This is a genomic window from Streptomyces sp. Ru71 (genome assembly GCF_002920535.1).
GTDB lineage: Bacteria > Actinomycetota > Actinomycetes > Streptomycetales > Streptomycetaceae > Streptomyces.
Genome location: NZ_PQSS01000024.1, coordinates 56574 through 97168, shown reverse-complemented (window position 1 = coordinate 97168; position 40595 = coordinate 56574). Strand labels below are relative to the sequence as shown.

The following is a 40595-nucleotide window of genomic DNA, read 5'->3' as shown; positions in this document are numbered from 1 at the left end:
GTCACCTGCCGGGGGTCGTCGTCGGGGTCGGGCGGGTAGCTGCGGTTGCGGGGGCCGCCGTGGGGGACGCGGGGGGCGTGGTCGCCTTCGGCCCCGGTGCCGCCGAGGTCGCCGGGGCCGCCGTTCCGGAGGCGCCGGGGGCCGGGGGCTGTGCGGTGCCCGTGGGCATCATCTCGGGGGCCAGGACCAGCGGGACGGGCTCGCGCTCCGCCGCGGCGGGCGAGGGAACGCCCTTGACGGTCCCGTCGGGGTCGAGGAAGGCAGGGTCGCCGCCCGGCACCATGCCCAGCTCGCGGGCGCGGCGCTGCAGGGCCTCGGGGGCGGAGTAGGCGTCCACGTCCCGCTGCAGGGCCTGCTCCTCGTCGGTGAGCGACTTGGTCTCCTTCTGCAGGTCGTCCATCTTGAAGGAGCCCTCGCTGAGCGCGGAGTTCAGCACGAGCAGCCCGATGAGGCCGCCGCCGAGGAGGAGGACGACGAGCAGCACGAACGGCGTACGGGCCGCCTGCCCGGCCCCGGCCGCCGGAAACAACCGGGCCAGCCGCGCGGCCCGCCCCTTCACCTCGGGTTTCCCGCTCACTCGCCCTCCCTCGGGTTCGTGCGGCCCCGGCGGGGGGCGCGGGCGGAGGGGGCCTTCGTGCACCGGGCCGGGTCGGCGGTCGCGCGGGGCGTGCACAGCCGAGGGACCTCGCGCGCGGCAGCCGCCCGGGCGGCGCGGGCTGAGCGCCGGCCCACCGGACGGGATGCCGCGGGGGTGTGGCCACCGTCCACCATGTACGGGCCGGCTGCCGCCGTGGGCCCACCACCCGCCACGCAAGGACCGGCTGCCGCCGTCGGCTCACCACCCACAAGGGATGGACCGGCTGCCGCCGTCGGCCCGTCGTCCACCATGGACGGGCCAGCAGGCGCGGTCGGCCCGCCATCCACCACATACGGACCCGCAGGCGCGGTCGGCCCACCATCCGCCACACACGGACCGGCAGGCGCGGTCGGCGCATGGCCCGCTGCCGTCGCGGCGACCGTCCCACGCGGACCCGGCGTCAGCACGTCCGGCCGTGGCTTGGCCCTGCCGGGCCCTGCGCACGTCGTTCTCGCAGGGCTGCGCCCCAGCGCTCCCGCAGGCGCGCACACCGAAGCGCCCCCCGGCGTCGTACCGGCGCGGGAAGCGCCTCCGGCCGTCACACCGGCGCGGGAGGAACCCGCGGGGCACCCGCTCGCCGTGGGCCAGAACGAGTCGCGCGGCCCGTGTGCCACCGGTGCCGCCGCCCAGGGGCTGGGGGGTGTCACCGGCCGGGGCACCCCGGACTCGCTGGTCCTCCCGCGTGCCGCGGCTGTCGCCGGCCAGGGCCGCCCGGGACGGTAGGTCCCCCCGGCTGCCCGCCCCGTCGCCTGGCTCACTCCACGTCCTCCCTGATGCGCTCGGCGCCGCGCAGCCGCGCGGGGGCCGCCCGGCGGTTCTCGGCGACCTCTTCCTCGGTGGGAAGTTCGGCACCACGGGTGAGCAGCTTGAGCCGGGGCTGGTAGCGCTCGGGCACGACGGGCAGCCCGGGCGGCGCGGTGGAGGCGGCGCCGGCCGCGAAGACCTGCTTGACCAGCCGGTCCTCCAGGGAGTGGTACGACAGGACAGCGATCCGTCCGCCCACGGCCAGCGCCTTCACGGCCGCCGGGATCGCCCGCTCCAGGACGGACAGCTCGCCGTTGACCTCGATGCGCAGCGCCTGGAAGGTGCGCTTGGCCGGGTTGCCGCCGGTGCGCTTGGCGGCCTGCGGCAGCGCGTCCCGGATCAGCTCCACCAGGCGCGCGCTGTTGCTGAACGGCTCCTTCTCCCGTTCCCGCACGATCGCGGCGACGATCCGCTTGGCCTGCTTCTCCTCGCCGTAGGCGCGCAGGATGCGGACGAGCTCGCCGGGCGGGTAGGTGTTCAGCACCTCGGCGGCGCTGATGCCGGTCGTCTGGTCCATGCGCATGTCGAGCGGCGCGTCCTGCGCGTAGGCGAAGCCGCGGTCGGCCTCGTCCAGCTGCATGGAGGAGACGCCGAGGTCGAACAGCACGCCCTGCACCCGCGGGACACGCAGCCTGCGCAGGACGTCGGGCAGCTCGTCGTAGACCGCGTGGACGAGGGTGGCGCGCTCACCGAAAGGCGCCAGCCGCTCGCCGGACAGCCGCAGCGCCTCCTTGTCCCGGTCGAGGCCGATCAGCCGTGCCTCGGGGAAGCGGGTCAGCAGCGCCTCGCTGTGCCCGCCCAGGCCCAGGGTGCAGTCGACGACGACCGCCCCGGGCTCCCGAAGGGCGGGCGCCAGCAGGTCCAGGCACCGCTGGAGCATCACCGGGACGTGTCGACTCTGGCTCAAGGGGCCCTCTCAGGTCCGGCGCGGCGCTCCGCACCGCCGGGTCCCCGCCCGCTCCAGAAGGGGAGGCCGACCGGCGCCTCACGGCGGCGGCCGACCGGGAGCGGGAGGAGGCCGAGCCGTACGTACGCGCCGCGCACGTGGGAGATCTCCGGACAGCACGCCGGGGTCTTGCTGGGGTTTCTCGCGGGGGACGTCAGGTCCTGTGGGGAGGGCCTCGCCTCCCGCTTCGCGTCACTTTAGTCCACCCTGTCTCGCGGTCAATCAACCGGCCTGCGCGTCGCGCACCGGCACGCGCGCGTAGCGCCGGATCCGCGGAATTCACTCGTACGGCGCCGTCCGCGTTACCCGTGCGGGGTACGCCGAGCAGCGAGGTGTCGACGGGCCGGTCCCCGCACCCTCCTCACGCATCGTTCGCGAAATCCGGCGCCACGCGGGCCGAAAGGCCGCAAGCCCCGACATATCGCGGCCAGTTGTCCACAGGCGAGTGACACGAACCGGTAACGGCAACAAGAATGCGGTGGTGAACGTCGCGCGGAACCTTTCCCGCGTGGTGTTCGTGATTCGGGGTGGGCCGGTTTCGCATCACAGAGCGGGCGGCCCGATAGAAAGAAACGGGCCGAGGAGGGCCGGGTGACGACCTATGACGAGCGAGCGAGCCTTACAGATCTGACCGCCACCGCGGAGCGCGTGCGCAGCTCGGTGGAAGAGGTGATCGAGGGCAAGCCCGAGGTCGTTCGGCTCGCACTGACCGTGCTGCTCGCCGAGGGACACCTTCTGATCGAGGACGTCCCCGGCGTCGGCAAGACGATGCTCGCCAAGGCGCTGGCACGTTCCATCGACTGCTCGGTGCGCCGTATCCAGTTCACCCCGGACCTGCTGCCGTCGGACATCACCGGCGTGTCCATCTGGGACCAGCAGCGCCGGGACTTCGAGTTCAAGCCGGGCGCCATCTTCGCGCAGATCGTGATCGGCGACGAGATCAACCGGGCCTCGCCGAAGACCCAGTCGGCGCTGCTGGAGTCGATGGAGGAGCGCCAGGTCACCATCGACGGGCAGACCTACGAGCTGCCGAGCCCCTTCATGGTGGTGGCCACGCAGAACCCGGTCGAGATGGAGGGCACCTACCCGCTGCCGGAGGCCCAGCGCGACCGCTTCATGGCCCGCGTCTCCATCGGCTACCCCAGCCCGGAGGCCGAGCTGCAGATGCTGGACGTGCACGGCGGGGTCAGCCCGCTGGACGACCTGCAGCCGGTGGCGCACGCGCACGACGTGGTGAAGCTGATCGACGCCGTCCGAGGTGTCCACGTCGCCGACACGGTCCGGCGCTACGCGGTGGACCTGGTCGCCGCCACCCGTGTCCACCCGGACCTCAGACTGGGCGCCTCCCCGCGCGCGACGCTGCACCTGCTGCGCGCGGCGAAGGCGACCGCCGCCCTCAGCGGCCGGGAGTACGCGCTGCCGGACGACGTGCAGGCCCTCGCCGTGGCCGTGCTCGCGCACCGGCTGCTGCCCACCGCCCAGGCCCAGCTCAACCGCCGTACGGCCGAGCAGGTCGTCCTGGAGATCATTCAGCACACCCCGGTCCCGTCGGCGCCGCAGCAGCACGGCTACGGCCTGGGTGCCACGGCCGCCCCGGCCTACCCGCAGCAGCCGCCGCGGAGGCTGTGATGGCGAGCGACGGGGGGACGGGACGTCCGGAGGCCGGCCGCGGTGAGCGCGGCGGCGTCCGTACGGCCCTGGCTGGGCTGACCACGCGCGGCCGTTCCTTTCTGGCGGCCGGTATCGCCGCCGCGATCTGCGCCTACGTGCTCGGCCAGGCCGACCTGCTGCGCGTCGGCCTGCTGCTGGCGGCGCTGCCGCTGGTGTGCGCGGCCGTGCTCTACCGCACCCGCTACCGGGTCGCCGGCAGCCGTCGGCTCAGCCCCGGGCGGGTGCCCGCGGGCAGCGAGGCCCGGGTCCATCTGCGGGTGGACAACGTCTCGCGGCTGCCCACGGGCCTGCTGATGCTCCAGGACCGGGTGCCCTACGTCCTCGGTCCGCGCCCGCGTTTCGTGCTGGACCGGGTGGAGGCCGGCGGGCGCCGCGAGGTGTCCTACCGGGTCCGCTCCGACCTGCGCGGCCGCTATCCGCTGGGCCCGCTGCAGCTGCGGCTGTCGGACCCGTTCGGGATGTGCGAGCTGACCCGCTCCTTCTCCTCCTACGACACCCTGACGGTGATCCCCCGGGTGGAGCCGCTGCCGCCGGTCAGGCTGGCCGGCGAGGCGAAGGGGTACGGCGACGGGCGGCAGCGTTCGCTGGCCCTGGCCGGCGAGGACGACGTGATCCCGCGCGGCTACCGCTACGGCGACGACCTGCGCCGGGTGCACTGGCGGTCCACGGCCCGCTACGGCGAGCTGATGGTGCGCCGGGAGGAGCAGCCGCAGCGCTCGCGCTGCACGGTGCTGCTGGACACCCGGGGCGTCGCCTTCCGGGGCGCGGGTCCGGACTCGGCGTTCGAGTGGGCGGTGTCCGGGTGTGCCTCGGTGCTGACGCACATGCTGCAGCGCGGGTTCTCGGTGCGGCTGCTGACCGACACGGGCAGTTCGGTGCCCGGCGAGGGCGCCGACGGGTTCGCGGGCGCCAGCCAGGAGTCCGCGGACGCGGCGGGCCTGATGATGGACACGCTCGCGGTGATCGACCACTCCGACGGCGCCGGCCTGTCCCAGGCCTACGACGTGCTGCGCGGCGGCAACGAGGGGCTGCTGGTGGCCTTCTTCGGCGACCTGGACGAGCAGCAGGCCGCGGTGGCCGCCCGGATGCGGCAGCGCAGCGGGGGCGCGATCGCGTTCGTGCTCGACAGCGACGAGTGGCTGCGTGAACCGAACGACGTCCCCGGTCCGATGAACAGGACACAGGAGCGGTTGCGGCTGCTGCGGGAGGCGGGCTGGACGGCGCTGAGCGTCCCGCGGGGCGCTAAGCCGGCCGATCTGTGGCACCAGGCGGACCGGGAGCGCACGAGTCTCGCGGCCGCCGGCGGCACGGGCAGTACGGGGGAGGCACGATGATGAGCGGACGGGCACGGCTGGCGCTGTGCGCGTGGGCGGCCACGGTGATGGCCTCCTGCGCGCTGCTGCCCCTGGTCGACCCGGCCACCTGGATCCTGCAGGCGGCGATCCTGCTGGCGATCCAGTCCGGCGTGGGCGCGGCGACGCGGCGGGTGCCGCTGGCCCGGCCGCTGACCGTGGCCGCGCAGGCGCTGGTCGCGCTGCTGCTGCTCACCCTGGTCTTCGCCCGGCGACAGGCCCTGGCCGGGTTCGTCCCGGGTCCGCAGGCCATGCAGCACTTCGCCGACCTGCTGCGGCAGGGTTCGGACGACATCGCCCGGTACGCGATCCCGGCGCCGCTGGAGTCGGACGGCATCCGGCTGATGCTGATCGGTGGCGTCCTGGCGATCGGTCTGCTGGTGGACACCCTCGCGGTGACCTACCGCAGCGCGGCCCCGGCGGGTCTGCCGCTGCTGGCGCTGTACTCGGTCGCGGCCGGGCTGTCGGACGGGGGCACGGACTGGCTGTGGTTCCTGCTCGCGGCGGCCGGCTATCTGATGCTGCTGCTCGCCGAGGGCCGGGAGCGGCTGTCGCAGTGGGGCCGCGTCTTCGGCGGCACCCCCCGCGTACCGGGCGAGCCGGACGGCCCGCTGGCCCCGGTGCGCACGGGGCGGCGCATCGGGGCCGTCGCGCTGGGCATCGCCCTGGTGGTGCCGCTGCTTCCGCTGCCGGAGATCCAGGGCGGGCTGCTGGCCGAGGCCCGGGGCGGTGTGGGTTCGGGCACGGGCGGCGGCGGCACGATCGCCGCGGTCAACCCGCTGGTGTCGCTGCGCGACAACCTGAACCAGGACGAGGACCGCACGGCCATGGTCCTGCGCACCGACAGCGACGACATCTCCGACATGTATCTGCGGATCGTGTCGCTGGACGACTTCGACGGCACCACGTGGAAGCCCGCCAAACGGCACATCACCGCGGTGCCGGACGCCTTCCCCGCGCCCGCCGGCCTGGGCGCCGACGTCCGGCGCGCGCAGGTCACCACCCGGGTCTCGGCCGCCGACTGGTACGCGCAGGACTGGCTGCCGATGCCGTACCCGCCGAGCGGTGTGTCCGTCCGGGGCAAGTGGCGCTACGAGCCCGTGGGCATGACGCTGGTCGGCGACCACGGGCAGACCACGCGTGGTGAGACGTACGAGGTGCGCAGCCTGGACGTACGGCCGACGGCGCAGCAGCTGGCCTCGGCCCCGCAGGCACCCGGCCGGATCAGACAGCAGTACACCAAGGTGCCGGGCTCCCTGCCGGCCGTGGTGGCCAGGACGGCCCGCCAGATCACCCGGGACGCGACGAGCGACTACGGCAGGGCGGTCGCGCTGCAGGACTGGTTCGCGCTCACCGGTGGCTTCCAGTACGACACGCAGGTGGAGGTGGGCAGCGGGCCCGACGCGATCGCCGTCTTCCTGCGCGACAAGCAGGGCTTCTGCGTCCACTTCTCCTTCGCGATGGCGGCGATGGCCCGTACGCTGGGCATTCCGGCGCGGGTCGCGGTCGGCTTCGCTCCGGGGACGGTGCAGTCGGACGGCTCGGTGGCGGTGAGCCTGAAGGACGCGCACGCCTGGCCCGAGCTGTACTTCGAGGGCGTGGGCTGGACCCGCTTCGAGCCGACGCCGACCCGGGGCACGACGCCCTCCTACACCCAGCCGGACACGTCGAACCCGAACGTCCCCGCGTCTCCGCAGGCCTCCAGCTCGGCCGGTGCGGCGCCGTCGGCGGCACCCTCGGCGTCCGCGAGCTGCTCGGTGCAGGCGAAGAAGCTCGGCGAGTGCGCCGCGGCGCTGCCGCTCACGCCGGGCCGGTCGGACGACAGCTCCATTCCGTGGTGGGCGATCGCCACCTGGGCCCTGCTGGGGCTGGCGGCGGTGACGGTGCTGCTGCTGCCGATGCTGTGGCGGGTGCGGCGGCGGGCGGTGCGGCTGGCATCGGCGCAGCACGGCCCGGGCCGCGAGAGCGACACCCGGAACGAGGAAACGCCGGCGGTGCCGGGCGGAGCCGCCGCACGCGACGGGGCGGCCGGGCATGTCCTGGCGGTGTGGCGCGAGCTCATCGACACGGCGTGGGACTACGGCATCCCGCCGGACGAGGCACTCACCCCGCGCAAGGCGGCGGCCCGGATCGTGCGGCTCGGCGAACTGGAGGGGCCGGCGGCCGCGTCGGTGCACCGGGTGGCGGGCGCCGTGGAGCAGGTGCTGTACGCCCCCCGGCCACGGGCGGAGGCCGGCCTGGCCGAGGACGTGCGCCGGATGCGCGCCGCCCTCAGAGCGCGAGCCGGCCGACGCACCCGGCTCCGGGCGACGGTCGCACCCCGCTCGGCCGTACGGGCCCTGTGGGACCTGTCGGCCCGCTGGAACGCCCTCACCTCCCGCTGGTCCCAGCGCCGCACCCGCTGGGCCCAGCAGATACGCCGCCCGTCCGGCCAGCGAGCGGGCTGACACGGCCCGGCCGCCGCGCCGGCGGCCGGCGCCGCTGGGCGGCCGCGCACCGGTGACCGGCCGCGTGCGGCGCAGCGCCCACGGTGACGCCGCGAGCGGCGCCGTGGGCGCCCAGACCGGCCCCTGGCGGCGCTTCGCGCACCGTGACCGGCGGCTGGCAGCGCCGTGGGCTGGGCCGTGACCGTTCCCTGGGGCGCCTCGCGCACCTGACCGGCCCCTCGGGGCGGCGCACGCACCGTGACCGCCCCTGGGGGCAGCGCACGTCCCGTGTCCGGAGACGACCGAGGGGTGACCACCGTGTCGGTGGTCACCCCTCGGGGAGTTCTGCGATCGTGGGCGGTCAGTGGCCCTGTTCGTCGCGGCGGCGCTGCCAGCGCTGCTCGATGCGGTCCATCATGGAGCGCTTGGGCCCTCGCTGGCGCCGCGCCTGCGGACCGGCGGCCGGATGCTCCCCGGGCTTGGGTGCCTTGCGCCAGCCGGTCACCGCCAGGACGGCACAGCCCAGCATCACGAGGAAGCCCACGACACTGAGCCAGACCTGCTTGGCGACCATTCCTGCCATGAGGAGCGCGATACCCACGAGGAAGCCCGCGACCGCCTGGTAGACCCGCCGCCGGGTGTACGTACGCAGCCCGCTTCCCTCAAGCGCCGACGCGAACTTGGGATCTTCGGCGTACAGCGCTCGCTCCATCTGCTCGAGCATGCGCTGCTCGTGCTCCGAGAGCGGCACGGAGTCCTCCTCATCGTGCAGTCGCCGGGGCGACCCGGGGGGTCCCTTCAGGATAGGCAGGGAATCGCCCCCGTGAAACCCGCCCCTCTGCGCCAATTGGCCAACCGGAGTCCGTCATGGGCGTCCCGGCTCGCTGAGGCTTCCATTCCCCGGCGGCCGACCCGTCATGCCGGGTGGTCTCCCTCGATCATACGGCGACAAGCCCCCGAACGGGGGGTCTGTGGCGGACTCCATCCCCCGCCAACACGCTGATCAGCGCCGCGCGGCGAAGCGACTCCGCGGGGCGGCTCAGCCCTCCGCCGCGCCCCGGGTCTCACCGAGGACGTGCAGCTGGGTCGCCACGGAGTGGAAGGCGGGGAGCTCGGCGGCGGCCTCCTCCAGCTTGAGCAGCGCCTCCAGGGCACCGGGCTCGGTGTCGACCAGCACGCCGGGGACGAGGTCGGCGAAGACCCGCACCCCGTGCACACCGGCGATGTGCAGGCCCGCGCTCTCGACCAGCCCGGTGAGCTGCTCGGCGGTGAAGCGCCGCGGCATGGGGTCGCCGGCGCCCCAGCGGCCGGCGGGGTCGGCGAGGGCCTGCCGGGCCTCGGTGAAGTGGCCGGCGAGCGCCCGGGCGAGCACGGCCCCGCCGAGACCGGCGGCGAGCAGGCTCAGCACGCCCTCGGAGCGCAGCGCGGCGACGGCGTTGCGCACGCCCTCGGCCGGGTCGTCCACGTACTCCAGCACGCCGTGGCACAGGACGACGTCGTAGCCGCCGCGCTCCACCACGTCGAACAGGCCGTGGGCGTCACCCTGGACGCCCTGCACCCGGTCGGCGACGCCGGCCTCGGCGGCGCGGCGCTCCAGGGCGAACAGCGCGTTGGGGCTGGGGTCGACGACGGTGACCTTGTGGCCGAGGCGGGCGACGGGCACCGCGAAGTTGCCGCTGCCGCCCCCGGTGTCGAGGACGTCCAGCGCCTGGCGGCCCGTGGCCTTCACCCGGCGGTCCAGGGCGTCCTGGAGGACCTCCCAGACCACGGCGGTACGCAGAGAGGCACGGGGTCGCATCGGGTCCGACACGGTGGTTGACTCCTCGGCACGGCACCGCCACGTCCCGGCGGCGCGATACGGGCTGCCTCCCGGCCCGGGGTGCGGGACGGAAGGCTTCAGGCGTGCTCCACCCTATTGCCTGCGGAGCGCCCTCGGTCATCGACCATGCCCCGCGTCCGCTCGACCCGCGTCGCGCGGCCCCGCTCCCCGCGTCCGGCCGGCCCGCACCCGGTCAGCCCCGCGCCACCCGCGCCCCGGTCCCGGACGACCCCGCCTCCCCGTCAGCCCGCGTCCGGCATCTCCACGCCCCGTTCCCCGGCGCGGCGCGGTTCGTCCGGGTCCTGGCGGGGCTGCGGCAGGACCGGTTGGAGGACCAGCATCCGTTCGACGAGGCGGATGAACATCGCCACGTCCCGTATCAGGTCGTCGGCGTCCCGGGATGTGGCCGCGCCCTGGATGCCGGCCTCCGCCCGGGCCCGGCGGCGGGCCCCGGAGGCGAACAGCGCGCTCCACTCGGTCAGTTCGGGCGCGATCTCGGGGAGCACTTCCCAGGCGCTCCGGATCCTGGCCCGCTTGCGGGGACTGGTCTCGGGCCGTCCGCGCGCGGCGAGCACCGCGGCGGCGGTGCGCAGCGCGGCGAGGTGGGCCGTGGCGTAGCGCTCGTTGGGGGTGTGGAGGGCGGCGGCCTCGTCGAGTCCGGCGCGGGCCTGGGCGAGCAGGTCGAGAGCGGCGGGCGGGGCGGAGTTCCGGCGGAGCACCGGGTGCACATCGCTCGCCGGGCCGTTCAGTGAGGGGGCAGGGCCGGTGGCGCGGCGCCGGTGGGCGGCGGCTGCGTGAGAGCTGGCCATGACGAACCTCCTGTCGTCTGCGTGACGGCACTGCCCTACGGGGGTGCCGTATGTGCCCATCGTGAGGTATGCCACTGACAATCCGTTCTGACCTGGGCTTTTGCTTCGAGCGAAGGTTCGGGTTAGTTTTTGCACTGACCAGTCAGTTCAAAAAGTGCGTTCCACATCCCAGGGGGTCACGTGGACGACTCGCACGGGCTCGCCGTCGCGGCTCGCGGCCTCGGGCTGAAGGGGCCGCGGGGCTGGGCCTTCCGCGGCGTCGACGTCGAGGCGGAGCCGGGTTCGCTGATCGCGGTCACCGGGCCGTCCGGCTCGGGCCGTACCTGTCTCCTGCTCGCGCTCACCGGACGTATGCGCCCCACCGAGGGCACCGCCACGGTCGGCGGACGCCGGCTGCCCCGGCAGATGGGCGCCCTGCGCCGGGTCGCCGCGCTCGCCCACGTGCCCGGGGTCACCGACCTCGACCCGGCCCTGACCGTCGGCGAGCATCTGCGCGAACGGGCGCTGCTGCAGCGGCGGTTCGGCGACGGGCTGCGCGCCCTGCTCCGGCCGCGCGGGGAGCGGGCCGCTACGGCCGCCCGGCGCGTCGACGCCGCGCTCGCCGCCGCCGGGCTCGACCTGGAGGCGCTGCCCAAGGGCCCGCGCACCGCCGTACGCGATCTGGAGCGTCTTGAGGCGCTGCGGCTGGAGATCGCGCTCGCGCTGATCGGGCGCCCGGCGCTGCTCGGCGTCGACGACGCGGACCTGAAGCTGCCGGACGCCGAGCGCGCCGAGATGTGGGCGCTGCTGAGGTCCCTGACCGAGGCCGGCACGACGGTCGTCGCGGTGTGCAGCGAGGCCCCCGAGGGCGCCGTCACCGTGACCACCGGCGCCCACGACCCGGAACCCCGGGACGACGACGAGAAGCAGGCCCACGACGACGACAAGGAGGCGGCGGTCGATGCGCTCGCCGAAACTGGCCGCTCTTGAGCTGCGGCGCTTCGGCCGGGGCCGGCTGCCACGCGCCGCCCTGGTCGCGCTGCTGCTGCTTCCCCTGCTGTACGGCGCGCTGTACCTGTGGTCCTTCTGGGACCCCTACGGCCGCCTCGACCGCATCCCCGTCGCCCTCGTCAACGCCGACAAGGGCGCGAGTGTCGACGGCAGGAAGCTGACCGCGGGCGACGACATCACGAAGCGGCTGCTGGACAGCGAGACCTTCGAGTGGCACCAGGTGGGCCCGGAACAGGCCCGCCGGGGCGTCGAGGACGGCACGTACTACCTGTCGCTGACCATGCCCGCCGACTTCAGCAGGCGCATCGCCTCCAGCGCGGGCGACAGCCCCGAGACCGGCGCCCTGCAGGTGCGCACCAACGACGCCAACAACTACATCGTCGGCCAGATCTCACGGACGGTGTTCAGCGAGGTGCGCGCGGCGGCCTCCAGCAAGGCGTCGCGCTCGTTCCTGGACAAGATCTTCATCTCGTTCTCCGACATCCACGACAAGACCGTCCAGGCCGCGGACGGCGCCGACCGGCTCAGCAGCGGCCTCGGCAAGGCGGAGAAGGGGTCCAAGGACCTCGCCGACGGGCTGAAGGACGCCAAGGCCGGCAGCGGCAGGCTGAACACGGGGCTCACCAAGCTGAACCAGGGCGCGAGCGACCTGGAGGACGGCTCGCAGCGGGTCGCGGACGGCACCCAGGCGCTCGCCGACAAGGTGAACGGGACCGCCGGCCAGGTGCGCCCGTTCCTGGTGGCCAACGAGAAGACCATCGGGGACACCGCCCGGCTCGTCGCCGACTCGGCGGCCGCCATCCAGCGCAACCTCGACGACCTGGTCGAGCGGGCCCCGCTCGCCGCCAAGGGCGCCCACCTGGCCGCGAAGGCGCTGGACGACTACTACAAGGAGCGCTGCGAGAGCGCCCTGCCGCTGCCCGGCACGGGCTGCGCGAAGCTCAAGCAGGCCAAGGAGTCGGCCGACGACGTGGCCGGCATCGCGGACGACCTCAACACCCTGATCGCCGACCAGAACGGCGACCTGACGACCATCCGCGCCAACCTCGGCACCCTGCAGAAGCAGGCGCAGGCACTCGCCAAGCGCGCCCCGCACCTCACCGAGGACCTGGACGACGCCGTAACGAAGATCAACAAGCTCAACGACGGCGCCGCCAAGGTGGCGGCCGGCGCCAAGAAGCTGCACAGCGGACTCGGCACCGCCTCGACCGGCGCGGGCACCCTCGACCAGGGCGTCGGCAAGCTCAAGACCGGCGCCGAGACGCTGAACGGCGGCATGTACAAGCTGGTCGATGGTTCCGGCAAGCTCGCCGGCGGGCTGCACGACGGCGCCGGGAAGATCCCCGACTACGGCAAGCAGGACCGCGACCGGCGCACCGGCGTCATGGCGGACCCGGTCCGGCTGGCCTCCCACGACCTGCACCACGCGCCGAACTACGGCACCGGCTTCGCCCCGTACTTCATCCCGCTGTCGCTGTGGGTGGGCGCGATGGTGGCGTACATGCTGATCCCGCCGATGAACCGGCGCGCGCTCGCCGCGGGCGCCCCGGCCTGGCGGATCGCGCTGGCGGGCTGGCTGCCGGTGGTGGCCGTCGGCATCCTGCAGACGGCGGCGCTGATGGCCGTCCTGCACTGGGCGATCGGCCTGGAGATGGTCCGGGCGGCCGGCACGGTGGGCTTCCTGTTCCTGGTGACGGCGTGCTTCGCGGCGATCGTGCAATGGCTCAACGCCCGCTTCGGCGCGGCGGGCCGCATCCTCGTCCTCGCCCTGCTGATGCTCCAGCTGACCTCGGCGGGCGGCACCTATCCCGTGCAGACGTCGCCGGGCTTCTTCAACGCGCTGCACCCGTTCCTGCCCATGAGCTACGTCGTGTCCGCCCTGCGCAGGCTGATCACCGGCGGCGGCCTCGGGCCGGTGTGGACGGCGTGCGCGGTGCTGGTGGCGTTCACCGCCGGTGCGCTCGCGCTGACCGCGCTGTCGGCGCGGCGCCGGCAGGTGTGGACCCTGGACCGGCTGCATCCGGAGCTGAGCCTGTGACCACGCGCGCGTGCCGTGCGGCCGGACCTGTGAGAATCAGCGCCATGGACAGCAGCACGACGTCGGGCGGCAGCACCCGCCGCGAGGCCACCCGGCAGAAGCTCTACGAGGCGGCCGTCACGCTCATCGCCGAACAGGGGTTCTCCGCGACCACCGTGGACGAGATCGCCGAGCGGGCGGGCGTCGCGAAGGGCACGGTCTACTACAACTTCGCCAGCAAGTCCGTCCTCTTCGAGGAGTTGCTGCGGCACGGCGTGGGCCTGCTGACCGCCTCGCTGCGGGAGGCCGCCGAGAGCACCGCGCGCGAGGGCGGCTCCCGGGTGGACGCCCTGGACGCGATGATCCGCGCGGGGCTGGTCTTCATCGACCGCTACCCGGCCTTCACCCAGCTCTACGTGGCGGAGCTGTGGCGCACCAACCGGGCCTGGCAGTCGACGCTGATGGTGGTACGGCAGGAGGCGGTCGCGGTCGTCGAGGGCGTGCTGCGCGAGGGGGTCGAGGCCGGCGAGTTCAGCGATGAGATCGACGTGCCGCTGACCGCCGCGGCCCTGGTCGGCATGGTGCTGGTGGCCGCGCTGGACTGGAAGTCCTTCCAGCCGCAGCGCTCCCTGGACGATGTGCACGCGGCGCTGTCCCGGCTGCTGCAGGGCCGGGTGAGCGGCCGCCGCTGACCGGTGGCCCCGGCGGGCACGGAAGCTGACCGGCGGCCCGGCGCAGGGAAGTTGACCGGTGGCCCCGGCGTACACGAAAGCGCCGGTCCCCGCGTGGCCGCGTCCCCCGCGGGCCACGCCGGAACCGGCGCTTCCTGTTGCTCCCCCGTACGTCCCCCCGTGGAACCCCCGTGTGCGGTCGTCCCCCGGGTCTCCCCCGTGCCTCCCCCGTGTCTCGCTCCCGCCGACGTCCGCCGGCGGAAGGAGCGGATCGAGGGCTGCCCCGGTTCCGGCGCCCCGTGTCGCCGGTGCCGGGGCCGTGCCCCTTCTCCGTGCCTCCACTCTCTCGTTCGCGCAGGTCGTGGCCCATCCGCACAGCTACTCATCTCACCGGGTAGGTACGGATACTCAGACGTGCGCGCTCATGCCCAGGGCACCGGGTCCGCGCTGTCGGTGGCGGCGGATAAAGTCGCAGGCATGGCACGGATTGCGGTGATCGGCGCCGGGATGGGCGCGATGGCGGCCGCCGCCCGGCTGGCCGTCGCGGGCCACCGGGTGGTGGTGTACGAGCGGACGGACACGTACGGCGGTGCGGTGCGCCGCTTCGAGCGGGACGGCTTCCGCTTCGACACGGGCCCGGGGCTGCTCCCGCTGCCCGCGGTGTGGCGGGACCTGTTCGTCAAGACGGGCAAGGAGCCGCTGGAGGCGTGCGTCGAGCTGGAGCAGGTCGACCCGGCCTCGCACCACGTCTTCCCGGACGGCACGCGCGTGTCCCTGCCGAACGCCTCTCGCGCGGGTGTCGTCGCCGCCCTGGACGAGGCGCTGGGCGCCGGCGCCGGTGAGCGCTGGGGCGACTTCCTGGTCCGGGCCCGCGAGGCCTGGGACCGCACCCGCCGGCCGCTGCTGGAGGAGCCGCTGTGGCCGAACTGGCAGGTGCTGGCGGACAAGGAGCCCTATCCGGCGCTGGAGCGCAAGAGGCTGCTGCGGACGCGGAAGGCGTCGACGCCGGAGCGGATCGGCATGTGGGAGCTGGGCGACGAGCGGCTGGCGGCCCTGCTGGAGAGCTGCGTGCTCGGATACGGCGTCGATCCCCGGACCGCCCCGGCCAGCGCCGCCGTCCTGCCCTACATGGAGCACGCCTTCGGCCTCTGGTACGTGCGCGGCGGACTGAGGGAGCTGGCCCGCGCGGTGTACGAGCGCTGCGTCGCGCGCAAGGTCGAGTTCGTCTTCGGCGCCGAGGTCACGCGCATCGCGGACAAGGACGGCCGGGCGGCGGGGGTGGAGCTGGCGAGCGGTGCGTTGGCGGAGGCGGATCATGTGGTGGCCGGAGTCGATCCGGTGCGACTGCGCGGGCTGACCGAGCATCCGCTCGACGCGGACGGCGACGTCCGGGCGGACACGGTGACCGCCCGCCCCGGCCGCTTCACGGTGCTGCTGGCGCTGCGCGGCGCCCGGGAGGCCGGTGCCGCGCACCGCACGGTGGTCCATTCGCCGGCTCCCGAGTCGGAGCTGGACTTCCTGGTCGCCCCGGGCGGCGACCTGCCCCCGCGTCCCACGGTGACCGTGCTCCGCCCGGACGATCCCTCGCTCGCCCCCGACGGCGACCACGAGTCCGTAGTGCTCTCCGCCGTGGTGTCGACCGAGGCCGACTGGAAGGACGAGAGCACGGTCCAGCGCTACACGGACCATCTGCTGCGGGCCGCCGGCGCCGCGATACCGGGGCTGGGCGAGCGGGTTCTCTGGCACGAGGTGCGCACTCCCGAGCACACGGAGGACGAGACGGGCGCCCCCTTCGGCGCCGTACCCGCCCCAGCGCTCGCCGCCGGCGGCGGACGCTTCCTGCACCCGGCCAACACCACCCGTCTCCCCGGCCTCTACCGGGCCGGCGGCTGGTCCCACCCCGGCGGGGGACTGCCGCACGCCGGGATGTCGGGCGCCCTGGTCGCCGGGCTGATCGTCGAGGGGCCGGAGTTCCGCGGCTCCCAGTGAGACCGGCGGGGTGGCGTCAGAAGCGGTACTGCTCGTCGTAGCCGTGCCCGGCCTGCTGCTGGCCGGTGCCGGTGCCCTGGTCGTAGGGGTACGGCTGCTCCTGCGGCAGCTCGCCGCCGTAGGTGTCGTCGGTGCGCTGCTGCGGCACCCACACCCCGCCGGCCGGGGTCTGGCCGTAGCCGCCGGCGTACGGGTCCTGCCCGTAGCCCTGCTGGTCGTACTGGCCGCCGTAGGTGGTGTCGTAGGAGGCGCCGCCGTAGGTCTGGGTGCCGATGTACGGGTCGGAGTAGGCGGCGTACTGCTGCTGGCCCGTGGTGTCGTAGCCGTACTGCCCGTAGCCGGAGTAGTCGTAGCCGTAGGCGGACGACTGGTCGCCGGCGGCGGGCTGGGCGGTGGAGGCGTACGCGGAGGTGTCGCCGTAGACGCCGTAGGAACGGGTGTCCTCGGGCAGCGGCTGCGGCTCGTAGATCATGGTCGTCTCGGCGGCAGCGGCGGCGGGCGGCCTGGCCGGGGTGAAGACGTCGTCGTGGTCGTCGTCGTGGCCGTAGGCGCTCTGCGAGGCGTAGGAGCCGTCGTCCGCCGCCGGGCCGGAGTCGGCCGGCTCCAGGTCGGAGACCTCCAGCGTGGGGTCGCGGCGCTCGCCGCGGCCCCGGCGGGTCTTGCCGCCGTCGGCACCGGGGCGGCTGACCGCCCAGCCCGAGGCGAAGCCGCGCCGGAACGACAGCGTGACGTAGGTCTGCCCGACCGCGAACGCGATCGCACCCAGTCCGATCACGACGACGGACGGGATCAGCACCCCGAGCACGACGCCGAGGAAACCGGCGAACGCGAGCAGCCGCCAGCGGAGCCGCGCCTTGTACTGCAGCAGCACCTCACCGAGCAGCCACAGCGCGACGACGCCGAACGCGATGTAGAGGACCGTCCAGCCCATGTACGCCCCTCTCCCAGTGGCCGCTACGCAGTGTGTCGTACAGCGGTGCGACCGGTCTAGGCCTGCGGAGGGTGGTGCAGGCCCAGGTTCTCGTAGATTTCCAGCGTCGCCGTGGAGTTGTTGAGCGTGATGAAGTGCAGACCCGGCACTCCCTCGGCCAGCAGCCGCGCGCAGAACTCCGTGGCGAATTCGATGCCAATGGAGCGTACAGCGGCCGGATCGTCTTTGGCTGTGAGGATCCGTTCTTTCAGCTCGTCCGGGACGGCGGCGGTGCTCAGCTGGGGCAGCCGCTCCAGCATCTTCACGCTGGTCACCGGCAGGACCTCCGGAATCACCGGGGTCTCGCAGCCGGCCGCCGCCACGCTGTCACGCAGACGCAGATAGGACTCCGGGTGGAAGAACATCTGTGTGATGGCGTAGTCCGCGCCCGCCCGGCACTTGTCGACGAAGTGCCGCACGTCGGTGTCCCAGTCGGCGGAGCGCGGGTGCATCTCCGGGAAGGCGGCGACGCCGACACAGAAGTCGCCCGACTCCTTGATGAGCCGGACGAGCTCCGCGGCGTACGTCAGACCTCGCGGGTGCGGCACCCAGTCGCCCATGGGGTCGCCGGGCGGGTCGCCGCGCACGGCGAGCATGTTGCGGATGCCGGCGTCGGCGTACTGGCCGATGATGTTGCGCAGCTCGGCGATGGAGTGGTTGACCGCGGTGAGGTGGGCGACCGGCGTGAGCGTCGTGTCCACGACGATCTGCTGGGTCTCCTTCACCGTGGTGGTGCGGGTGGAGCCACCGGCGCCGTAGGTGACGGAGACGAAGTCGGGGGCCACGGCCTCGACCCTGCGCAGCGCGTTCCACAGGTTCCGCTCGCCCTTGGGGGTCTTCGGCGAAGTGAACTCGAACGAGTACGTCTTTTTGCCGGTGGCGAGGATGTCACGCACGGTGCGTGCGCGATCAGTCCTGGTGGATGCGGTTCCGAGGGCCATACGGGCAGGTTAGCCAGGGGCGGACGGTCCCCCAACCAAACCAGGGAAATTTGCCCGAATTGCCGGGTTGTTGTCCACGCCTTGGACAATCATGAGACGGCGGCGGGTGGACCGCCGGTGCTCAGACCTGCCGGAGCCGTACGGCCCTCACGGCTGCCGCAGTCGCTTGGCGAACTCGGCGGCGGCTGCGGCCGGGTCCTCGGCCTCGGTGATCGCCCGGACGACGACCACCCGGCGGGCGCCGGCCTCCAGCACCTCGTCGAGGTTGCCCAGGTCGATGCCGCCGATGGCGAACCAGGGGCGCTCGGTGCCCAGCGCTGCGGTGTGCCGGACCAGGTCGAGGCCGGGGGCGTGCCGGCCGGGCTTGGTGGGGGTCGGCCAGCACGGGCCGGTGCAGAAGTAGTCCACGCCCTCCTGGACGGCGGCGGCCTCGGCCTCCGCCTCGGAGTGGGTGGACCGGCCGATCAGCACCTCCTCGCCGAGGATCGCGCGGGCCGCGGGGACCGGGAGATCGCCCTGGCCGAGGTGGAGGACAGCGGCCCCGGCCGCGTGGGCGACGTCCGCGCGGTCGTTGACCGCGAGCAGCTTGCCGTGGCGCGCGCAGGCCTCGGCGAAGACCTTGAGGTGCTCCAGCTCCTCGGCGGCCTCCATGCCCTTGTCGCGCAGCTGCACGATGTCGACCCCGGCGGCCAGGACGGCGTCGAGGAACTCGGACAGGTCGCCCTGGCGCCGACGGGCGTCCGTGCACAGGTAGAGCCGGGCGTCGGCGAGGCGGGCGCGGGCGGTGGTGCTCATGGTGGATCCCCCCGGGGGTGGGCGCGGTGTCCGGTTGGTACGGGCCGCGGCTCGACGGCCACGACGGCGCGCTCCGCGGACCGGGCCCACGGAGGCACCCCAGCAACGTATCCCGCCCCCCATGAGCCCGACCCATCGGGGAACGACAGAACCGGGGCATCGGGGAACGACCGGACCGGGGTATCCGGGACCGACCCGCATACGGCCCGGCCGGTCCGACGCGGCCATCGGGAGCGCCCGACGGCGCACCGCGCCTTCGGCGCGACGGGGTACGCAGCGGGCGGCGCCGGGCCCGGCGGCCCAGGCGCCCGACCCAGCGGGCCCTGGGGCACCCGGCCCCCGAAGCCGGCCGCAGGGGCCGCCCCAGCCGCGGCCCGCGAGCGGGCACGGGCCGGGGCCCGGTGGTGTTCTGCGCCGGTGGGTCAGACGGCCAGCGCCTGAGCGCGGCGCTTCACCCCCCGGGGGGCGGCGAGCGGCGCCGGGCCCGGCGGCCCAGGCGACCGGCCCGGCGCACCTCGTCCCCGGAGCCGGCCGCAGGGGGCCGGTCGCCCCGGCCGTGGCCCGCGAGGGGTCATGGGCCGGGGCGCGGTGGTGTTCTGTGCGGGCGGGTCAGACGGCCAGCGCCTGGGCGCGGCGCTTCACCTCCGTGCCGCGATTCTCGCTCAGCGCCTGCGCGGGGGTGCCGGGCAGGCTCGGGTCGGGCGTGAAGAGCCACTCGATCATCTCTTCGACCGTGAACCCGTCGTCCCGCAGGAGCGTCAGGGTGCCGGACAGGCCCTTGACGACCTTGTCCCCGTCGATGAAGGCGGCGGGGACGTGCAGCGCGCGGTTCTCACCACGTCGTACGGCGATGAGCTGGCCCTCCTTGACCAGCTGCCGGACACGCGTCACCTCGACGCCGAGCATCTCGGCGATGTCGGGAAGGGTGAGCCAGGCGGGGACGAGAGCATCGATCTTTGCGTCAATCTCGGTCACGAGGTCAAGCCTGCCATCTGCCACTGACAGTCGGAAGTCAGGGCCGTCCACCCGGGCCCGTCACCTGGGACGACACACCCCCCGGGCGACTCAGGCCGTGGCCGCCTTCAAGGGCCTCGCCGGGTCCGCCAGCAGCAGCGGATCCATCGCCGCGCCCGCCTCGATCAGCCGCCGCCCCTGGGCCAGGTCGCGCGGACGGCCCACCGCCAGCAGGGCGGCCAGCCGGCCCTCGCGCAGCCAGCACACCGTCCAGGCCGGGCCGGAGGTGTCGCCGCGCCACACGGTGCGGTCGGCCGACGTGTGATGACCGGCGTACTGGACGAAGCGCCCGAACTGCTCGGACCAGAAGTACGGCACCGGGTCGTACGCGGCGGGCGACTCCCCGACGATGTTCGCGGCGACCGTGCGCGGGCCCTGCAGCGCGTTGTCCCAGTGGTGGACGAGCAGGCGTTCGCCGTAGCGGGCGGAGGGGAAGGAGGCGCAGTCGCCGACCGCGTACACGTCGGGCACCGAGCTGCGCAGGTGGGCGTCGGCGACGACCTCGCCCTGCGGGCCGAGCTCGATACCGGAGCCGGCCAGCCAGCCGGTGGCGGGCCGGGCGCCGATGCCGACGACGACCGCGCCCGCCGGCAGCCGGGTGCCGTCGTCCAGGACCACCGCGCCGGGCTCGACGCGCTCCACACGCGTGTGCGTGCGCAGCTCGATGCCGGCATCGGCGTACCAGGCGGTCATCGGCGCGGCCACCTCGGCGGGCAGCGCCCCGGCCAGCGGGCGGTCGGCGGCCTCGACGACGGTGACCGCGCAGCCCGCCTCACGCGCGGCCGTGGCGAACTCGGCGCCGATCCAGCCGGCGCCGACGACGACGATGTCGTGCTGCCGGGCGAGCACCGGGCGCAGCCGCTCGGCGTCGTCCAGGGTGCGCAGCAGGTGCACCCCGGGCACGCCCTCGCCGCCGGGCAGCCGGATCGGCTCGGCGCCGGTGGCGAGCACGAGGACGTCGTAGGGCACGGCGCCGGCCTCGGTGTCCAGTTCCCGCTCGGCGGGGCGCAGGCCCAGCACCTCGCAGCCGAGCCGCAGCTCGATGCCGAGGGCCTCGAAGTCGACGTCGAAGGCGGAGCCCTCGGCGGTGCCGAGCAGGACAGCCTTGGACAGCGGTGGCCGGTCGTAGGGCTGGTGGGGTTCGGCGCCGATCAGGGTGACCGTGCCGGTGAAACCCTGTTCGCGCAGGGCCACCGCGGTCTGCACCCCGGCCATGCCGGCGCCCACGACGACCACGCGCCGCGCCTGTGACGTGCCCCGTCGCTGCGTCTGCTCGCTCACCTGATCACCATAGACAACTGACAAACCGTCAGTCAGCGGTCCTGCGCCGTGACCTGCTCCACACGCGCGTGCAGCTCCTCCACCACGCTGGTGCCGCTGCCGTCCTGGGACTCCCACTCCCAGGTCTCCTCCAGCCGCACCCGCCCGTCCGGCAGCTCCACGACCGTGGACACGCAGTGGCCGCTGGAGGTCGTCCCGTCCTGCTTCAGCTGGACGTAGCGGAAGTCCAGCCGGTCCCCCTCCCGGGTGCCCACCAGATACCCGCGTACGACGTCGCCGCCGGCGTACTCGGCCCAGATCTCACCGCCCCGCTCGTGGTACGTGAACCGGGTGCGGGTGCCCACCTGACCGGGCGCCTGGTCGGCGACCGGGGCGAGGACGAGACCGTCGAGGGACCGGGCCATGACAGAAGGCTCCCTTACAGACACACAGCGACACGGGCTAGGGTGGCCACCGTAAAGCACTCGCGGGAGCCCGGACGCACCGGGCTGAGAGGGAGGCTGGACGGCCTCCGACCGTACGAACCTGATCCGGGTCATGCCGGCGAAGGGAGGGGCTGGACGCCCATGTCGCCTACGCGTACGTCAGACGTCCTCGTCATCGGGGGCGGGATCATCGGGCTGGTCACGGCCTGGCGGGCCGCGCAACGCGGATTCGCCACCGCGGTCGTGGACCCGGCGCCCGGCGGCGGAGCCGCGCAGGTGGCGGCCGGGATGCTGGCCGCCGTCACCGAACTGCACCACGGCGAGCAGACCCTGCTCGGCCTCAACCTGGCCTCGGCACGCCGCTATCCGGACTTCGCCGCCGAGCTCACCGACGCGAGCGGCCAGGACCTCGGCTACCGCCGCTGCGGCACGCTCGCCGTCGCGCTCGACGCCGACGACCGCGCCCATCTGCGCGAACTGCACGCCCTGCAGCGGCAGTCGGGCCTGGAGTCGGAGTGGCTGTCCGGCCGGGACTGCCGGCGTCTGGAGCCGATGCTCGCGCCCGGCGTGCGCGGCGGACTGCGGGTCGACGGCGACCACCAGGTGGACCCGCGACGGCTCGCGGCGGCGCTGGTCACCGCGTGCGAGAGGGCCGGGGTGGTGTTCCACCGGAAGCGGGCCGAACGGCTCACGGTGGCACGGGAGCGGGCGACGGGCGTCGTCACCGGCGAGGGCGAGGAGCTGGGCGCGGGCCAGGTGGTGCTCGCCGCCGGCAGCCTGAGCGGGCGGCTCGCGGGCGTCCCCGAGGACGTCCTGCCGCCGGTGCGGCCGGTCAAGGGCCAGGTCCTGCGGCTGACGATGCCCGATCACCGGCCGCCGTTCCTGAGCCGGACCGTGCGCGCGGTGGTGCGCGGCGGCGCGCTCTATCTGGTGCCGCGCGAGAGCGGTGAGCTCGTCGTCGGGGCGACCAGCGAGGAGATGGGCTGGGACACCACCGTGACCGCGGGCGGCGTCTACGAGTTGCTGCGCGACGCCCACGAGCTGGTGCCCGGGATCACCGAGCTGCCACTGACCGAGACCCGGGCCGGACTGCGCCCCGGCTCCCCCGACAACGCTCCGCTGCTCGGCCCGACCGTGCTGGACGGGCTGCTGCTGGCCACCGGGCACTACCGCAACGGCGTCCTGCTCACCCCGGTCACCGGCGACGTGCTGGCGCACGCCCTCGTCACCGGGGAATTGCCCGAGGAAGCCCGCCCGTTCACCCCGAAGCGCTTTTCCGCCGCCGGCGCGCAGCAGCAGCCCGCACGCACCCTCACGGAGCAGCCCGCATGAACATCTCCGTCAACGGCGAGCCCCGCCGGATCGAGCCCGGCACGGCTCTCGACGCCGTCGTGAAGTCCCTCACCGCGGCCCCGTCCGGGGTGGCCGCCGCCCTCAACGAGACCGTCGTCCCGCGCACCCAGTGGCCCACCACGGCCCTCGCCGAGGGTGACCGCGTCGAGGTCCTGACCGCTGTCCAGGGAGGCTGAACCATGGCTGACGACCCCTTCGTCCTCGGCGGTACGACGTTCTCGTCCCGCCTGATCATGGGTACCGGCGGCGCCCCCAGCCTGGAGGTGCTGGAGCGGGCGCTGGTCGCCTCCGGCACGGAGCTGACCACCGTGGCGATGCGGCGGGTGGACCCGTCGGTGCACGGCTCGGTGCTGTCGGTGCTGGACCGGCTCGGCATCCGGGTGCTGCCGAACACGGCCGGCTGCTTCACCGCCGGGGAGGCGGTGCTGACGGCCCGGCTGGCACGGGAGGCGCTCGGCACGGACCTGGTCAAGCTGGAGGTGATCGCCGACGAGCGCACCCTGCTGCCGGACCCGATCGAGCTGCTGGACGCGGCGGAGACGCTCGTCGACGACGGGTTCACGGTGCTGCCGTACACCAACGACGACCCGGTGCTGGCGCGCAAGCTCCAGGACGTGGGCTGCGCGGCGATCATGCCGCTGGGCTCGCCCATCGGGTCGGGGCTCGGCATCCGCAACCCGCACAACTTCCAGCTGATCGTCGAGCACGCGTCGGTGCCGGTGATCCTGGACGCGGGCGCCGGCACCGCCTCCGACGTGGCGCTGGCCATGGAGCTGGGGTGCGCGGGTGTGATGCTCGCCTCGGCCGTGACGCGCGCGCAGTCGCCGGTGCTGATGGCGGAGGCCATGCGGCACGCGGCGGAGGCGGGGCGGCTGGCGTACCGGGCGGGGCGCATCCCCAAGCGGCACTTCGCCGAGGCGTCCTCCCCCACGGAGGGCGTCGCCCGGCTGGACCCGGAGCGGCCGGCCTTCTGAGCGCCCGGGCATGCGGCGGCCGGCCTTCCGAGCGCCCCGCCCCGAGCGGCCGGCCTTCCGAGCGCCCCGCCCCGGCGGGTGAAGCTCGTGCGCGCGACACGTCACAGGTCGGTCGCAGTCACCCCCCTGGTCGGGTGAAACGTCGGGCGTGTCCGTCACGGCTCGTACACTCGCCTGCGTGGATACGACCCTCTCGGACCCCCTCGTCGGGCAGGTGCTCGACGGCCGCTACCGCGTCGACGCGCGGATCGCGGTCGGCGGGATGGCCACGGTCTACCGGGCCCTGGACACCCGTCTGGACCGTGTGCTCGCGCTGAAGGTGATGCACCCGACGCTGGCGGCCGACGCCTCGTTCGTCGAGCGGTTCATCCGGGAGGCGAAGTCGGTCGCCCGGCTGGCTCACCCCAACGTGGTGCAGGTCTTCGACCAGGGCACCGACGGGGCCTACGTCTATCTGGCGATGGAGTACGTCGCCGGCTGCACCCTGCGCGACGTGCTGCGCGAGCGCGGGGCGCTGCAGCCGCGGGCGGCGCTGGACATCCTGGAGCCGGTGCTGGCGGCGCTCGGCGCCGCGCACCGGGCCGGGTTCGTGCACCGGGACATGAAGCCGGAGAACGTCCTGATAGGGGACGACGGCCGGGTCAAGGTCGCCGACTTCGGACTGGTGCGCTCGGTGGACACCGTGACCAGCACCACCGGCGCGGTGCTCGGCACCGTCTCCTATCTGGCGCCCGAGCAGATCGAGCAGGGCGCCGCCGATCCGCGTGTGGACGTGTACGCGTGCGGTGTCGTGCTCTACGAGATGCTGACCGGCGGCAAGCCGCACGACGGGGACTCCGCGGCGGTGGTGCTCTACAAGCATCTGCACGAGGACGTCCCGCCGCCGTCGGAGCTGGTGCCGGGGCTGGCGCACGCGCTGGACGAGCTGGTCGCGGCCGGCACCGCCCGCTCGGTCGATGTGCGCCCGCGCGACGCGGTGGCGCTGCTGGCGTTGGTGCGCGAGACGCGGGCCGCGCTGAGCGAGGAGCAGCTGGACGCCCTGCCGCCGCAGGCGCTGACGGCGCAGCACGACAACGCCGACGACCGTACGAGCGTGATCCCGCGCTCGCTGACGGTGCCTCGTCCGCTGCCGGTCAACGAGGACGACGGGGGCGGGGCGGGGGCGCTGAACCGCACCAGCCGCTTCGAGGCCCCGCCGCCGGCTCCGGCGGGGCGGCCGGCGCGCTCGCGGCGGCGGATCGTCACGCTGGTCGCCGCCGTGCTGCTGGTCCTCGGTGTCGGCACGGGCGTCTGGTACATCAACTCCGGGCAGTTCACCAAGGTGCCGGCGCTCCTGGCGCAGACCGAGGCGCAGGCCAGGCAGCGGCTGGAGGAGGCCGGTCTGGAGGCCGGCAAGGTCACCTACACCTACAGCGACACGGTCAAGCGGGGCACGGTCATCAGCACCGACCCGGAGCCGGGCGCCCGCATCCGCGACCACGACGCGGTGCGGCTGACCGTCTCCAAGGGACCGGAGACCGTGAAGGTGCCCGATCTGGCGGGCTACCGGCTGGACAAGGCCCGCTCGGTGCTGAAGGACAGCGGTCTGGAGCCCGGCATGATCAACCGGGAGTTCAGCGACGAGGTGCCGCGCGGCACGGTGATCGGCACCGACCCGGCCTCCGGCACGCAGCGGCGTGCGGGCTCGGCGGTCGCCCTCACCGTGAGCAAGGGCAGCCCGGTGGAGATCCCGGACGTCACCGGCTCGGACCTGGCCGACGCCCGGGCCGAGCTGCAGGAGGCCGGCCTGACGGTGAAGGTCGCCCCGCAGCGGGTGAACTCCGAGTACGACGCCGGGCAGGTCGCCGCCCAGACCCCGGACCCGGGCGCCGAGGCCGCCGAGGGCGACACGGTGACGCTGACCCTGTCCAAGGGGCCGCAGATGGTCGAGGTCCCGGACGTGGTCGGTGACAGCGTCGACGACGCCAAGCAGGCCCTTGAGGACGCCGGCTTCAAGGTCAAGGAGGACCGCGGGCTGCTCGGGCTGTTCGGCGACACGGTGAAGAAGCAGTCCGTGAAGGGCGGCGAGCAGGCGCCCAAGGGCTCGACGATCACCATCACCATCCGGTGACGGAGGCCACCTCCAGGGCGTGACCGGGCAGGCGGGGCCGCATGGCAGGCTGAACGGGTGACATCCCGATCCCCCTTGCGCAATCCCGTCGGCTCGCACGTCCCGGTGGCCGGCGGCCTGGCCTCCGTCGGCCTGTCGTACGCCCGTGACCTGGGCGCGGAGACCGTCCAGGTGTTCGTCGCCAATCCACGTGGCTGGGCCACTCCGGCCGGCAATCCGCGGCAGGACGAGGAGTTCCGCGCGGCCTGCGCGGCGGAGTCGATCCCGGCGTACGTCCACGCGCCGTACCTGATCAACTTCGGCTCGCACACGGAGGCGACCGTCGAGAAGTCGGTGGAGTCGCTGCGGCACTCGCTGCGGCGCGGGCGCGAGATCGGGGCGCTCGGCGTGGTCGTGCACACCGGCAGCGCGACCGGCGGGCGGGACCGGGAGGTGGCGCTGAAGCAGGTGCGCACGCATCTGCTGCCGCTGCTGGAGGAGCTGACCCACGAGGACGACCCGTTCCTGCTGCTGGAGTCCACGGCCGGGCAGGGCGCCTCGCTGTGCTCACGGACCTGGGACTTCGGGCCGTACTTCGACGCGCTGGACCACCACCCGAAGCTGGGCGTGTGCCTGGACACCTGCCATGTCTTCGCCGCCGGGCACGATCTGACCGGGCCGCACGGCGCGCACCAGACGCTGGACCTGCTGGTGCAGACCGTCGGCGAGGGGCGGCTGAAGCTGATCCACGCCAACGACTCCAAGGACGTGGTGGGCGCGCACAAGGACCGGCACGCGAACATCGGCGCCGGGCACATCGGCGAGGAGGCGTTCCGGGCGCTGATGACGCACCCGGCGACCGAGGGCGTACCGCTGGTCATCGAGACGCCCGGCGGCAAGGAGGGGCACGCCGCGGACGTGGAGCGGCTGAAGAAGCTCCGGGATTCCTGACCGGTTGAGGAATACCCCCGGGGGGTATACGGTTCCTGTCATCGCACGAGCCGCTATCCGACGTTGGGGGACAGTCATGCAGCACGAGGCGCACACCGGCCACGCGCACCACGGGCACGGGGACCACGCAGAGCACGCTGACCACGCGCGGCACGGGCACGAGGGTCACGGGCACGGCGGCCACGGCCACGCCGGGCACCACCACGCGCCGGCCGCCGGCTGGGCCATGGCCGCGCAGGCCACCCTGCACTGCCTCACCGGCTGCGCCATCGGCGAGGTGCTCGGCATGGTGATCGGCACCGCGCTCGGCTGGGGCAACGTGGCGACGATGGTGCTGGCGATCGCGCTGGCGTTCCTGTTCGGCTACTCGCTCACCCTGCGCGGCGTACTGAAGGCCGGCGTCGACTTCCGCGCAGCCGTCCGGGTGGCACTGGCCGCGGACACCCTCTCGATCGCCGTGATGGAGCTGATCGACAACGGTGTGATCGCCCTGTGGCCCGACGCGATGGACGCGCACCTGGACGACGTGCTGTTCTGGGGGGCGCTGGCGATCTCGCTCGCCCTGGCCTTCGTGGTGACCACCCCGGTGAACAAGTGGATGATCGGCCGCGGCAAGGGCCACGCGGTGGTGCACCAGTACCACCACTGACCTGCCGTCGTGACAGGACTCAGAGCTCGGGGCCGTCCCCGGGCTCTTCCTGGTAGGAGTAGCGCTGCTCCTTCCAGGGATCGCCGATGTTGTGGTAGCCGCGCTCCTCCCAGAAGCCGCGGCGGTCGGCGGTCATGTACTCCACGCCCCGGACCCACTTGGGTCCTTTCCAGGCGTACAGATGGGGCACCACCAGCCGGAGCGGGAAGCCGTGCTCGGCGGTCAGCAGCTCGCCGTCCTTGTGGGTGGCGAAGAGGGTGCCCTCGGCGGTGAAGTCGGCCAGGCGCAGATTCGAGCTGAAGCCGTACTCCGCCCACACCATCACATGGGTGACCTCGGGCGCGGGCGGCGCGATGTCCAGGACCGTGCGGGCGGGGACGCCGCCCCACTCGGCGCCCAGCATGCTGAACTTCGTCACGCAGTGCAGATCGGCGACGACCGTGGTGTACGGCAGGGCCGTGAACTCCTCATGGGTCCAGCAGTGCTTCGCGCCGTCGGCGGTGGCGCCGAACACCCGGAACTCCCAGCGTTCGGGCCGGAACTTGGGCACCGGCCCGTAGTGCGTGACCGGCCAGCCCCGCTGCACTCGCTGCCCCGGCGGAAGCTCGGACCGTGCCGCTTCTCCAGATTCTCGCTCCACCGGATGCCCCATGCCTCCATCCTGACAGACCGGGAGCAGTGCACCTGACCAAGCACCCCCCGAACCGGACAACTCACCGCCAAATCCCTAAGCATGCACTTACTTACTAAGTACGCACTTACTGGACGATCTTCCGGGCCAGTGCAATCATGCCGCCGCAACCTCCCGATCCCCCAGGTGGAAGGAGCCCGCCGCGATGCAGGGCGACCCCGAGGTCATCGAGTTCCTCAACGAGCAGCTGACCGGTGAGCTGACCGCGATCAACCAGTACTTCCTGCACGCGAAGATGCAGGAGAACTTCGGCTGGACGAAGCTCGCCAAGTACACGCGGCACGAGTCGTTCGACGAGATGAAGCACGCCGAGGTGCTCACCGACCGGATCCTGTTCCTGGACGGGCTGCCGAACTACCAGCGGCTGTTCCACGTCAGGGTCGGGCAGACGGTCACGGAGATGTTCCGGGCGGACCGGGAGATCGAGGTGGAGGCGATCGACCGGCTGCGGCGCGGCATCAAGGTGATGCGCGAAAAGGGTGACATCACGTCCGCGAACATTTTCGAGGACATCCTCGCCGACGAGGAGCACCACATCGACTACCTGGACACCCAGCTGGACCTGATCGACAAGCTCGGCGAGGCGCTGTACATCACGCAGCTGATCGAGCAGCCGGAGAGCTGAGCCGCGCTAGGCCGCTTTTCGGACAGCCGGGCCGGCCTCCGCCGCGCCGATGTCCGAGAGCACCGGCCTGCCCTGGTCGGCCAGCTCCCGGCGGGGGCAGGAGCCCCGGCCGAGCAACGCCTGGATGCGGCGGACGCACGATCCGCAGTCCGTGCCGGCCTTGCAGGCGGAGGCGATCTGGCGGGGGGTGCAGGCACCGTTCTCCGCGTGCTGCTTGACCTGCGCTTCGGTCACACCGAAGCAGCTGCAGACGTACACGCGGTTCACCTCCCGGGCGGGGTCGTGCCATCCCGACCCTTGATCGGTGAGGCTAACCTAACCTTACCCGCCACACAGGGGCCGCAAAAGAGCCATGGGGCGCGGATCGTATGTGATCCGCGCCCCATCTCTTGGCCGAAAACAACCGGTAACAGGCGGCCCCGTCACTGGCCCCTGTACAGGCCGCTCACTGGTCCCGGTACATCTCCGCGACCAGGAAGGCCAGGTCCAGCGACTGGCTGCGGTTGAGCCGCGGGTCGCAGGCGGTCTCGTAGCGCTGGTGCAGGTCGTCGACGAAGATCTCGTCGCCGCCGCCCACGCACTCCGTGACGTCGTCGCCGGTCAGCTCCACGTGGATGCCGCCCGGGTGGGTGCCCAGCGCCTTGTGTACCTCGAAGAAGCCCTTGACCTCGTCGAGCACGTCGTCGAAGCGGCGGGTCTTGTGCCCGGAGGCCGCCTCGAAGGTGTTGCCGTGCATCGGGTCGGTCACCCAGGCCACCGTCGCGCCGGACGCCGTGACCTTCTCGACCAGCTCGGGAAGCTTGTCGCGGATCTTGTCGGCGCCCATACGGACGATGAAGGTCAGCCGGCCCGGCTCCCGCTCGGGGTCGAGACGCTCGATGTACTGCAGCGCCTCCTCGGCCGTCGTGCTCGGGCCGAGCTTGATGCCGATCGGGTTGCGGATCTTCGAGGCGAACTCGATGTGCGCGTGGTCCAGCTGCCGGGTGCGCTCACCGATCCACACCATGTGCGCCGAGACGTCGTACAGCTTGCCCGTGCGCGAGTCGACGCGGGTCAGCGCCGTCTCGTAGTCGAGCAGCAGCGCCTCGTGCGAGGAGTAGAACTCGACGGTCTTGAACTCCTCCGGGTCCGTCCCGCAGGCGTGCATGAAGTTCAGCGCGTTGTCGATCTCGCGCGCGAGCTGCTCGTAGCGCTGACCGGACGGCGACGACTTCACGAAGTCCTGGTTCCAGGCGTGCACCTGGCGCAGGTCGGCGTAGCCGCCGGTGGTGAAGGCGCGCACCAGGTTCAGCGTCGAGGCCGACGCGTGGTACATGCGCTTGAGGCGCTCCGGGTCCGGGACCCGGGCCTCCTCGGTGAAGTCGAAGCCGTTGACGGAGTCGCCCCGGTAGGTCGGGAGCGTCACCCCGTCGCGGGTCTCGGTCGGCTTGGAGCGCGGCTTGGAGTACTGGCCGGCGATCCGGCCCACCTTCACCACGGGCACGGAGGCCGCGTAGGTGAGGACGGCACCCATCTGGAGCAGCGTCTTGAGCTTGTTGCGGATGTGATCGGCGGACACCGCGTCGAACGCCTCGGCGCAGTCGCCACCCTGGAGGAGGAACGCCTCTCCCTTGGCGACGGCCGCCATCCGGGCGCGCAGCTGGTCGCACTCGCCCGCGAAGACGAGCGGCGGATACGACTCAAGGTCCGCGATCACCTTGCGCAGAGCCTCGGGGTCGGGGTACTCGGGCTGCTGCGCCGCGGGCAGGTTTCGCCAGGTGTTGCCAGCGCTGGGGCTGGTTGCGTTCACGGTCACGCCCTCAACATTACGGGGTCGCCGCACCCGTCCATGCCGTGGCTCAAGGGATGAGACGGACGGGTCCGCCGCGCGGTGGGCGCGCGGAGGACCCGTCCGGGGCGTCAGTGCCGGTCCACAACCGCCGGATCGGTGAAGCCGACGGAGAAGACGGCCCGCAGGGAGAGGTTGTCCGCGCCCTGGTAGCCGGTGCAGACGTTGCCCGGCTCGGTGATCACCGGGAACTCGTCCGGGTGCTGGTCGTGCAGGGTGCTGCCCGCGCAGATGCCCTCGGTCAGTCCCCAGAGCTCGTCGACCTGGTCGGCGCCGAGCTTCGGCCAGTAGCTCAGGGCCTGCGGCGGGCCCGCCGCCCAGTTGCCGCCGTCCGCGCAGGTCGTCGAGGCCCGGGTGTCGCCGACCCAGGTGTGCGAGAAGACCCCGGGCTTGGTGCCGCAGCCCTTGTGGAAGGCGAAGTGCAGCAGGCCCTGGCTGTCGGTCCAGGTCATTCCGCCCTGCAGACCCCGGTAGCGGGATGCCGCGTAGGCGTCCTGGATCACGGTCTTGCCGCCGGACATGTTCAGCAGGCCCGGGTAGGAGGCCGAACCGGACGGGTTCAGCTGGTAGCGCACGACACGGGCGCCGTCGACGTCCTTCTCCCACTCGCCGGTGACCAGCTTGTAGGGGGCGCCGCCGGTCTTGTCCAGCGACAGCCAGGAGAAGCACAGCTGCTCGGGGTCGATGACGCTGCCGGCGCAGGAGGACGGTGTGCCCGCCTGCTTGTAGTGGTGCACTTCCGGCAGGACGTACGGATAGCCGCAGGCGCTGGAGCGTCCGCTGCCGTCGATGCCGGCGCTGTGCACGTTCGAGCCGTAGCTGTCGACCTTGGCCAGCTTGTTGATGTCGAAGACGCGGATACCGGTGGAGGTGTCCGTCACGTACAGGTAGTTCGCGTACCAGACGATGCCGCCGCCGTGGCCGGTCACGGGCTTGAAGCCGGTGCCCGAACCGGTCGGCTCGGCGAGCAGCACGTGCCGGTACAGGCCGGTGTCCCGGTCGATGAAGCTCAGCTTGAGCGTGTTGTTGGTCGTGCACGTGTTGGTCGACTCGCCGTCGAGCACGCGGTAGTGCCAGACGACGGCCGTGACGCGCCGGTCCTGGATGGCTCCGTCGGCGCCGTCGGCGGTGCCGGTGGTGCTCAGGCCCTGCGGCCACCAGTGCGGGGTGGTGTCGTCGGTGTGGGCGTGCGACCAGCACCAGGCGGTCTTCGTCTGCACCGGGGGCAGCGCCTTGGTCTCGGTGCCGGTGCAGGCGCGCATCGAGCGCAGGTTCAGCCAGGGGTCATTCGCCCCGGCGGAGTTCGTCGTGAAGTCCGTGGTGACGACGTCCGTGAGGCTCGCGTGGCTGGTGAGGTAATTGGTGTAGAGGTTGTTGGCGGCCGACACATAGCTGGTGTCGGTCAGCTTGAACTGGTCGGCGCCGAGCGAGAGTTTGGTCATCGTCGGCGCGTCCACGGCCGTGGCGGGTGCTGCCGTGAGGCCGGTCAGCAGTGCCGCGGTGGCCGCGAACCCGGCGAGCAGCCGGGATCCCCGTATGCGTCCCATGCACACCTTCCGTGTCATAGAGCGGGACATGTCAAAAGCAGAAAGGGGATCGTATCCCGTCCCCGGGATGGGGTAGCCTGCCGGGCATGTTCGCGCATGCCAACCAGAACTGGTGGTGGACCGCTCCTTCGGCGGCCCACTGACTGCGCGTACCTGAAAGACGTCGCGAAGGCCGCCCGAGGGGCGGCCTTCGGCGTGTCCGGGGTCGTTCCTCTCCATCGATCAAGATCGAGAAGGATCACCCATGAACCTGACGGACCTCCTGTCCGACCCCCGCCCCTTCGCCCTGCTGCGCCGCCGCACGCCCGGCCACGACGAACAGCTCGTCGAGGTGCTGCTCGGCCCGGTGGCGGAGCTGGACCGCCTGGCCGACCTGCCCGACGAGTGCCTCGCGCTGATCCCGTTCCGCCAGATCCGCGAGCGCGGCTTCGACGTCCGCGACGACGGCACACCGCTCGCGGTGCTCCTGCCCGAGGAGCGGCACACCCTGCCCCTGGCCGACGCGCTCGCCGGGCTGCCCGCGCACCGGGTGCGGGTGGAGGGCGGCGGCTTCGACGTCGGCGACGAGGAGTACGGCGAGATCGTCGGGCGGGTGCTGCGCGAGGAGATCGGCCGGGGCGAGGGCGCGAACTTCGTCGTCCGGCGCACCTACCAGGGCGAGATCCCCGGCTTCGGGCGGGCCGACGCGCTCGCGCTGTTCCGGCGGCTGCTGGAGGGCGAGCGGGGCGCGTACTGGACGTTCGTCGTGCACACCGGGGAGCGCACGCTGGTCGGCGCCAGCCCCGAGGTGCATGTGCGGATGTCCGGCGGCACCGTCGTGATGAACCCGATCAGCGGCACGTACCGCTATCCCGCCGGCGGACCGACCCCGGAGCACCTGCTGGACTTCCTCGCCGACGGCAAGGAGATCGAGGAGCTGTCGATGGTCGTCGACGAGGAGCTGAAGATGATGTGCACCGTCGGCGACATGGGCGGGGTCGTCGTCGGACCACGGCTGAAGGAGATGGCCCACCTCGCGCACACCGAGTACGAGCTGCGCGGCAGGTCGTCCCTGGACGTGCGGGACGTGCTGCGCGAGACGATGTTCGCCGCCACCGTCACCGGCTCGCCGGTGCAGAACGCCTGCCGGGTCATCGAGCGCCACGAAGTCGGCGGACGCGGCTACTACGCGGGCGCCCTGGCGCTGCTCGGGCGGGACTCCGGCGGCGCCCAGACCCTCGACTCCCCCATCCTCATCCGCACCGCCGACATCGACGCGGACGGCGGGCTGCGCGTCCCCGTCGGCGCCACCCTGGTGCGCGGCTCGGACCCGGCAGGCGAGGTCGCCGAGACGCACGCGAAGGCGGCCGGTGTGCTCGCCGCGCTGGGCGTGCGCCCGGCCCGCCCGCGTGCGGAGCACACGCGCGTGCGTCTCGCCGACGACCCACGCGTGCGTGCCGCGCTCGACGGCCGCCGCGCCTCGCTCGCGCCGTTCTGGCTGCGGATGCAGGAGCCGTCGGCGGAGCTGACCGGGCACGCCCTGGTCGTCGACGCCGAGGACACCTTCACGGCGATGCTCGCCCACGTCCTGCGCGCCGCCGGCCTCCAGGTCACCGTCCGGCGCTACGACGAGCCCGGACTTCCGGAGGCGGTGCGGGCGCACGAGGGCCCGCTGGTCCTCGGCCCCGGCCCGGGCGACCCCTCGGACCCGGCCGACCCGAAGATGCGTCTGCTGCGCGAGCTGACCGCGACGGTCCTGCGCGAGCACCGGCACGGCGTGCTCGGCGTCTGCCTCGGGCACGAGCTGATCGCGGCCGAGCTGGGCCTGGACCTGGTCCGCAAGGAGGTGCCCCACCAGGGCGCGCAGACGGTGATCGACCTGTTCGGGCGCGAGGAGACGGTCGGCTTCTACAACAGCTTCGTCGCCCGCTGCGACGACGAGGCCGCCGCGGAGCTGGCCGCGCACGGCGTCGAGGTGAGCCGCAGCGCGTCGTACGAGGTGCACGCGCTGCGCGGCCCCGGGTTCGCCGGGGTGCAGTTCCACCCGGAGTCGGTGCTGTCCCTGAACGGTGCCGCGGTGGTGCGGGAGCTGCTGGGTCAGCTGCGCGGCACCAGCACGTTGCCCGAGCGGCGGCCCGCCGTGTAGTCGAGGACGTTGCTCACCGTGGTGTCGACGATCTGACCGACCGCGTCCTCGGTGTAGTAGGCCTGGTGGGACGTGACCAGCACGTTCGGGAAGGTCATCAGGCGGGCCAGCGTGTCGTCCTCGATCGCCTGGAGCGACTTGTCGAGGAAGAAAAGGCCCGCCTCGGCCTCGTACACGTCCAGGCCCACGCCGGTGAAACGGCCGGCGCGCAGTTCGTCGACGAGGGCCGCGGTGTCGATCAGGCCGCCGCGGCTGGAGTTGACCAGGATCGCGTCGTCCTTCATCGCCTTCAGCGCGGCGGCGTCGAGGAGGTGCTGGGTCTCGGACATCAGCGGCACGTGCAGGGTGACCAGGTCGGCCTCGGCGAGCAGCTGCTCCTTGGGGACGTAGGCCATGCCGAGGTCCCGGCAGGCGGGGTTCTCGGCGATGTCCCAGCCCAGCAGGCGCATGCCGAAGCCGTGGGCGATCCGGCTGAACGCCTCGCCGATCCTGCCGGTGCCGAGGACGCCCGCGGTGCGGCCGTGCATGTCACGGCCCATCAGCCCGTCGAGCCGGAAGTCGAAGTCCCGGGTGCGGGTGGAGGCCCGCACGATCCGCCGGTTGACGGCGAGGGCCAGCGCCCAGGCGAACTCGGCGACGGAGTACGGCGAGTAGGACGACACCCGGGAGACGGTGAGGCCGAGCCGCTCGGCGACGGCGAGGTCGATGTTGTTGAAGCCGGTGGAGCGCTGGGCGATCATCCGGGTGCCGCCCGCGCCGAGGATCTCCAGCACCCGCCGGTCAAGCCCGCAGTTGACGCTGGTGGAGATCACCTCGTGGCCGGCGGCGATCGGGGCGGTGTCCTCGTTGAGGAACACGTCCAGGCAGCGCGTCTCGTGCCGGCCGGCGAAGGCCGCCTCGATCAGGGGCCGCTCGTCGGCCTGCACACCGAAGGCCAGGATCTCCACGGACTGTCCCCTTCCGGTCGGATACGGCCCGCATCCTCGGATACGGCCCGGACATACGGTCCCGAGCGGCGGCGCACCGGTCAGCCGAAGAACACTCCGACCTCCTCGTACAGCTTCGGGTCGACCTTCCGCACCCGGGCCGTCGCCTCCGAGATCGGCACCCGGACGACGTCCGTGCCCTGCAGGGCGACCATCGTGCCGAAGTCGCCGTCGTGCACGGCGTCGATGGCGTGCAGGCCGAAGCGGGTGGCCAGCCAGCGGTCGAAGGGGCTGGGCGAGCCGCCCCGCTGGATGTGGCCGAGGACCGTCGTGCGGGCCTCCTTGCCCGAGCGGTGCTCGATCTCCCGGGCCAGCCACTCCCCCACCCCCGACAGCCGCACCTGCCCCGTCCCGCCGGCCGGCGTGTGCTGGAGCACCATCGAGCCGTCCCGGGGACGCGCCCCTTCACCGACGACCACGATCGGCGCGTACGACGCCCTGAAGCGCGAGGTGACCCAGGCGCAGACCTGGTCCACGTCGAAGGGCTGCTCCGGGATGAGGATCACGTTGGCGCCGCCGGCCAGGCCCGAGCGCAGGGCGATCCAGCCCGAGTCGCCGCCCATCACCTCGACCACGAGCACCCTCTTGTGGGACTCGGCGGTGGTGTGCAGCCGGTCGATCGCCGCGGTCGCGACGGAGACGGCCGTGTCGTAGCCGACGGTGTAGTCGGTGCCGGACAGGTCGTTGTCTATCGTCTTCGGCACCCCGACGATGGGCAGCCCGTACTCGTCCGCGAGGCGGGCCGCCGTACCGAGGGTGTCCCGGCCGCCGATCGTGATCAGCGCCTCCACCTCGTACTTGGCGAGGTTGTCCCGGATGCGGCGGACCCCGTCCGGGTGGTCCAGCGGGTGAGTGCGCGAGGAGCCGAGGATGGTGCCGCCGCGTGGCAGGGTGCCGCGCACCGCGGGGATGTCCAGGGGGACGGTGTCCCCGTCGAGCGGCCCGCGCCAGCCGTCGACGAAGCCGACGAACTCGTCGCCGTAGTTCTGTACGCCCTTGCGGACCACGGCCCGCACCACGGCGTTGAGGCCCGGGCAGTCACGGCCTCCGGTGAGCACTCCGACGCGCATGGGATGTCCTTTCCGGACGTCAAGCTGCTGCTCCCCACGAGCTGCTGCTCTCCACGCTAGCGGGGTGACCGGGCCGCGCGCGGGCGACTCACTCGTCGTCGAGTCCGCGCTCTATCGCGTACCGCACCAGCTCGACCCGGTTGTGCAGCTGGAGCTTGCCGAGGGTGTTCTGCACGTGGTTCTGCACGGTGCGGTGGGAGATGACGAGGCGCTCGGCGATCTGCTTGTAGCTCAGGCCCTTGGCGACCAGCCGCAGCACCTCCGTCTCGCGCTCGGTGAGGCGGGGCGCGCGCGGCTCGTCGGTGTCCGGGGCGGACGCGGGCTCGGACGCCAGGCGCCGGTACTCGCCGAGGACCAGTCCCGCCAGGCCGGGGGTGAACACCGGGTCGCCGGCGGCCGTGCGCCGGACCGCGTCCAGCAGTTCCTCGGTGGAGGCCGACTTCAGCAGGTAGCCGGTCGCGCCGGACTTCACGGCCTCCAGCACGTCGGCGTGCTCGCCGCTGGCGGACAGCACCAGCACGCGCAGCGCCGGGTCGGCGGCGACGACCTCCTTGCAGACCTGGACGCCGGGCTTGGCGGGCAGGTTGAGGTCGAGGACCAGCACGTCGGGCGCGGTGGCCTTGGCGCGGCGCACGGCCTGCTCGCCGTCGCCGGCGGTGGCGACCACGTCGAAGCCGGACTCGCTCAGGTCGCGGGCGACCGCGTCGCGCCACATGGGGTGGTCGTCGACCACCATGACCTTGATCGGGTCCTGCTGCTCGCTCATCCCTGTTCCGCCTTCCCCCGTGCGGCCTTCGCCTTCGGTACCTTCAGTTCCACTTCCGTGCCCTGTCCGGGCGTCGAGATCAGCTCGGCGCTGCCGCCCAGGTCGCGCAGCCGGCCCCGGATGGACAGGGCGACACCGAGCCGCCCCTCGCCCTCGGCCTGCGCGAGCCGCCCCTCGGGGATGCCGGGGCCGTCGTCGCGTACGGTCACGACGATCTCGCCGGGTTCGTCCTCCAGCAGGATCCAGGCCCGGGCCTGGGGACCCGCGTGCCTGCGCACGTTGTCCAGCGCGGCCCCGACCGCCGCGGCCAGCTCCCGCGCGGCGGGCGGCGGCAGCGGCACCGGTGCGCCGGGCTCCGCGAAGGAGACCCGTTCCCCGGCGTACGGCGCGAGCAGCGCGCGCACGTCGACCGGTCCGGCGTCGTCGTCCGGCTCGTCCACGGCCCGTACGACCGCCCCCTCGGCGGCGTCCTCCGACAGCCGGGAGACGGGCACGAGCCCGCCGGAGACCAGGGTGCGCAGCGCCACCTCCTGCTCGCCGGCCAGCCGGCCCAGTTCGGCCGCCTCACCGCCGAGCGCGGCACCGCGCCGCTTCACCATCGCCAGCACCTGCAGCACGCTGTCGTGGATGTCCCGGGCGAGCCGCTCCCGCTCCCTGGTGGCCGCCTCGATCTCCAGGGCGCGGGCGAGGGTGCGCTCGGAGGCGCGGGCGACCTCGACGACGTAGCCGATGGCGATGGCGGCGACCCAGACGAGGATCACGTTGTGGACCGTGTCGCGGGCGGGGGCGCCGCGCTCGATCAGGTTGACGACGGCGACGAGCGTGGAGGCGTACGCCGCCCAGCGCCAGCCGCCCTTGATGGCGAACGCCAGCACCGAGCCGGCGGTCCATATCGACGGCAGGGTCGGGCCGCCCTCCACGATCCGCTGGTGGGCGTCGGCGAGCGGGGTGAGCAGGATGCCGGTCAGGGCGACCGCCAGGTCGACGGCGAGGAAACGCCGGGTGCAGGCCTGCGCGTTCGCGACCTTGGGCAGGGTGGCCAGGGTCCACACGCACAGCACCGCGTAGTAGGCGATGGCCAGCCAGGGGCGGGTGAAGCGGTCGTAGGCGGTGGCGAACAGGCCGACCGCGTACAGCATGGTCAGCACCCGGTAGGCGGTCAGCGCCCGCCACAACGGCAACTCGACCGACATGCGCATGACTTTCTCGCGCCTGGCCATGTCCCCCACCCCTGTCGGTCCGCCGCGCCCGTGGCTCAGGCCTTCTCCTTCTTGGCCTGCTCCTTCTCGGCCTTCGCGAGCGCGCTCCTCGCTTCCTTCTCCGCCTTCGCCGCCTCCGCGATCTGCCGCTTGGCGGCGGTCGCGTACATGTCGACGTACTCCTGGCCGGAGAGCTTCATGATCTCGTACATGACCTCGTCGGTCACCGCGCGCAGCACGAACCGGTCGTGCTCCATGCCCTGGTAGCGGGAGAAGTCGAGCGGCTTGCCGATGCGGATGCCGGGCCGCATCACCTTCGGGACGACCTTCCCGGGCGGCTGGATCTTCTCCGTGTCGATCATGGCGACCGGGATCACGGGCGCTCCGGTGGCGAGCGCCACGCGCGCGAGGCCGCCCGGCTTGCCGCGGTACAGGCGGCCGTCGGGCGAGCGGGTGCCCTCCGGGTAGATCCCGAACAGCTCGCCGCGCTCCAGCACCTCGATGCCGCTCTTGATCGCGGCCTCACCGGCGCCGCGCGCTCCGGAGCGGTCCACCGGGAGCTGGCCGACGCCCTTGAAGAACGCCGCCGTCAACCGGCCCTTGACCCCCGGGGTGGTGAAGTACTCGGCCTTCGCGATGAACGTGACCTTGCGGTCCAGGACCGCGGGCAGGAAGAACGAATCGGAGAACGAGAGGTGGTTGCTCGCCAGGATCGCCGGGCCCTCGGCCGGAACGTTCTCCAGGCCTTCCACCCAGGGCCGGAAGACGAGCTTCAGCGACCCCCCGACGGAAACCTTCATCACGCCGTACAACAACCGAGTGCCTCCTGTATGTGTCGAACAGACCTTAACCCGGAGGGCCGCGAACAGCCCGACGACCCTGGTCGGTGTCAGTGCCGTCGCGTACGGTGAAGCTCACCTGGAAGTCTCGGGAGTCGTTCACACCCTTCTCACGAACAGGAGACCGACCGTGCCGGTCCTTCCTGGAGCCGAGCCGTACCGCCACGAGGGCGGGGAGGTGGGGGTCCTCCTCTGCCACGGCTTCACCGGTTCCCCGCAGTCGCTGCGCCCATGGGCCCAGTACCTCGCCGAGCACGGCCTGACCGTCTCGCTGCCGCTGCTGCCCGGGCACGGCACGCGCTGGGAGGACATGCAGGTCACGGGCTGGCCGGACTGGTACGCGGAGGTGGACCGCGAGCTGCGCGCCCTGCGCGAGCGGTGCACCCGCGTCTTCGTGGCCGGCCTGTCCATGGGCGGCGCGCTCGCCCTGCGGCTGGCCGCGCGGCACGGGGACGCCGTCGAGGGCGTCGTCGTGGTCAACCCGGCGAACAAGGTGCACGGGCTCGCCGCGCACGCCCTGCCCGTCGTGCGCCACCTGGTGCCGGCGACCAAGGGCATCGCCAGCGACATCGCCAAGCCGGACAGCACCGAGCTCGGCTACGACAAGGTGCCGCTGCACGCGGCGCACTCGCTGCGGAACTTCTTCCGTCTGGTCGACGGCGAGCTGCCGCAGGTCACGCAGCCCCTGCTGGTCCTGCGCAGCCCGCAGGACCATGTCGTGCCGCCGGCCGACTCGGCGCGCATCCTCAGCCGGGTGTCGTCCACGGACGTCACCGAGATCCTGCTGGAACAGAGCTACCACGTGGCGACGTTGGACCACGACGCGGACCGCATCTTCGCCGAGAGCCTCGCGTTCATCGGCCGGCTCGCACCCAGCTTCGGCAAGGAAGGGACGGCGGCAGGTGGCTGAGCACGGCTCGGAGCGCGAGGAGCGCGAGGAGTTCGAGGGCCGGGGCGGCCGGGAGGAGGGCGAGCCCCAGGAGCAGAGCGTGCCCTTCGACGAGGAGGCCGCCTGGAAGGCGATCATCGCCGCCTACGGCGAGGAGCCGCCGGACCCGCCGGGCACCAGGCCGTTCCGGTCCGTGGAGGACCTGGCGCTGCTGGAGCCGGCCGCGGACGACGAGGGCGAGGAGAAGAAGCCGGCCCGGCCGCTCGGCAGCTCGATCGCCTTCGCGCCCGGCGTCGGCCCGCGTGACTACACCGCGGCCGAGCCCACCGACGACGACTTCGACGAGGACGACGAGGGCCACTTCGTGCCGCCGGAGCCGCCGCCGCTGCCCGAGGCGGACGCCACGGCGAAGTTCGCCTGGCTGGGCGTGATCGGCGGCCCGCTGCTGCTCCTGCTG

General features: G+C 73.1%; 38 protein-coding genes and 1 riboswitch (1 of these 39 only partly in view). Of the genes, 18 read left to right on the top strand and 20 right to left on the bottom strand.

Annotation, left to right across the window (positions count from 1 at the left end):
- Position 1 precedes the first annotated feature (1 nt).
- Both C3489_RS17085 and rsmH read right to left on the bottom strand, forming a co-directional pair.
- Entirely contained in the window at positions 2-577 is a 576-nt protein-coding gene (locus tag C3489_RS17085; RefSeq protein ID WP_103782695.1) for a septum formation initiator family protein, read from the bottom strand.
- 814 nt (positions 578-1391) lie between these two features.
- Complete coding sequence (gene rsmH, locus C3489_RS17080) at positions 1392-2348, bottom strand: 16S rRNA (cytosine(1402)-N(4))-methyltransferase RsmH (RefSeq protein ID WP_103782694.1); 957 nt, start codon at positions 2346-2348, stop codon at positions 1392-1394.
- A 630-nt stretch (positions 2349-2978) separates the two neighbouring features.
- Between rsmH and C3489_RS17075 the strand changes: the two genes are divergently transcribed.
- The 3 genes from C3489_RS17075 to C3489_RS17065 are packed head-to-tail and all read left to right on the top strand — an operon-like array spanning position 2979 to position 7857.
- Entirely contained in the window at positions 2979-4016 is a 1038-nt protein-coding gene (locus tag C3489_RS17075) for a MoxR family ATPase (RefSeq protein WP_103782693.1), read from the top strand.
- Positions 4016-5392 (top strand): DUF58 domain-containing protein, encoded by a 1377-nt coding sequence (locus C3489_RS17070; protein ID WP_103782692.1) that lies wholly within the window; start codon positions 4016-4018, stop codon positions 5390-5392. The genes C3489_RS17075 and C3489_RS17070 overlap by 1 nt, the downstream gene beginning before the upstream one ends.
- Positions 5392-7857 carry a DUF3488 and transglutaminase-like domain-containing protein gene (locus C3489_RS17065; RefSeq protein WP_103782691.1) on the top strand — a complete coding sequence of 822 codons (2466 nt, stop codon included), beginning with the start codon at positions 5392-5394 and terminating at the stop codon, positions 7855-7857. The genes C3489_RS17070 and C3489_RS17065 overlap by 1 nt, the downstream gene beginning before the upstream one ends.
- Before the next feature lie 340 nt (positions 7858-8197).
- On the opposite strand, the gene C3489_RS17060 is transcribed toward C3489_RS17065, so the two are convergent.
- The 3 genes from C3489_RS17060 to C3489_RS17050 form a co-directional block, all read right to left on the bottom strand.
- Entirely contained in the window at positions 8198-8587 is a 390-nt protein-coding gene (locus C3489_RS17060; protein WP_103782690.1) for a DUF3040 domain-containing protein, read from the bottom strand.
- A gap of 288 nt (positions 8588-8875) precedes the next feature.
- Positions 8876-9646, bottom strand: a complete 771-nt coding sequence (locus tag C3489_RS17055; protein ID WP_103782689.1) for a methyltransferase — start codon at positions 9644-9646, stop codon at positions 8876-8878.
- A 251-nt stretch (positions 9647-9897) separates the two neighbouring features.
- Entirely contained in the window at positions 9898-10464 is a 567-nt protein-coding gene (locus tag C3489_RS17050) for an SAV_6107 family HEPN domain-containing protein (RefSeq protein ID WP_103782688.1), read from the bottom strand.
- Between the two features lie 180 nt (positions 10465-10644).
- Here C3489_RS17050 and C3489_RS17045 point away from each other — a divergent pair, with 180 nt between their 5' ends.
- The 4 genes from C3489_RS17045 (at position 10645) to C3489_RS17030 (ending at position 16131) form a co-directional block, all read left to right on the top strand.
- A complete protein-coding gene (locus tag C3489_RS17045; RefSeq protein ID WP_103782687.1) occupies positions 10645-11433 on the top strand; it encodes an ATP-binding cassette domain-containing protein in 789 nt (262 codons plus the stop codon).
- The gene (locus C3489_RS17040; RefSeq protein WP_103782686.1) at positions 11405-13492 is read left to right on the top strand and encodes a YhgE/Pip family protein; all 2088 of its coding nucleotides are present in this window, start codon (positions 11405-11407) and stop codon (positions 13490-13492) included. The genes C3489_RS17045 and C3489_RS17040 overlap by 29 nt, the downstream gene beginning before the upstream one ends.
- A gap of 44 nt (positions 13493-13536) precedes the next feature.
- Positions 13537-14163 carry a TetR/AcrR family transcriptional regulator gene (locus tag C3489_RS17035; RefSeq protein ID WP_103782685.1) on the top strand — a complete coding sequence of 209 codons (627 nt, stop codon included), beginning with the start codon at positions 13537-13539 and terminating at the stop codon, positions 14161-14163.
- Between the two features lie 456 nt (positions 14164-14619).
- The gene (locus tag C3489_RS17030; protein WP_181139705.1) at positions 14620-16131 is read left to right on the top strand and encodes an NAD(P)/FAD-dependent oxidoreductase; all 1512 of its coding nucleotides are present in this window, start codon (positions 14620-14622) and stop codon (positions 16129-16131) included.
- A 16-nt stretch (positions 16132-16147) separates the two neighbouring features.
- Here C3489_RS17030 and C3489_RS17025 read toward each other — a convergent pair whose 3' ends face one another.
- The 6 genes from C3489_RS17025 to C3489_RS17000 all read right to left on the bottom strand — a co-directional run bounded on the left by C3489_RS17025 (position 16148) and on the right by C3489_RS17000 (position 21536).
- Positions 16148-17062 (bottom strand): hypothetical protein, encoded by a 915-nt coding sequence (locus tag C3489_RS17025; RefSeq protein WP_103782683.1) that lies wholly within the window; start codon positions 17060-17062, stop codon positions 16148-16150.
- Between the two features lie 56 nt (positions 17063-17118).
- Entirely contained in the window at positions 17119-18042 is a 924-nt protein-coding gene (gene metF, locus C3489_RS17020; protein ID WP_103782682.1) for a methylenetetrahydrofolate reductase [NAD(P)H], read from the bottom strand.
- Positions 18043-18189: 147 nt separating this feature from the next.
- Positions 18190-18837 (bottom strand): thiamine phosphate synthase, encoded by a 648-nt coding sequence (gene thiE, locus C3489_RS17015; protein ID WP_103782681.1) that lies wholly within the window; start codon positions 18835-18837, stop codon positions 18190-18192.
- A gap of 609 nt (positions 18838-19446) precedes the next feature.
- Positions 19447-19812 carry an Rv2175c family DNA-binding protein gene (locus C3489_RS17010; protein ID WP_103782680.1) on the bottom strand — a complete coding sequence of 122 codons (366 nt, stop codon included), beginning with the start codon at positions 19810-19812 and terminating at the stop codon, positions 19447-19449.
- A gap of 90 nt (positions 19813-19902) precedes the next feature.
- Positions 19903-21132: an NAD(P)/FAD-dependent oxidoreductase gene (locus C3489_RS17005; RefSeq protein ID WP_181139704.1), complete on the bottom strand. Its 1230-nt coding sequence runs from the start codon at positions 21130-21132 to the stop codon at positions 19903-19905.
- Positions 21133-21164: 32 nt separating this feature from the next.
- A complete protein-coding gene (locus C3489_RS17000) occupies positions 21165-21536 on the bottom strand; it encodes a hypothetical protein (RefSeq protein WP_103782678.1) in 372 nt (123 codons plus the stop codon).
- Positions 21537-21588: 52 nt separating this feature from the next.
- A riboswitch (TPP riboswitch) is annotated at positions 21589-21701 on the top strand.
- Here C3489_RS17000 and thiO point away from each other — a divergent pair.
- The 6 genes from thiO to C3489_RS16970 all read left to right on the top strand — a co-directional run bounded on the left by thiO (position 21699) and on the right by C3489_RS16970 (position 27573).
- On the top strand, positions 21699-22889 hold the full coding sequence (gene thiO / locus C3489_RS16995) for a glycine oxidase ThiO (protein WP_103782677.1): 1191 nt from the start codon (positions 21699-21701) through the stop codon (positions 22887-22889). (Overlaps the previous riboswitch by 3 nt.)
- A complete protein-coding gene (thiS, locus tag C3489_RS16990; RefSeq protein WP_103782676.1) occupies positions 22886-23086 on the top strand; it encodes a sulfur carrier protein ThiS in 201 nt (66 codons plus the stop codon). Before thiO ends, thiS begins: the two co-directional genes overlap by 4 nt.
- Before the next feature lie 3 nt (positions 23087-23089).
- The gene (locus tag C3489_RS16985; RefSeq protein WP_103782675.1) at positions 23090-23884 is read left to right on the top strand and encodes a thiazole synthase; all 795 of its coding nucleotides are present in this window, start codon (positions 23090-23092) and stop codon (positions 23882-23884) included.
- Between the two features lie 178 nt (positions 23885-24062).
- The gene (pknB, locus tag C3489_RS16980) at positions 24063-25994 is read left to right on the top strand and encodes a Stk1 family PASTA domain-containing Ser/Thr kinase (RefSeq protein ID WP_181139703.1); all 1932 of its coding nucleotides are present in this window, start codon (positions 24063-24065) and stop codon (positions 25992-25994) included.
- Positions 25995-26051: 57 nt separating this feature from the next.
- Positions 26052-26924: a deoxyribonuclease IV gene (locus C3489_RS16975; RefSeq protein ID WP_103782673.1), complete on the top strand. Its 873-nt coding sequence runs from the start codon at positions 26052-26054 to the stop codon at positions 26922-26924.
- 76 nt (positions 26925-27000) lie between these two features.
- On the top strand, positions 27001-27573 hold the full coding sequence (locus C3489_RS16970; RefSeq protein ID WP_103782672.1) for a DUF4396 domain-containing protein: 573 nt from the start codon (positions 27001-27003) through the stop codon (positions 27571-27573).
- A gap of 19 nt (positions 27574-27592) precedes the next feature.
- On the opposite strand, the gene C3489_RS16965 is transcribed toward C3489_RS16970, so the two are convergent.
- Positions 27593-28225, bottom strand: a complete 633-nt coding sequence (locus C3489_RS16965) for a sulfite oxidase-like oxidoreductase (RefSeq protein ID WP_103782671.1) — start codon at positions 28223-28225, stop codon at positions 27593-27595.
- A 184-nt stretch (positions 28226-28409) separates the two neighbouring features.
- Between C3489_RS16965 and bfr the strand changes: the two genes are divergently transcribed.
- The gene (bfr, locus tag C3489_RS16960; protein WP_103782670.1) at positions 28410-28889 is read left to right on the top strand and encodes a bacterioferritin; all 480 of its coding nucleotides are present in this window, start codon (positions 28410-28412) and stop codon (positions 28887-28889) included.
- Positions 28890-28895: 6 nt separating this feature from the next.
- Here the strand turns inward: bfr and C3489_RS16955 are convergent, their stop codons facing one another.
- The 3 genes from C3489_RS16955 to C3489_RS39385 all read right to left on the bottom strand — a co-directional run bounded on the left by C3489_RS16955 (position 28896) and on the right by C3489_RS39385 (position 32264).
- Positions 28896-29156 (bottom strand): bacterioferritin-associated ferredoxin, encoded by a 261-nt coding sequence (locus C3489_RS16955; RefSeq protein WP_103782669.1) that lies wholly within the window; start codon positions 29154-29156, stop codon positions 28896-28898.
- Positions 29157-29334: 178 nt separating this feature from the next.
- A complete protein-coding gene (locus C3489_RS16950; protein WP_103782668.1) occupies positions 29335-30684 on the bottom strand; it encodes a class II 3-deoxy-7-phosphoheptulonate synthase in 1350 nt (449 codons plus the stop codon).
- A 104-nt stretch (positions 30685-30788) separates the two neighbouring features.
- Positions 30789-32264 carry a hypothetical protein gene (locus tag C3489_RS39385; protein WP_258054720.1) on the bottom strand — a complete coding sequence of 492 codons (1476 nt, stop codon included), beginning with the start codon at positions 32262-32264 and terminating at the stop codon, positions 30789-30791.
- A gap of 86 nt (positions 32265-32350) precedes the next feature.
- Between C3489_RS39385 and C3489_RS40025 the strand changes: the two genes are divergently transcribed.
- Both C3489_RS40025 and C3489_RS16940 read left to right on the top strand, forming a co-directional pair.
- Positions 32351-32407 carry a trp operon leader peptide gene (locus C3489_RS40025; protein WP_107499744.1) on the top strand — a complete coding sequence of 19 codons (57 nt, stop codon included), beginning with the start codon at positions 32351-32353 and terminating at the stop codon, positions 32405-32407.
- A gap of 101 nt (positions 32408-32508) precedes the next feature.
- On the top strand, positions 32509-34389 hold the full coding sequence (locus tag C3489_RS16940; RefSeq protein ID WP_103782667.1) for an anthranilate synthase family protein: 1881 nt from the start codon (positions 32509-32511) through the stop codon (positions 34387-34389).
- On the opposite strand, the gene C3489_RS16935 is transcribed toward C3489_RS16940, so the two are convergent.
- The 5 genes from C3489_RS16935 to C3489_RS16915 form a co-directional block, all read right to left on the bottom strand.
- Positions 34341-35336, bottom strand: coding sequence for a 2-hydroxyacid dehydrogenase (locus tag C3489_RS16935; RefSeq protein WP_103782666.1), 996 nt, complete (start codon positions 35334-35336; stop codon positions 34341-34343). The genes C3489_RS16940 and C3489_RS16935 overlap by 49 nt on opposite strands.
- 80 nt (positions 35337-35416) lie before the next feature.
- The gene (locus C3489_RS16930) at positions 35417-36445 is read right to left on the bottom strand and encodes a 6-phosphofructokinase (RefSeq protein ID WP_103782665.1); all 1029 of its coding nucleotides are present in this window, start codon (positions 36443-36445) and stop codon (positions 35417-35419) included.
- An 88-nt stretch (positions 36446-36533) separates the two neighbouring features.
- Positions 36534-37211, bottom strand: coding sequence for a response regulator transcription factor (locus C3489_RS16925; RefSeq protein ID WP_103782664.1), 678 nt, complete (start codon positions 37209-37211; stop codon positions 36534-36536).
- The gene (gene macS / locus C3489_RS16920; protein WP_103782663.1) at positions 37208-38431 is read right to left on the bottom strand and encodes a MacS family sensor histidine kinase; all 1224 of its coding nucleotides are present in this window, start codon (positions 38429-38431) and stop codon (positions 37208-37210) included. The genes C3489_RS16925 and macS overlap by 4 nt, the downstream gene beginning before the upstream one ends.
- 35 nt (positions 38432-38466) lie before the next feature.
- A complete protein-coding gene (locus C3489_RS16915; RefSeq protein WP_103782662.1) occupies positions 38467-39210 on the bottom strand; it encodes a 1-acyl-sn-glycerol-3-phosphate acyltransferase in 744 nt (247 codons plus the stop codon).
- 169 nt (positions 39211-39379) lie between these two features.
- Between C3489_RS16915 and C3489_RS16910 the strand changes: the two genes are divergently transcribed.
- Both C3489_RS16910 and C3489_RS16905 read left to right on the top strand, forming a co-directional pair.
- Positions 39380-40159, top strand: a complete 780-nt coding sequence (locus C3489_RS16910; RefSeq protein ID WP_103782661.1) for a carboxylesterase — start codon at positions 39380-39382, stop codon at positions 40157-40159.
- Positions 40152-40595: the 5' portion of a hypothetical protein gene (locus C3489_RS16905; RefSeq protein ID WP_103782660.1), read on the top strand. 144 nt of this gene lie beyond the right edge of the window; the window shows 444 of its 588 coding nt (coding positions 1-444); its start codon is at positions 40152-40154; its stop codon lies off the right edge, out of view. The genes C3489_RS16910 and C3489_RS16905 overlap by 8 nt, the downstream gene beginning before the upstream one ends.

Excerpts from the sequence above, each read along its gene's own strand:
- C3489_RS17070 (WP_103782692.1), top strand. The coding sequence starts at position 4,016 with ATGGCGAGCGACGGGGGGACGGGACGTCCGGAGGCCGGCCGCGGTGAG.
- C3489_RS17065 (WP_103782691.1), top strand. The coding sequence starts at position 5,392 with ATGAGCGGACGGGCACGGCTGGCGCTGTGCGCGTGGGCGGCCACGGTG.
- C3489_RS17050 (WP_103782688.1), bottom strand. The coding sequence starts at position 10,464 with ATGGCCAGCTCTCACGCAGCCGCCGCCCACCGGCGCCGCGCCACCGGC.
- C3489_RS17040 (WP_103782686.1), top strand. The coding sequence starts at position 11,405 with ATGCGCTCGCCGAAACTGGCCGCTCTTGAGCTGCGGCGCTTCGGCCGG.
- C3489_RS17035 (WP_103782685.1), top strand. The coding sequence starts at position 13,537 with ATGGACAGCAGCACGACGTCGGGCGGCAGCACCCGCCGCGAGGCCACC.
- C3489_RS17030 (WP_181139705.1), top strand. The coding sequence starts at position 14,620 with ATGGCACGGATTGCGGTGATCGGCGCCGGGATGGGCGCGATGGCGGCC.
- C3489_RS17025 (WP_103782683.1), bottom strand. The coding sequence starts at position 17,062 with ATGGGCTGGACGGTCCTCTACATCGCGTTCGGCGTCGTCGCGCTGTGG.
- metF (WP_103782682.1), bottom strand. The coding sequence starts at position 18,042 with ATGGCCCTCGGAACCGCATCCACCAGGACTGATCGCGCACGCACCGTG.
- thiE (WP_103782681.1), bottom strand. The coding sequence starts at position 18,837 with ATGAGCACCACCGCCCGCGCCCGCCTCGCCGACGCCCGGCTCTACCTG.
- C3489_RS17000 (WP_103782678.1), bottom strand. The coding sequence starts at position 21,536 with ATGGCCCGGTCCCTCGACGGTCTCGTCCTCGCCCCGGTCGCCGACCAG.
- thiO (WP_103782677.1), top strand. The coding sequence starts at position 21,699 with ATGTCGCCTACGCGTACGTCAGACGTCCTCGTCATCGGGGGCGGGATC.
- thiS (WP_103782676.1), top strand. The coding sequence starts at position 22,886 with ATGAACATCTCCGTCAACGGCGAGCCCCGCCGGATCGAGCCCGGCACG.
- C3489_RS16985 (WP_103782675.1), top strand. The coding sequence starts at position 23,090 with ATGGCTGACGACCCCTTCGTCCTCGGCGGTACGACGTTCTCGTCCCGC.
- C3489_RS16970 (WP_103782672.1), top strand. The coding sequence starts at position 27,001 with ATGCAGCACGAGGCGCACACCGGCCACGCGCACCACGGGCACGGGGAC.
- C3489_RS16965 (WP_103782671.1), bottom strand. The coding sequence starts at position 28,225 with ATGGGGCATCCGGTGGAGCGAGAATCTGGAGAAGCGGCACGGTCCGAG.
- bfr (WP_103782670.1), top strand. The coding sequence starts at position 28,410 with ATGCAGGGCGACCCCGAGGTCATCGAGTTCCTCAACGAGCAGCTGACC.
- C3489_RS39385 (WP_258054720.1), bottom strand. The coding sequence starts at position 32,264 with ATGGGACGCATACGGGGATCCCGGCTGCTCGCCGGGTTCGCGGCCACC.
- C3489_RS16940 (WP_103782667.1), top strand. The coding sequence starts at position 32,509 with ATGAACCTGACGGACCTCCTGTCCGACCCCCGCCCCTTCGCCCTGCTG.
- C3489_RS16930 (WP_103782665.1), bottom strand. The coding sequence starts at position 36,445 with ATGCGCGTCGGAGTGCTCACCGGAGGCCGTGACTGCCCGGGCCTCAAC.
- C3489_RS16925 (WP_103782664.1), bottom strand. The coding sequence starts at position 37,211 with ATGAGCGAGCAGCAGGACCCGATCAAGGTCATGGTGGTCGACGACCAC.
- macS (WP_103782663.1), bottom strand. The coding sequence starts at position 38,431 with ATGGCCAGGCGCGAGAAAGTCATGCGCATGTCGGTCGAGTTGCCGTTG.
- C3489_RS16915 (WP_103782662.1), bottom strand. The coding sequence starts at position 39,210 with ATGAAGGTTTCCGTCGGGGGGTCGCTGAAGCTCGTCTTCCGGCCCTGG.